A 42575-nucleotide genomic window follows, 5' to 3' on the forward strand; every position below is an offset into this window, starting at 1 on the left:
TTGATATGGGCCGGTGGGTTCCATTGTGCCCCCATGGGCCTAATGGGGGGCGTTTTTTGGGTAACGAACGGGGGTGCCCCGGGGGCCCCCCCTAGGGCCACCACCTGCTTCACATCTCTGCTGGCATCAGCGCCAGTCGACGATGATGCGGTTCAGCGGGGTATCGAGGGCAAAGAGGCTGGGGCGCTGCTCGATCGCAGGGGCGTCGAGGGGTCGGATCTCGAATGTCGCCTCACGACCGCGGTACTCGCGGTCCCACGTGCGAATGGCGTCCGCGACCTTCGCGGCGAGCTCGTCACTGCCGGGGCCATGACCGATGACGCCGAACTCCCAGAGCTTGCCGCCCTCCGCGGTCTTTTTCTCCGAGAGACGGCGGGCGAGGTAGGTGACGGCGCCCTTGTCGACGGCGGCAGTTGAGGAGGGATAGGGGTCTTCGGTGAGAACCGTGCCCTTGGCTTCCTTGGGGAAGAGCATCCTGATCAGGCCGGAAGGCAGACTGCAGGAGACAAACAGCTCCATCCACTCAGGGCTCTCCATGGCGCGGACCATCATGCCGGTCCACTCCTCGGTGCGCGGCTGCTCCAGCACTCCGGCCACGGCCTCGGCGTCGATTTGCTGCCCCGCGGGGGCCTGGAGCCGTACGGAGCCGTCCGTGCTGAGCGGGATGACGCGGCGGTCGTCGTCGGCGATGCCCCTTCGCAGCGGCATGAAGGTGTTCATCTTGCTGCTGACGCTCCTCCAGCGGCCGTCGCGCTGCTCGTAGGCGATGGAGCGGGACACGCTGCCCTTGAGGCGCTGGGGGACCACGAGTCGTCCGCCGGGGGCGAGTTGCTGCATCCAGCCGTGAGGGACACCGTGTGCGCCGACGGTGGCGATGATCCGGTGATACGGGGAGCCTTCGGCGTGGCCGACGGCCCCGTCACGGGTCAGGGCCTCCACGTTGGTGAACCCGGCGGCGGCGAGGTGCGCGCGGGCGCCTTCCACCAGGTCGTCGTCGACGTCGATCGTGGTGACGTGACCGGTCCCGCCGACCAGGTAGGCGAGCAGCGCAGCGTTGTAGCCGGTGCCGGCACCGAGTTCGAGAATGCGTTCACCGGGCTGGGCCTCCAATTGGTCCAGCATGAGGGCGACGACTCCGGGCTGGGAGGCGCAGGAGATCGACGTGCCGTCGGTGTCGTACTTGATGTTCACCGGCACGTTGGCGTAGGCGTCTTCGAGAGAAGCGTCGGGCAGGAACAGGTGGCGGGGCAATGTGCGCAGCGCGGTCTCGACAGCGGGAGTGCGGGCGTACCCGGATTCGCGGATCTTGTCGACTAGGCCGTTGCGGAGCCGTAAGGCCTCGGCCTGGGAGGTGGCGATCGTGTCGCTATTCACCGCCTTGACGCTAGTGGTTTCGGGCGTGCCCTCGGCGGACGACGCGGTGTTGTCACTCGATCCCATGACTGCCTCTCGTGCGGTGTTGAACAGGGCGCTTTGGTCGTCCGATGGGAGACCTGCGCGGTTGGCGTGGAAGATCACGTGGTGGGCGATGACGGCTCGCAGGCCGCGCGTGAGCCCGCCCGCGGCGACGAGGTAGGCGAGCGTCGTACCGGCCCGCTCGAAGGCGGCCACCCACTCGGTCTGCCCGTCGAGCGGCCCGTTCGGGCGGCACAGGCTGCGAGTGTCGACGGTCATCAACTTCTGCATCGCCCGGACCAAGGCGGCGGCCCGCTCGGGAGCGAGGGCATCGGTCGCCGGTCGGAGTGCGGCGGCCTTCGTCCACACGTCGCCCTGCTCGAACCAGTCCAGATTGGCGGCCCGCATCATGGCACTGATCAAAAGGACGGCAGTCTCCCGGCGGCCGCCCAGCCGCCCAGGGCCCGGCTGATAGGTGAGCAGGTGACGACTGTCCTCGTGGAATAGGTCGTGGGCGGCGTCCATGGCCTTCGTACCGCCGAAGGCAGTGGTCTCCGGCTCGTAGATGCCAGGAACCCACGACCGAACCGTGCCGTCTTCGACAAGATCGCTCAACAAGGACTCGACCAGCGGGGACGGTTCGGCGGCCCGGTACCGCAGCGGCCAGGGCTGCTTGTTCATGAACCACCAGCCGTTCAACTGCCCGTCTTCCTCGGCCGCGACCAGGGTGGGGCCGAGGCGTTCGGTGATGGCGCGCTTGCCGGACTCGCGGTCAGCGAAGGCGACGTTGTACTGGTGCCAACGGTCCAGGGGCATGACGGGGTCCTTCGGTCGGTGGGTCAGGCGATGAGCAGGCAGGCATCCCAGGCGGATAGGGGCGGGCTGGCGGTGGCAGGAGCCAGGAGCGCCAGAGCCATACCCGCCGCGCCGTTCAGGAAGCCCGGCCCCGCATCCTCGTCCTGCACGACTGCCGTGGCCACGTCTTCCGGGTCGGTGCCTGGCGGGCAGACCGTGGTCAGGAGGGAGGGGATGGCCGCACGGAGCTGGCCGGCGATCGAGGGGTGCGCGTCGTCGGCAGTCCGGGCCGCGACGTGGGCGAGACCGGTGTAGCCGTGGCACAGGCCGTTGTCCGTAGTGCCTTTGAGCTGCGCGGGGTCGGTGAGGGCAGCCACGAGCGCGTTCTCAGCTTCGACCTGACGGTCGATGTCGCCGAGGGCGATGGCTGCGAGTTGCTGGGCGCGGGCGAGGCCGACGGTGCCGTAGCACCATGACGGCCGCCGTGGCTCGGGTGGGGCGATGCGGCCGATGCGCAGCTCGTATCGCGTTACCCAGTACGGCCAGGCAAGGCCGCGGCCGGTCTCCTCCTGCCAGCGGTCCAGCCACGCCAGGATCACGCGGAGGGCCTCGCGGTGCCCGCCGACGGCAATGCCGTGCCGAGCGGCTAGGGCCAGCAGCGCGAGCACACCGCCGATGCCGTGCGCCATGCCGCTGTTGGCGTGCCCGCCCGGACAACGGTCGTCGGGGCGACCGGAGGGTCCGGTCGGCGTCCACCAGCCCGGCAGGGCCTCGCCTTCGTGGGCAGCCGGTTCGGTGAGGCGTACGCAGTAGTCGAGGATGGCGCGAACATCGGTGCCGGTCGGGTCGTGGCGCAGGAAGTAAGCGCCGTAGCCCGCCAGGCCCCGGATCGTGTCGAACTCGGCGAGTTCCGGCAGGTGCCCGGCGTCAATGCGGCGATGCGCAGCTGCGAGGCGGCGGCGCACGTCCGCGGCCATCTGCCGGTCCAGGGTGTCCCGGGCGCGCTGATAGGCGCCGGGCAGGTGGTCGGCGGCACAGCCCAAGGCGTGCGCGAGGGCGGGCAGCACCGTAGAAGGGTGGCTGTCGGGGCCGCTAGTAAACGGGTGCCCCGCGGCGGCGGCGAGCCAGTCATGGGCCCGCTGCCACGAGCACAGGTCGGCCGCGGCCCGCTCGATGTGCAGCAGCGCGATCCCCGTTGGCCCGTACGCGAGTTGCTGCCGGTGCGTGGTGGTCGTGCGAGGACTCACAGCGGCGGTGTCGGGGTCGGCTAGGAGGTCGGCGACGGCGTCCGCCACCTTGAGCGCGAGAGGGTGGGTCACCGTGTCCTCCGGGACATCCAGGCCAGAGCGGCGGCGCGCGTGAGGTAGAGGCAGACCTCTTCCTCGGGGAAGTCGACCGCGACGTGCCGTACGAAGTGGACGTGCAGCAGCGAGGAGAGAACGTCGTCCAGGCGGATGCCCTCGGTGTCCGGGCCGGGTAGGTGGGGTCGGTAGGCGGCGAGTGCCGCGTCGCGATCGGTCCACGCCTCCACGATGGTCTGTCCACCTGGCACGTCGCGCAGTGCCGCCCAGCCGTCGGATGGGTCGGCCAGCCGTACGGTCTCGGTGAACTGCGGACGCAGCACCGGCGCGGGCGCGGTGGGGGGAATGTGGTCGATCAGCCAGCGCATGCCCGCTTCGGTGCTGCCGAGGAACGCAGTTGCGGTGGCGATGGTGTGCGCGGCCACCAGCGCGCGCTGGTGCGGACGCTGGGGCTGGGAGAGCTGGGTGACGACGGCGCGCGAGTCCGCACGGAACACTTCCTCGGCGGCGTCCCAGGCGGCGCCGGATCCCCAACGGCCCATCTCGCGGTACGAGGTGGGAAAGCGCATATCCGACAGCAGTCCAGCGGTGCGCAGCTCGTCGGCCCAGGTGCTGATCGTGCGGGCGGTCTCTGCGAAGGCTTCGGGATCGGGCAGGGCGATGCGTACCCGCAGGTGCTGGTGGGGGTCGCGGAAGCGGATGAACCACCACGGCGGACCGCCGAGTCGATCCAGCAGGTCCGGCAAATACTGGGTGAGCAGGGTGTCCTGGCGGCGCAGGTCGCCGTACAAGGTGGCCAGCAGCAGGGGCGAATCACCGGGAGTCTGGATCTGCGCTGGGGAGAAGGTGCGGGCCGGCGCGGGGGTCGGTAGGGTCGGCCACGCTGGTGGCCGCGTCGCCTTGAGCGGTACGACGACCTCATGCGCGTGGCCGTCGCACCAGCCGTACGCGTCGGCTTCCGGGGCTTCGACGAGGACGGCCAAGCGGGCGCGGTTCAGGTGCTGGCGGAGCAGGGTTCGGGGTCCGGCCTGGTCGAGGTCGAGGAGCAGGCGACGATCGTCCTCGGCCAGGTAGACCCGCCGCGGCATCCGCCGCAGGCTCCGCCACTCGTCAAGAGCCGTCTCCCAGTCGGCCCGGGAGCAGTCGCGGCTCGGCAGCTCGGCCGCATCCAGCCGCCACCGTGCAGGAGCCAGCACCATGCGCCCGTAGCGCAGCCGGGGCAGGAACGGCATCGCGTTTGCGGCGCCCCAGTCGAACAACGTGACCTGCGCGCACTGAGCGCGGGACAGCTCGGTGAGGAACCGGACTAACGGCGGGGTGTGCTCCTTGAGGTTCAGCGCGTGCATCCCCACGGCCTCGATCCGGTGCCCGCGCTCGGGCGCAGCCAGATACATGCGGCGACCGTCGCATGCCACCGCCAGGTCGTCGGGTGTGAGCACGTCGCCGCCTGTGGCGCGGTGCTCTTGCACACTGATCACGGTGGTCAGAACCTGGGGAGCGCGAGTGACGTGGGCGCTCGTGGGCAGCAGCGGCGGGAAGGACAACTGGGCGGGGACGGTGCCGGCATCTGCGGCCGGCAGGTCGGCCAGCTCCACGGACAGATTCTCGCGGTCCTTGGGGTGCAGCACGCTGAGGAACCGGCCTGTGGTGACGCCGACGCCGCGGGACACGCTCACGACCTCCAGCCGGAACCGCCCGCGGTGCAGCTCCTCGGCGCTGGCGGCGTGCACCCGGACGCCAACCTCTAGGTGCGGCGGCACCCTTGGATGCTCGGGCCCCACGTCCATCGCGGCGATCAGCTCGTCGGTGAGGACTACCTCGTCGCGGCCGTCGAGGCCAGCGGCCTGCGCCAGCCGCACCAAGGTGTCGTCCCGCACGGAGAGACGTGGGCGACGCACGTCGGCCGGGGCGCCCGGATACCCGTCGGGGAAACCGGTGCCGCTGTCCGCGATGACTTCGTTGAGCGGCACCATCGTGCCGATGCCGTACCGCTCGTAGAACCGCCGCTGGTAAGCCTTCCATGCCGCAGCCCCGTACGGGAGGGCGCTGACCCGGGTGAGGACGTAGGCAGCGCGCTCGATCTCGTGGGCGACCTCCTCGGGCAGTTCGACCCGGGCATCCAGACGCAGGTCGAGAGCGAGGGGGTGGCGACGCAGCCCCGGGACCAGAGCCCGCATCCGCGAGGCGGCGCGGGTCCGGCCGCTGCGGGAGCCACAGCCGCGCAAGTCGACCTGCACAGCGCGAAGTTCACGGACCACATCGGCGAGCGGAGCAAAGGTGTCGGCGTCCACGGCGTCTAGCTGGCCCAGCAGGTATTCCAAGGCGTCTCTCTCGGTGCTCGGTGCGTGCAGACTGGTGATCAATATCTGGTGCCGGATCAACTCCTGCACGAGCCGTTGCGCCTTCCCCGACCCTGTCAGCGAGGACACCGGCGCGGATCGGTGCCCCGGTCGCATCCAGGACCACCCGCACCGGCTCGGTCAGACCAATGGATGTCTCGACCGCGCGCCTGCGGTCACTTTGGGTGTCGGACTTGTACGGCACGATGAGCCGATCACCGCGTCTCACGACCGTGTTGTTGACCGCCACTAGAAGGTGCTGCAGCAGTTCGGGGCACGACTCCAGTCGCTCGACAACCGACGTCAGCCATTCCGCGCTCGCCCGGCCGATGACCGCGTGATCCGAGCCCCATGTCGTACGCGCCCGTCGCCCGAGGGTGGCTAAGGCCACGCCGGCGAACAGGCCGAAGGGAGTGGCCCGATGCTCAGCGCGCAACAGGTAGCGGACCACAGAGGCGACTGCGCGGCGCACATGGCGCGCGTCCGGGGTGCCGGATGAGCACAAGGCCCGCACCTGGGAGGCGAGGTCAGGGCTGGCGTGCTCCAGGGCTTCGGCAACGTCGTCCTCGGCCCAAACCTCCCGTAACCATGCGAGCCGGGCGGCCGTGCCACGCGGGGACGGGTCATCGAGGTCAGGACACGGAACGACGGGAAGTTCCGGCCGAGCGACCGCACGGAGGAGAGCGGTCTTCCCGGCGCGGAACGCGGTGCTCGAAGCCATCACAAACAACCTCCGTGGTCCAGGCGGGCGGCCGGTGCCTTCGCCCTGTGAGTCGCGAAGACACCGGCCTGGAATGACGTGCGCCTTAGGTCAGGCCACGTTGGTGGTGCAGGCGCCGCAGGTCTCGCCGCAGCCGTCGTCCGTCAGGCTGATCAGACCGGCGACGTCGGCAACCTCGACCAGGGTGACGTCGAGATCGAAGCCATCCGATGCGGTCGTGCCCGCGCTCGCCGGGCTCGCCTTCGTGGTGTGCGTGATGCTAGGGCTCATGCGAACTCCCTTAATTCGTAGGAATGTTGGCGCTGATGGTCGGCCAAGCATCTTCGTCCGGAGCGTAGCCAGGCGACTACAGCCGTCGAAGATTCTTGGCCACCTGCCCGAGGTGCCATGCTCAGCTCCCGGACGGAGCCGAACCGCCTATCTCAGGCAGGGGATGAGCGCCGCCCGATGAGCCGGGCCCGAAGCGCCGGTTCGCCGAGCGGCCGTCTGTTTGGCCGCGGCCCGAGCCTGGACCGCTCTGGGCTACAACGTGCACGGCTTCCAGGGCATCCACGGACAGGCAAGGCGGCCGGTGCTGGCACATGCGATTCGTGTCGGGGGGCACTCCCCCGTTGGACTGCACTGCCATTCCGACGATCCGGCGAAACGCGCTGTGCAGACGAGGAGTGAGCTCCGTGATCTCGCTTGCTGTCAGGTCGGCATGCTCGCCGAGCACGGATTCGAGATCGTCGAAGACGCCATCCAGCAATGGAAGTTCCGCTGAGTCCTCAAGGGCGTACTCCCTGAGTCTGGCCAGCACCCGGGTGTGTGTGCCGACGTCGTCCGAGAACCGTCTGCCAGGCGAGGGGGCCGGATCGGCGGCCACTGGAGTCTCGATCACGGGGGCGGTCATCAGCCCCTCCTCGTCGCCACGGTGGGCGTCGTCAGGGTGCACCAGGTCCTCGTCTCGTCCTCGCTGACACCCCAAGAGGCCGCGATGGCGGCGACGAGGAGCATGCCGCGGCCGCTCTCCTCGGCAAGTCCCGCCTCTCGGATCCGCGGCCGACCGGCCGAGCCGTCGTCCACCTCCAGCACCACCACATCCGTGCCGACGATGAACCGGAACACGATTTGGTGCCCGGTGCCGTGCACCAGGGCGTTCGTGACGAGTTCGCTGATCAGAAGCTGTGCGTTGTCGACGAGGGCTGAGAGACCCCAGTGATTGAGCTTCGCGGTGCCGATCCGGCGCAGGCGTCCCACCCAGACGCCGGCGGACGCCGCCACGTCCGCACCCTCCGGCGGGGACGCGCGTTCGATGGTCACGGACAGGTCGTCGAGAACGGTGGGCACAGCCTCCGCCGCGCTACTGGTGCACAGCTCCGCAAGGCGTTCGGTGGAGCGCGTCGTCATTGCGGAGCGCCTCCCCCGGTGTCGTGCTCTGGTAACTCGGCGGGGATCACCCAGCCGAGCACCGGTCCGTGCCAGGACTTGTTCGGCATCGTGATCAGGTGAGGCGGCATCGGTGCGTTGGCTGCATCCGAGAGCGCGAGACGCCGGATGCGCTGAGCAGGGGTGCGCCGAGGCGGGGTCATGATGCCTCTCCCTCAACCTGCGGGTACAGCAGGCAGCCCAGTTCGCTGTGGAGGGATTCGGCTTCCTCCGCCGTCATGACGAGCGACACATCGGCGCGGTGGTCGGTGTCCTGGAACAGGGACAGCGGGAGTGCGACGCGGCCAGCATGGGTGAGGCGAACGTCCGTGTCGGGGGTGCGCTGAATCCGCCAGTTGGGTAAGGCGGTTGAAGCGTTCTCTACGTGACGTGTCGTCATGAGGCCTAAACGTAGAGAGACTTACGTGAGACAACCCTTCCAGGAAATCAGGGCTGCCTCACGGTAAGGGTCCATTCCGTCACTAAGCGGCAATGCCGATATGTTTGGCGACCTGTCGCAGGTCGTCACGGAATGTGGGCCTCTCGCGCTTCAACAGGTCAGTGACTGCCTCTCGGACGAGCGGGGAGAAGGTGATCTCCTCCGGCGACTGCTCAGTGAGCCTCTTCAGCATGTAGACGGTCGCGTAGTCGTCCCGCTGGATGCGGTTGCAGTTCATCAGCTCGATCAGGTACCTCGAACGACGCTCCAGCGGCATCGCGTCGGGGACATTGACGCTGTCCGCCAGGCGGAGCGCCTCGCTGGTGTCCCCTTCCTCCGCCGTGAGATGGACGCTGTGCATCGCGGTGTTGGTCGGTCCGAAACACGTGTGCCAGTCGTTTCGGTCCGCTCCGAGCCTCGCGGCGAGCCGCTCCGCACCACGGAACAGATCCCAAGCGACTGGACCCTGGTTGGCTCGAACCGCGGCCACGGCCGCCTGCAGGTGCAGTGCCCCGTACGCCGAAAGATGCCCCGGGCTCGCATCCTCGCCCGGCTTGCAATTGGCGATCGTCTGCCGGGCGAGTTCTACGCTGTCCTCCACGTCACCAGCGGAAGTCAGCACGCAGGAGAGATTCCACGCGGCGGCAGCCAGGAGCGCGGGGTCGCCGGCGTTGTCGGCGAGAGCCAGTCCGCGGTCGGCTGCGATGCGAGCCAGCGTTGGCTCGCCGACCCTGCGAAGCCAGATCTGGTGCAACCCGTACAGGCTGATGAGCTGGCGGAGCGCGGTCGACTCGTCATCTGAACCCTCCGCGTCGCGCAGAGCCGCATGACCCATGCGCAGCAGTTGAGGAAGGCTCTGCCCCACGACCGAATACCGGTCCTCCGCCTGTGTTTCGTACACCTGCCAGGCGCCAGTAATCGATTCGGTCAGGGCCTCGATGGAGACTGGACCCACGGACAGCGGCAGCATGGAGGACGGGAGGGACAGTGCACGGCGAATCTCGGGCACCTGCTCGTGCTCGAGGTCCGGTCCCAAGGCCGTGCCGGACAGATACCCACCGGTCAAGTCCGCGAGATCCTTGACGCGCAGAACCCGGGCAACCGTAATGAGCGTGGACAGCTTGTCGATGGGCAACTGGTCGTGCTCGACTTTGTAAGCCCAGTTCTCTTTATGGCCAGTGAGCTCGGCAAACGCCTTCTGGGACAACCCACGCTGCTCCCGGTAGTACCTGATGCGCTCGCCGATTGTGAACTGCTGTTGAAGCGGCACGGGTTGACCTCTCTGTGCACGCGGACAGGGCACTGTCATAGAGCGTATGCCTGCCGGTGGCCGCGAGGCGCAATACTGGAGTCCTCTCCTACGGGAGGGCACTCAGCGGTCCCCCGCCCCCTCGGCGGGGGACTGGCCCTGTATCCCCGCACGTCAAGCAAGGAGCCGTCTTGTCCTATCGCGGATTGATCCTCGACTTCGGCGGTGTACTCACCACCCGGATGAGGCTCAACGGACAAGCCTTCGAGAAGTCCGAAGGGCTCGAACCTGGCGCGTACTTCGCCGCGCTCAACGAGAACCCCGAGGGCGTACGCGTCTACGCTGACCTGGAAGTTGGCAGGGCGACTCAGGAGCAGTGGAACGAGGTCATCGGGAAGATCCTGGGCATCGACCCCACCGATCTGATGCGTCGCGCCCTCGCCAATCTGCGACCCGAGACTGTCATCGTCGACGCCGTCCAACGCGCCCGAGAAGCTGGTATCAAGGTCGCCATGCTGTCGAACAGCTTCGGCTTGGAGCCGTTCAACCCGTACGCGGAGCTGGGCATGCTTAATGGCTTCGACGCGGTGATCCTCTCCGAACTCGAGCAGGTCAGGAAACCGTCCCCAGTCATCTACCAGCGCACCCTGGACGCCCTGGGGCTGGCAGGACCCGAATGCGTCTTCGTCGACGACCATGCCCAGAATCTGCCGCCAGCGGAGGCCTTGGGAATCATGACGATCCACCACACTGATCCTGAAGACACCGCGCGCCAGCTCGACGCTCTGCTCGGTCAGCTCGCCGCATAGTCGCTGTTCCCTTCAGGTCTAGGGCCGAAGGCCCTGCGACACCGCGGGTGGCTGATCGGCCACTCCGCCGCATCTTCCACGCTGCGCAGTGTCCGGTTGGCCTTGTCCGGGTCCTGGTGCGAGGTCCAGCCGCAGTCGAAACCGTCGAAGACCTCGACCATCGTGACGCCAGCCTGGCGGGTCCGGTTGAGGGTTCCCGCGTTGTAGGCGACGGCCGACTTGCTGAGGGCGGCGGCCTCGGCCCAGGCTCGGACCGGCACCCGAGCACCGTTGCGGTAGATGACGTGGGTCAGCTTGTGGTTGGCGGCGAGTCTGTCCGCGAGGTTCTTCGCTGCCTGCTTCGCCGTCATGTTGCCCGCCGCAAGCAGCGGAACCTCTCGACGGGCGGCCTCGCGCGCCGCCCGGTAGAACTGGCTCGCCATCCGCTCGGCTTCCTAGGAGCGGCGCAGGAAGTCGGCGTAGGAGTCGGCCGCGAGCGACTCGAGGGCGTCCCGGTGGAACGTGGTCCATCTGAAGGTCACGCCCAGGGCATCGGCGGCCGCACGTGCGCCATCCTCGTACAGGCGAGGAAGCTGCCGCTGGACGAACTGCCGGGCCTCCCGGTCGACGCGCCCGCTGAAGGATCGGATCGCCTGTTTGAATTCTTCCAGTGTTGCCGCGGTGTGCGGCGTCCTCGGGTTGTCGGCGAACTGGGCAATCACGGCACGCTGTTTGTCAGCGAGGCGCTGCCACGCTTCCTCGAGTACCGTCGCGACCCGGCGCGCGACCTCGTCCGGGTCGCCGGGCACCAGCGGTGGCCATTCGTACGGCATGCCGGCCTACCGTGCGCGGCGGGCGGGAAGGAGCGGAGCAGTCACCAGGTCGACGCCCGCTTCGCCTGCTGCCGGGTCGTCCGGTGCGACCAGCTCGGCCAGTCCGGCGATCTGGCGTTCCAGGCCCGCGAGGTTGTTGCTCTGGTCAATGGTGACTACGCCGTCGACCGTCATGCGCAGCGGCTCGGCGAGGAGCTTGGCGCGGCGCTCGGCCAGAACCTCGGCGACAACGGCACGGCCTCGGGCGAGGCGAGCGTATCGGGAGACGAGTTCCTGTTCATCGGTCGTGGTGCCGAGCTGCGCCCGCAGCCAGGCCAGAAGGATCGGGTCCATCAGTACTCCCGCTGAATGGCCTCAGCCGCCCACGCCAGGTGTGGGCGTGGGCGGGCGAGTAGTCGTGTGCCCTTAGGAGCCGGCGGCGGCGGTCTTCCTGCGCCGCCTGGGCGCGGCTGGCTCCGGCTCCGGCTCCGGCTCCGGCTCCGGCTCCGGCTCCGGCTCCAAGGCAGTCTCCGGCGCCCCCAAACCGGTGAACCCGACCGCTGGCGGCTCCTCGTCCCCTACATCCGAGGCGTCCGGCAGTTCGCCGTCCTCCCAGGCATCAGGGTTGGTGATCTCGGCCGCCAGCTCCGGACCCGGCTCGTCTCCCGGCTGCAGGACGACCCACTCCCGCGTGACGGGATGCTGAAGATGAACGGCGGTGGCGAGGCGGGCCATCAGATCACCTTCGCCACAAGATGGGCGTCCGGCGTGTGCAGCACCGGCATGCCGACCGCCGCGCCCTTGGTCCAGATCTGCACCGGGTCATCCTGAGCACCGCGGGTGATGATGATCCCGGGACGGTCCTCCTTGGTGATTTCCGGGTTCGTGCCGCGCGAGAGAGCCAGACCCTCAGCGGTCACACCGAAGATGGTCTGTCCCCACTTCGTACGGTCCGGCGGCAGCATGATCCACCGGTCCTCCGGCAGCACCTTCGTCTGCACGCCGTCGACCCGCACCTGTCCCTTGTAGAAAGTGACCGGCGGCAGGCCGTAGTTGTCGCGCACCACGTTGATCTGCTGCGGGGTGAGCGTCGCGGTCGGCGTGTTCGACGGGTTCACACTGCCGTAGTAGGCCGCCCGGTAGGCGTTGTTGGCAGCCAGAAAGCTGAACGCCTTGCGGCTGGTCACCACCATGTCGGGTGCCGGAGCGCCCCGGTCATCGAGGTACTGAATCCACGCCAGCTCGTCCTTGATCGGGTCCGAGGTGGGGTCGGACCACAGCTTGGGCGCTGTCGGCATGTTGCCCGCTGGCACGCCCCAGTCGACTTCAATCGTCAGCCCATTCTCCGCGTTCAGGGAGAACTTGCCGTCGATGAGGACGTCGCCCCACGCAAGTTCGACGCGGGAACGGATGGCCTCGACGTGCCGCTCGGTGTCGTCGTACAGCAGCTCGACGAGCCGGTCCTCGTCCGCACCGCGGGATGCCTCCAGCAGGATCTGCTCCTGCTCGCCGACCAGCAACTTCTGGCCGAGCGGCGGAAGCATCCCCTCGCGGGTGGTCTGCCACGCCTCGCGGCTGGCGAACGGCACCGAGGCATCGAACGCCCGGTACTTGGCGACGTTGACGTACCGGCCGTTGTCCTTGACCCGCCACTTCACCTCGTCCTGCTCCAGCGTCGGGATGATCCCGCCGTCTCGGGTGAGCAGGTGGTCCTTCTGCGAAGGGATGGCGCGGGCGAAGGTCGTCAGGTCGCGGGCGGCAACGTTCTTGATCAAGTCCTGGATAGTCATCTCTGGCCGCCCCTCACACGAACCGGATCTGGGGGCCGGTCACCGACGGGGCGACCTTGGTGGTGTCGATGCCGCCGGGCACCTTCGCGGCGACAACAACGCCATGCCACAGCAGAGCTGCGGGTACCTTCGTCGCAGTCGGCGCGAACAGCGTCTCGGCGAAGACGAGACCGGCGAAGGTCTGTCGACCGTCGCTCGCGGCCGGGTCGAACGAGCCGTAGAGACCGGAAGCGGTGATCTTGCCGACCGGTACGCCGGACAGGACCCGGCTGTACGGCTGGGCGGTGTCCGTGGACGCCTGGGTGTGTCCGGCGTTGAGCTTGGAGACGTCGAGCGTGACGGTCTCGGTGGAGTCGGTGCCGTGCAGTGCCGCGAGCCAGGCCCGGTCAGCGGTGTACGACGTCGACGTGGTGATGGGCTGGAGTGTCACAGCCGTCCTCCCGTGGACGTGAAGCGAATCGGATTCGCGCACTCACCGAGCGGTGGTGCCGTCCACGGGGAGGTATGAGGGGCGTGGTCCCCATGTCCGGCAATCCCGCCGGTGGGGTCATGGCCTGCGCCATGACGTCGTTTGCAGCTAGTCGCTCAGTCGGTGACGAAGCCCCGTCTGCGGGCCATTTCCAAACCTGCCGCGCCGGGCTTCGGCGGAACCCCGGCTCGCGACGGCGGACCGCCGGCGGGAGACCCGCCCGGTGCGGGCGGGACTGACTCCCGGGTCTGCCCGAACAGCTCGGGCCTGCGCTCCTTCAACTGCCCCGCGGCGGTGGTGATTGCGTCCTCGTCAGCGCCGGGCTGTTCGGCCAGTGTGCGGTCGATGAGCAGCGACGCATCGTCGAGGTCATCACCGGATGCTCCGAGCCCGGCGAGCGCGGCGCGGCGGACGGCAGTGCGTTCACGGGCAGTGGCCTGAGCCTCGCGCTCCTCTGCTGCCCGAAGCTTGTCCTCGGCAGCCTGCTCCCGGCGCTCGACCTCCGAGAGTGCGGCCTGTTCGGCGTCGCGCTTGGTGGTGATGAACTCGATGAGCGCCTCGGAGTTGTCGAAGCCCAGGTCACCGAGGAGCTTCTTCACGGCAGCCCGGCCGCCCTGGGTCTTCTCTCGAGCCAGCAGCCGGGACAGGTCCTCCTGCGTGACGGTGCCGCTCGGGGAACCGCCGTCACTACCAGGGTGGTTTGATTCGTCTTCTGGCGAGGCACCGAGGATCGGGTAGATCGGACGCCCGTCACGGCGGTACCCGACAGGTGCGAACGGGTTGGGGAGCGAGGGGCGCGTCATGCGTGAACCATCCACAGGTCTCCAGCGCCCCCGCGCCGATGATCAGTGTAGCGACCCAGCCGGACCGGGTCGTTTCCTGTTCGGGCAGTTTCCGACCTCGCAGGCTTGAGCGCGAGCGCGCGCCAACTGGACGGCTAGTTAGGGCCCAGGCCGGTGCCCACGCCCTGGGCCAAGAAACACCCCCGCATCGGCGGGAAGGACGGTCGCGGACCGGCGTTCTTCGCCGTAGAAGTCGGAACACCCCCGCACCGGCGGGAAGGACGGAGCTCCTGTGCATATAGGGGCGGCTGTGAACGGAACACCCCCGCATCGGCGGGAAGGACATCTTCGCGGCGGTGACGGCGTCGTTCGCCAGCGGAACACCCCCGCATCTGCGGGAAGGACCGGATCAGTCGCTCGATCCGCTTGTCCCGCCGACGGAACACCCCCGCATCGGCGGCAAGGACGCCTTGTCCGGGTCGATCGTCTTCTGGGTGTTCGGAACACCCCCGCATCGGCAGGAAGGACTCGGCGAGGAGCAGGAGCCGTTCCGTCGCGGACGGAACACCCCCGCATCGACGGGAAGGCCCGTTGACGGTCACCGTGACGGAGGCGAGCGTCGGAACACCCCCGCATCGGCGGGAAGGACACCTGGGCTGCTGCCGCCACCAACTACGTCCACGGAACACCCCCGCATCGGCGGGGAGGACGCGACCAGCGCGTGGTCGGCGCTATCTGTCGACGGAACACCCCCGCATCGGCGAGAAGGACTCCCGCATATTCGCACACAGTCTTGGCGAAAACGGAACACCCCCGCATCCGCGGGGAGGACCCCTTCCGGATCCGCGCGGGCTTGGTGCCGGTCAGAACACCCCCGCATCGGCTGGAAGGACGGCGTCGCGGTAGGCATGGCTACGGCTGGTGCCGGAACACCCCCGCATCGGCGGGAAGGACTGCAAGCCCGAACTCGCCGTCGTGCGCGACACCGGAACACCCCTGCATCGGCGGGAAGGACCCGACGTCCTGCCTCTGGCTGGCCTGCAAAGCCGGAACACCCCCGCATCGGCGGGAAGGACCGCATCGGGGGCGGCTACTACGACACCGTCGTCGGAACACCCCCGCATCGGCGGGAAGGACGATTCCGGGGCGGGCTGCAGCGGCTGCGGGTTCGGAACACCCCCGCATCGGCGGGAAGGACCTGTTCTGCGTGAACGGCCTCGCCTGCGCCGTCGGAACACCCCCGCATCGGCGGGAAGGACCGGATCATGCGCAGCGTGCTTTGGCGGACTCGCGGAACACCCCCGCATCGGCGGGAAGGACGCTAATCCTCCGCGCCATGGGTCTGCACCACCTGGAACACCCCCGCATCGGCGGGAAGGACTCCAGGAGCGCCAGGAGCCGCCCGGCGTTGGGCGGAACACCCCCGCATCGGCGGGAAGGACCAGCGACGGCCGTGCCCGGGGAAGTCCACGGACGGAACACCCCCGCATCGGCGGGAAGGACCTAGAGACGGAGGGGCGGACGAATCCGATCGCCGGAACACCCCCGCATCGGCGGGAAGGACTTGTTCCCAGGCGCGGCGGGCGGGTGCGCTGGCGGAACACCCCCGCATCGGCGGGAAGGACCCTTCCTGACCTGCGCTTCAGTGTGCCCTTTGCGTGTTCTTGACCTTTGCGGGGACGCTGTCTCTGGCAGTCATGCCTCAACGCTACACAGCGTCTGGGGCGCCCGTTGTCAGTGGCGTCTGCTTGGATCCGGGGGCTGGTCCATGGCGAGGGAGGGCAAACGCCTTGAGTCGAGAGCGTGTCGACGACGTTGATGAGTCGTTATGGGGCAAGTCGCGAGGTCTGGATGTGCCGTATCCGCTGGTGCGGCATCTTCTCGATGCGGCCGCTGTGGCGCTGGTTCTTTGGGATAAGTACCTGTCGCGGAATCAGCGGCGGCGTATCGCTGAGGGGCTTGGTCTGTGCAGTGCCCACGAGGCTGCGCGAGCGGTGGTGGGCCTGTGTGCGGGGCTGCATGATCTCGGGAAGGTGTCGGGTTTTCAGCTCGCTGATGCCTTTGGGCGCACCCGGCTGAGTCAGGCGCTGATGTCCGATCTGGGGAAGATCGGGGTGGAGCCGCTTAGGCACGATGTGGCGGGCATGGAGGCGGCGCCGGTGGTGCTGGCTGCTCTGGGCTTTGATGACGACGGGTCGAAGCGTGGGGTGGTGTCTCGAGTGGCTCAGGTGATCGGCGGGCATCACGGCCGATTCTGTCGCCTAGACCGGATACGTGCGGACAACCCTGCTTATGGCGCCCTGTTGGGTGGTGAGTCGTGGGCGGGGCAGCGTCTGACCCACGCGCGCACCGTATTTGAGGCGCTTGGGCGTCCGCAGGCGCCTGAGGTGTTCGATGCACCGGCCGCCCTGTTGGTAACGGGTGTAGTGATTCTGGCGGACTGGCTAGTCAGCCAGGAGCATTTTCTTAGGCGTCGGCAGCAGCGGATGGCTGCGTCTTTGGTGGCGCACTTCGCGGAGTCGTTGGCGGAGGCAGCCGATTTGGTCGCGGAGGCAGGGCTGGATTCGGTGGTGCTGGAACGGCAGGGGTTCGCGGAGGCATACGGGATCTCGGTGCGTCCGAATGCGCTGCAGCGTTCGGTGATGGATGAGCTATCCACCGCTGTCGCGTCAGGGGGCGGTGGCGGCGGGATCTTGCTGGTGACGGCAGCGCCGGGTGACGGGAAGACCGAGACGGCGCTGGAGGCTGAGCGCGTGCTGTCGGCGGCCTGCGGGACGCGGGGTTTCGGTTTTCTGTTGCCGACGATGGCGACGAGTGATCAGATGCATGCTCGGGTGGCCAAGGCCCTCGTGCGGCAGGGCGGCGAGGGTGCCGGGCTGACGCTGACTCACAGTATGGCGTGGCTGAGCCGTGCTTATACGGATGAGGCGCTGGAGGCGGGGGCTGCGGTCTTGGTGTGCGATGAGGGGGCCAGGGCCGGGGAGTCTTCGTTGCGGCCGAAGCGGTGGCTTCGGGGGGCGAAGCGTCCGCTGCTGGCGCAGTTCGCGGTGGGTACGCTGGATCAGGCGCTGATGGGCGTGCTGCCAGTGCGGCACAATGCGTTGCGGCTGCTGGCGTTGTCGGGCAAGACGTTCATTGTGGACGAGGCGCACGCCTATGACCCGTATATGCAGGTGCTGCTGGGGCGGTTGCTGCATTGGCTGGGCGTTTTCGGGGCACCGGTGGTGTTGTTGTCCGCGACGCTGCCTGTGTCTGTGAGCAACCGGTTGATCAAGCAGTATCTGGCGGGTGTCGGCCATCGCCGCAACGATCTGCGGGAGAGGTCGTTCGAGGCTCCGTATCCCGGGTGGCTGTATGTCGATGCCACGAGCGCCAAGGTCTCACAGATCTCTGCCACGCGGCAGCGTGCGCAGGCCGGGGAGCGGCGCATGGAGTTGCGCGTGCAGGTGGAGCCCGTGGAACACAAACAGCCAGCAGCGGGGCGGGGGCGACTGGCGGTGCTGGAGCGGGTGTTGAAGCCGCTCGTGCAGGACCGGGGCTGCGCGCTGGTGGTGTGCAACACAGTCGGCGATGCGCAGGAGATCTTCGTGTGGTTGCGTGAGCGGCTGACGAAGCGGGGCTGGTCTGAGGGGGACATTCAGCTGCTGCATGCGCGCTTTCCGGGGGATGAGCGTGAGCGGCGGACGGGTGAGGTCACGGCGGGGATGGGGCGCGAGGGCCCGCGTCCTGAGCGGCGGATCACTGTGGCGACCCAGGTGGTGGAGCAGTCTCTCGATCTGGATGCTGACGTGGTGATCAGCGATCTGGCTCCGCTCGCGTTGCTGCTGCAGCGGGCGGGGCGGTGTTGGCGGCATGAGTCATGGTGGGCCGCGCATGGGCGTCCTGACGGGCGGGAGCGGCCGCGCTGGGCATCGGAGCCGAAGCTAGTGGTGCTGGATCCGATCGCGGCGAGCGGGGCGGTGCCGAGGCAGTGGGGCAGCGTGTATGCGGAGTTTCTGCTGCTGGAGACCTCGCACGTGCTGGCGGAGCGCGGGAGAGAACCGGTGGCGGTTCCTGGCGATGTGCAGGGGCTGGTGGAGGCGGTGCATGGGGATCGCGGCGACCGGTTCAGCTGGGAGGATCCGGCGAAGTCTGCGGCGTGGAGCGCGTATGCGGGCGAGAATCTGGCGCAGGAGAGTGTGGGGAATTCCCTGGTCATTCCGAGCCGACGCGGGGTGCGGGGGCTGGAGGACCTGCACCAGCTGCAGGGGGCCGAGGACGAGTGGGTGGCGGCGACGCGTCTGGGCTCTGACTCCGTGCGTCTGCTGTGTGTTTTCGAGCAGCCCGGCGGGCGGGTGACGCTGGACCGGGAGGGGCTGAATGTCCTCCCGCGCGCGGAGAAGGGCGGGCGGCTGGCAGCAGATGCGGTGCGTGCGGTGATGCGGCGCACGATTCCCGTTCGGGCCTCGTGGTTCAAGGACGTGGCGGGCGATGTGCACGCGCCGCCGGAGGACTGGATTGATCACCCTTTGCTGGGGGACCTGGTCGTGTTGCGGCAGCCGGTCCGTAAGGGGGCGGTGGTGCCCGTGCAGGTCGGCCGGTGGTTTCTGCGGCTGGATGAGGATCTCGGTCTGGTGCGAGGCTGACGGCGTGCGCACGTCGTGGTCACCCCCGCCTCGGCGGGGAGCGCGCTGCTGCCGTGGTTCACGGGTCCCCGTCCACGGGTTCACCCCCACGAGGGCGGGAATGCCGGTCGGGCCATTATCACATGAAGTGGGACTGTTGGGGGCAACTCACGGGTCCCCTTCCACCTTTGGAGAATTCGGGACGGTGCGGCGCCTGTGGCGCTTCACTGTCGGGTGCAGACGGGCGATGGTGCCTGTGGCTTGGCCGTTTGGGGGCAGCCGATGAACGAGGGCTTTGACTTGCGAGACCAGCCGTGGATCCCGGTGCGGTTAACCACCGGCGGAGCTGTGAGGCGGGTTGGGCTGCGCGAGCTATTCAAACAGGCCCATGAGATCGGGGACTTGGAGATACCTGTGCCGCCGGCAGCATCCGGACTGCTGCGGATCCTGGTCGCGATGGCGTCTCGCATCGCACAGGTCGACGGACAGCAGCTGGGCGACGCGGACGTGGCCGAAGACCTCGATGGCTGGTTCGAACTGCGGCAACAGATCCTGGAACAGGGACGATTCGACCCGGCGATGGTAGATACGTACCTGGACGTCCAGGTGCCGGCGGGTCATCTGGATCTGTTCGATGCGCGGCGGCCGTTTCTGCAGGATCCGCGACTGGACGCCGAATGCTTGGGCGCGAAAGGGGAGCCAAATCCGTCGGGGGTGAACAAGCTCGTCCTGGGGCGCCCGACCGGGGAGAACGGCGCAGTGCTATTCGGGCACTTCACAGACGGGGATCCAGTACCGGTCCCGGCGCAAGACGCCGTCCTGCATCTGATCGCGCAGCTGTACTACGGACCTGCCGGACAGTGCACGCCGCGGCGTATCACGAAAGTCAAACCCGGCAACGGCGACGCGGGGCCGCTGCGTAAAACGGTGTCGTTCCACCCGTGGGCGCCGCAACTGTTCACCACCCTGCTGCTTGGCGTGCCCCGGCCGCTCGATACAGACACCGAACTGACCGATCAATGCCCCTGGGAGACGCAGGCACTGCCCGATCCACTGCGGCCTCTTCCGCCCGTCACGTGGCCCGGGCGGGTGCTGACCGGGCGAGCCCGGCACGCTGTCCTCCTCGTCCCCTCCAACGACTTCACCACCGTCACTGACGCATACGTGACGTGGTCCACGCACGAGCCGGCTCCGTCCGCGCGGGATCCGTACGTCATTCTCGACATGCCGAAAGCAGGCGGCGAGCCCTACGCGCGCCCGGCCGACGGCCAGCGGGCGGTGTGGCGAGACGTCGACGCTCTGCTGCTCAGCGGCAACACCGCCACGCAGCGACCCTCCGTCTTCGACGACATCGCCGGCGAAGTGCCTCGCAGCGTCCTGAACGCGCTGAAAGTGCGGGCCTACGGATTCCACCAGGACGGCCAGCAGAAGGACACCAGCTGGTACGAGGCCACCACCCCGCCCGTGCTGCGCTGGCTTCAGGAGGCAGAGCCGGCCATGGCCCTGCATCTGGGCCGATGCCGGCAGGCCGCGGACGACATCGGAGACCGGCTGCACTTCGCCGCGCGGCTGGCATGGAAGCTCACCACCGATACCAACGCAGACCCCTCGGCCAAGGTGAAGCTCGATGCGAAGAAGCCCGGGCCGTGGGCCGCGGCCGCAGCCCGCGCCTACTGGCCGATGGCTGAACGGATCTTCTGGGACCTGGCCGTCCCCGAACGCTGCGACGAGCCTCCCCACCGGCTACTGGCCGACGCGGCACTGGAGGCACTCGACGCCGCCCTGGGCGCTGCACGGGCTGACCTGCGCACTGCCCGCGCCCGCAGCAGGGCCAGAGCAATCATCCACAGCACCGTGCCCGCCCAGAAGCAGACACCCGCCATCATCAGCGGAGGACTCTCATGACCGGACTGCCAACAGATCAACCGCAGGCAGCCGACCAACGCCGCTCCGAGGCCTACGTCACCTATGTCCTGAAGCTCTGCGACAACAAGAGGACACGCTCAGACCTCCGCAGCGGACTGGGCCGACCGGTCCAACGGTGCAACTACCTGCACCGCTACCTCGTGCCCTATCTGCCCGAGCAGCAGCACAGGGACACGCGGCGGGCCCACTACGCCATCGCCGCGCTGATCGCCGGCCGCCCCCGCGCCTCGCGCGACGCCGACGCCACCGCAGACCAGGCGCAGTCGCCGACATGGTGGAAGCGCCCGAACCTCGGGGCCAGTCTGGCGAACGCGGTACGCAAGGGCACGCTCAAGCCCGACTCCGCCGAAGGCGAGCTGCACCTGCTCACCCGGCAGAGCAGCGACGCCATCCACATCAGGCTCCCCGCCCTGACCCGGCACCTGCTCACCTCCGGCGTCCCCATCGACTGGGCCGTGCTGCTGGAGGACCTCACCTGGTGGAACCGCAACCAGGACCAGATCGCCACCCGCTGGCTCGAAGCCTATTTCCGTGTCCTGTCGACCCAAGACGCAACGACCAATCCGCAGGAGAACAACGCATGAGCTCCCTGTTCCTGGACATGAGCGCGATCCAGAGCATCCCCGCCGCCAACCTCAACCGCGACGACCTCGGCTCCCCCAAGACCGTGCGCTACGGCAACGTCCAGCGTGTACGGGTCTCCAGCCAGTCGTGGAAGCGGGTCATCCGCCAGGGCGTGGAACAGGAGCTCGGTGAGACCGCCGCCCGCACCCGCCTCGTCCCGGTCAAGGTCAAGGAAGCCCTGGAGAAGGCCGGGTGGCCAACCGAACTTGCAGCGTTCGCCGGAGCCAAGATCGCGGCGAGCGCCGGCAAGAAAGGGCTGAAGACCGAGCTGGCGGGTCACACGTCCGTCCTCCTGTTCCTGCCCGACACCGCGATCGATGAGCTTGTCGCGATCTGCACCGAGCACCGATCCGCCCTGGAGGAGGGGCTGGGGAAGAAAACCCCCGGCCAGTTGCTGCCGGTCGACGCCGTCACCGAGACGCTCAAGCGGCGCACCGCGTCCATCAGCCTGCTGGGCCGCATGCTCGCCGAACTCCCCGGTGCGAACGTCGACGGCGCCGCGCAGGTCGCTCATGCCTTCACCACCCACGCTTCCGAACCACAGCGCGACTATTTCACCGCCGTTGACGACTGGCTCGGCGAAGCGGAGACCGGCAGCGGGCACCTGGACACCAGCGAGTTCAGCGCCGGAGTGTTCTACCGCTTCGCCTCGGTCAACATCACCGACCTCCTCAACAACCTCGAGGACGACGACAAGACGGCACGGACTCTGCTCGGCGCCTTCGCCGACCAGTTCCTCATGTCCCTCCCGCAGGCCAAGAAGAACAGCACAGCCCCGCACACCATCCCCGACCTTGCCTACGCCGCAGTGCGCACCGGCAGGCCGATCTCACTGGCGGCGGCTTTCGAAGCACCCGTCACGGCCGGCCGCGACGGCGGCCACTCCGCCGCCTCCCGGCAGGCGATGGCCGCCTACGCCCGGAACATCAACCGGCTCACCGGCGACCGAAACCGGACCTTCCACGGCCAAGCCGGCATTGACGAAACCGCCCTCGACGGGCTGGGCTCCTCCTACGACTCCTTCCCTGCCCTCATTGACGCCGCTGTCGCGGCTGCCCTGCCCGCAGCCGGGGAGACGCGTTGACATCGATGCTCCTGCGCCTGGCCGGGCCCCTGCAGTCCTGGGGCGAACGGTCAGCATTCGCCGCGGAGCGTGACAGCGCCGCCTTCCCCACCCGCTCCGCCCTGATCGGCATGTTCGCCGCCGCCGAAGGCCGCTCCCGCAACCACAGCCCAGACCACTACGCGGCCCTCGAGTTCATCGTTCGCATCGACCGACCCGGCACGCGGATCATCGACTACCACACCGTCGGCGGCGGCAACACCAAAGACCAGACCGTGGCCACCGCAGGCGGCTCCCACAAGGGCAATGCCGTCATCACCCGACGCCACTACCTCGCCGACGCCGTCTTCGTCATCGCCGTCAACGGCCCGCCCGACGACATCACCCGCATCGCCCACGCCCTGCGAGAACCCCACTGGGCCCCCTACCTCGGGCGCCGTGCCTGCCCGCCCGACGAACCCCTGCTGCTGCGTGCCCACGTCGACAACCCGATCACCGAACTGCGCACCAAAGTCCCTCTCAGCAGCCCTTCTTCGGCAGCTCAGCCAACGGGGACCCTGCCAGTGGAATTCCTGTGGGAACACCAACCCGGCAACGCGCGCGCAGCGTCAGAGACGTTTGCAGTGAATGACATCCCTATCAGCTTCGCCCCCCACGAACGCCGCTACGGAAAACGCACCCTGATCCGGACCGTGGAACAGCTTCCCTCAGCCCTGCGCCCGCCTCGTGACGAAATGCAGCAACGGCTGATCGACTACGCCCTGGAGCACGCGGCATGACCCCCACCGCCACACTCGCTCAGATCCATCTGAACCCACAAAGCCGAGCAGTCCAGCGCGACCTGCGGGATGCCGCCGAGATGCACCGCACCCTCATGCGACTCGTCCCCGACCATCTCGGCGACAACCCGCGCCACACCACCGGCCTGCTGTTCCGCCTTGAGGAGACTGAGCACACCAGCAAGCTCCTGGTCCAAGCCACCGTCCCCCTCGACCCCAGCCGACTCCCCGACGGTTACGGCCGAGCACATGTCAAGGACCTGTCCGGAATGTTCCAGGCACTCCGCGAAGGCCTTCCCGTGCGCTACCGCATCACCCTCAACCCCGTGAAGCGAGAACGCCTCCCGCTCGAACTGCAAAACCAGCGAGGCAAGATCATCCCCCTCTCCGGTCCGGCAGCAGACCAATGGTGGACCCAGCGCGCCGCAGGCGCCGGACTGCAGCTCCACAGCACACTCCCCACCCCACAACGCCCCGCCCAGTCCCAGCACCGCACCGAGAAACCCACCATGCGACACAGCCTCATCCGCTACGACGGCACAGCCACCATCACCGACTCAGCAACGCTCTCCCAAGCCATCCTGGCCGGCATCGGACGGGGAAAGTCCTACGGAGCCGGCCTGCTCAGCCTGGCCCCCGCCCACACGGCATGAGACGAGGTCACCGAAGACCGGTGACGGTTACTGAGATTGAACTCGTCGTGTCGCAGGCTGGTGACGGTTCTTGATCCCTGCGCGCGAGGAGATAGACAGCGTCCTGCATTGGATCAAGGGCAGACATAGCCGCGCTTGCTCCATCCAGTCTTACCCAGAACCGAAGCCTGCCGGAGCTGCGACGTTGCATCGAGCTCTGGTCTGTTCTGGAGCTCGGTGAGGGTTACGCGTACCGACCAGCCCGACGTGCGCAAGATGGCTACTTTCAGCTGGGCTCCTTGACCGAAGACACCGCTGCCGCCACATCCAAAACCTGCCACCCCTCCGAGCGGCGCCATGTGTAGACATTCTCGAAGCTGAAGAAGCTCCCGAGCCACAGGTAGTCAATGTGCTCGGGGACAGACGGGGCATCTGTTGGGATGAAGCCATGCTTCAGCGCCGCCCCAATGCTCGTGTGTGAGCTGTCCGACCAGATGAATAGGTGCTGCCTCTTGCCCGCGCCCTTAATCCTGAGCTTGTCGATCTTGTTCCTTCCGGTGGGCCCGGTCAGGAACTCGTCTACATAGGGAGACACTGCGTCGGCTGTAGCAAGGGCGATTCCTGTTGGCATGGCACTGGTCGTGTAGATGCGACCAGCGATGTCTTCGGACGCCCCGAGTTGATGCACGACGTTGATCCCCAGCTCCCGAAGTGATTCCAGATCCTGCCGCTGCTGCGCGGTCGGGACGCCGTGAGTCCAGTCCTCGTCGTATTCCCAATAGTTCTGGCTCACCTTCTTGACGTCTCGACCTTCAAGGTCAGCCAGCAGAGCGATGAGTCTCTCGGACGCTCCCTTGCCGATGGTCGCGCCGTCCTGGAACTGAACACCCCAGGCGCGCCCGAGGCCTTCGATGGGTTCGCCGTTGTAGATGCGGTTGAGTTGCTTCCACATTGCCACGGTCTTCCCGTTCAACGTGGAGGAGACCTCCAGCGCATCGGACGCCGCTGAGGCGCCTGCCTTCCCCAGCATGAAGTCGATCATCCCCGGTTCGCTCTGGTCATCGAAGGAGAGCGTCTCGGTTCCGAGCACCGAATTGACTACCGCTGCCGCGGCCAGCTCGTCGTACGCCGGCTGGATGGCCTTCTTGGGCATGGCCAGCAGACTAGACACCAACTGCACTGGGATCCCAGGCAATTAAAGGCGCCTCCACCCCTCGGCCAGATCAGTCGGCCGCCCCTGGGAGCAGGGACACGCGGGTGACGTCAGGGCCCGCATCAGGCAGTCCGAGGTACGCGCGCACAGCTGCGTTGTCGCCGGTGGCGTCGGCAAGCCTGGCCGCCTCCTCGAAGGCCCTGGCCTGGATACGTTCGATCTCCTTCTGTGCGTCCTCGATCGGATACCCGGCTTCTTGCAGCATTCGGATTCCAGTCTCCACGGACAGCACCCGGGCACCCACGCCCTTGACGACCTCGTCGAGGACTGCGGCACGGTCGGTCGGCGTGTGCGGTCCCCACATCAGTCGTGCGGGCAGGGACTCCCCCGCGGGCCAGCCCTCGGCCTGCCCGGCTTGGTGAAGTCGCTGCACCATTCGCAGCAGGACAGCGTACTTGTGGGTGCGGGCCAGACGCATGGCGGCAACCAGCGAGTCCAGCGGGCCAAGCGCGAGCTGTAGCGCGTACCCGGACGGCAGGGCGGTCGGGTCGAGGGTGCCGAGGCCGGCGGTGGTGAGGCGACTGTTCGCAGCGATGCGATCGAGTATGTGGTCGACGCGGGCGCGCTTCGGCGAGCTGCGCCGACGAGTCCAGGACGTCCATGCGCCCGTTGTCGTTGAGCTGCCATACCGTCCCGGGACGGACCTTCACCGGCAGCGGCTGGCCGGTAGCGCGGTCAATGGGCAGGCGGGCCCCGGCCAGGCCGATGATCGGCGAGCCGGTGGTGGCCGAGGCACCGGAGCTGCTGGTGTCGGTGGCGGACAGTTCGTCCAGAGCCTGGAGGACAGTGGCGACGGTGGGCTTGCCCCAGTGCTCGCCGCTGGCGGGGATGCTGTTGGTGACGTGGACGACGGGTATGAAGTCCGCCATCAGGTCGAGCCTGTCGAGGATTTCGCCGTCCGAGCGGACCCGGTATCTGACCTTGTGCATCGGCAGGTCGTACAGGAGGTCGGCGTACTTGAGGTCGTCCAGATCCCATTCCGCGTCAGTGAGGTAGCAGGTCCACGGGGACGACCGGTTGGGTGCCCACGGGTAGGTGCGCGTGATGACGCCCGTGTCGGCGTTGAGCGCATCCCCATTGACCAGGATCGGTTGGCCGTCGTCGGCGTACAGATACTCGCGGGACGGACTGCCGTCCTTCGCCGTGCGGCGCCGACTGGCCGGGCTGATCGGGCCGAGTTCGTAGGTGACCCGCCGAAGCCTCGCCTTGAGGCCGCGCCGCTTGTCCTCGGGCAGCTCCCAGGCCAGGTGCACACGCAGCGGGAACTCCGCCCCGTCCTGCTCGCCGTCCTCTGGCCACTCCGGGAAGTACAGGCCCGGGTCCCACGTGCGCAGCAGGACACGGCCCTTCCCGGGGTCCCAAGCCAGCGTGTAGACAGCGTCGCCCAGAAGGATCGCAGTGCGCTCGGCCTGCTGAATGCGTAGCGGAAGCAGCTCCTTCTCCGCCCAGGTCCGCAGCCTGTCCTGCACGGCCAGCGCCGCGGCTGCTTCGGAGGTCGGCTCGTCGTCGGCGTGCTCGGCGCCCGCGACGCTGATGGTCTGCTCGGAGCCGAGGAGGTAGCCGAGCGCGGTATCAACCAACTTTGAGGCGTCGCCAAGTTCCCTCTGCTCGGTTCCCGTCTCGTCATCAACGGTCATTGCTGCTACCTGGCCGGCCTGATTGGAGTCGTAAGCGGCCAGCAGCCGATAGGCGGCAAGACGCCGCAGGTCCTCGTCGGGAACCCACGAGGAAGTCAGCTCCGCCCAGGCGTTTCGGCCCGGTCGGCGCAGGTCAGCCGAGGCTGGCTTGTAGTCCAGCCAGCTCCAGACGTCGGTGATCAGCTCGCGCAGGCCCACAGCGCCCCTCCAGGCAGTCGGCCCCGCGCCGCAAGATCAGGTTACGGCGTCGGCGTGCCGCCACTGGCCTCGGCCACCGCGTCGTCGTAACCCGGCATGCCCGGAGCAGGGAAGGAGGAGCACGCGGCCACAAAGCCGCCGCGGTCACCCACGCTCTGTTCCTTCTCGCCAAGCTGATCCCCCCGCGTGGTGCACTCCTGCTCGCTGGGCCCGGAGTACGCGGGCGCCGTGCCTCCAGCGATCTTCTGCGCCGCTGCAACGCCAGACCCTCGCTGCGCCCGAGCCGGTACGTCTCGCGTACACGGTCCAGGTGCGCGGCACGCTGGTCCGCTCCTGTCGGTTCATCGGTCCCGGACGAACAGCCCGTGAGACATGTGACCACGAGTGCTGCCATGCACAGGATTCCCGTCCAACTCCCCCTGCTCCCCATGATCGTGAGGCTAGCAGCGGGCGGGGGACGCCGATCGGGGTGGGCCGTTTCCTCTTGGGGCCGTTTCGGGGGCTGGCATCCGACTGTGCAGAGCTCAGGCCTAGCCTTGAGCGGCTTGAGCGCCAGGTCCGAGGCGCTTACGGGGACGGGCTCGGTCCCGGGTCGTTGCGCCCTTCTTTCATTGCGGACCACCGCTGTCTACAGACAACCAATGCAGGCCAGCGGTTACAGGCAGAGAGATCAGCTTGAACAATGTTGTTGACTTTGGGATGGGTTAGCACTTCAAAGCAACGGACATTGAGATAAAGATCAAGCTATGGGTCGTCTGTCATTCGGCGAGGCTGCGGAGGCGATAACGAGCGTGACGTGGTGACACCGGCAGCCCCCACAGAGGGATCCAGAACAGGTGAAGCCTGCCCAATTCGATTGGTTGATCGAGAAGCGGCATGAGGAGATACCGCTGCGAGTCGGCAGCGTACGTCCGCGTCGGTTGGGCCAGCGTGGCGATCGAACAGCAAGCCGACTGGAATCAAGGCCCCGGGGGGCGTCACCGAGCACCGAGATCTTGCGGCCCGACGCAAGTAGGCAACGCGCGCGCCCTGCGAAGCGTATCTTGGGTTAGGGCGATGGCCGAGTCGAGACAGGGCCGCTGTCTACGACGCAAGGGGGGCAAATGCTGGACCAGGCATTGACAGCACTAGCCGCTGCTGGCGGCACCGCGGTTGTGCAGGCCGCTGGTACCGACATGTGGACAGAGTTACGGCAGCAGCTCGCACGAGTCTTCGGTCGCGGTAACGCGGAAGCCGAGCGCAACGAGTTGGAGCTACTCGATCAGACTGCTGTTGCATTGCGGACAGCCAATGAGGCCGACGCCACGGATGTGCGCAGTGGGCTGGAGAACCAGTGGCGAGGGCGCTTCCTGAATCTTCTAGCGGGTCTGGAAGCCACCGAACAACACGAGGTTGTTCGCCAACTGAGTTCGGCACTTGCAAGCGTTGAGGGGTCTCATGGGGCTGCCGGGACCGTTTCGCACAATACATTTCATGGACCCACCGCCTTTCAGACTGGTCCTCACGCTAAGATGGAAAACCACTTCAAGTAGGAAATACAGCAGCCTTGAGTGATTCCCCGGGAGCGAGCGACAACACCTTCAATGGTCCTGCGCCTTTTCAAGCTGGACCACACAGCACGCAAAACAACTTCATCTATCAAGAAGGGCAGTCAACACAAGCACAGCTAATCGAGGTTGAAACGACCATGGAGGAGGAGTGGGACGTACTTAGAGCTATGCGGAGGCAAAAGCATCCATGGAACTGGTCCGTGATAGTGCACAATCGGAGCCTTCGGCCGATCTTTCACATAGAAGTCACCTTCGTGAACGGCGTTATGGAAACTGGTTACTATAAAATCTGGAAGCGTGCCGACCGCCGGTTGACCGAGGAGTGGATTTGGGGACCTCGCTACCCAAATTTTGGTGGTCAGCGCGAAATTCACGCGCTGGCTGTGGGTTGGAGCTTATCCGCGTCCTCACAACTCGCGCTCCCCCCGCATTGTAAGGAGCAGCTGCGGGCTCACCCGCCACAAGTAGATTTCACTGACGACAACGGCGAGCGTTGGAAAATTGATCACTACGGCGCGCTTCGCTCCTTGAGCCATTGAAATATCAGCCTTGCAGGCGCCGAGCTCGATCTTAAAACCTGTGCCTGATCCCCTTGAGTCTGACCACAACCCTGCCCCCATAGCGGGCCCAAGCAGCCGTCAGCAGCAGGCGGCATCAGTAAGCATGCAGACACGCAAAAAACGAAGGGCGCTCTCAGCGACGTCCGTTGAAGCGGTCATCGTCGAAGTCAGTTGGCAGGGTGTCGAGTTGCTCGGGGTCGGCCAGTTCAGTTAGTCCGTGCACGGCAGCGTCCATACGATCCGGGCTGTCCATTCCCTCGACCCAGGTGACCATCTGGTCCTCCAGGTCGGGGTATTCGCCGACATGGTGAACAAGTTGCTGTTCGTAGAGCTGGGCCACGGGCGCGGCGCGCAGCCGTTTGCCGACCTTGGCGGTGACCTCAAGGATCATCGGCATGAGCAGCCCATTGGTTGCTCCTTCGCGCCGTAGCTGCTCCCATGCCTGGGTGACGATCTGACGGGCCATGTCTCCGCCGTAGTTCTTCTCGACGACGATCGCGTCGGCCTTGAGTCGAGGGCCAAGCGACAGGCTGCCAAGCCCCAGTCGTTGGCGCCCATCGAGCCGGACCGGTCGGCGAAGACGTACAGCTGCCGGTTGAAGTCGCGGCCGACGCCGATGACGCCGGTCTCGTCTCCGACGGTGGACTCTCCGCCGGCTGGGTCGACGGCAACGACGATGCGCGCCATGTCGAGACCCGAGAACTGGACCGCGTTGATGCGGGCGGTGTCGATCCACTCGCGCTTCCACACGCCTCCCTCGGGCGGCCTGGGCTTCTGCATGTAGAGGGCTCCCCACACGCGTTCGCCCACTCGTTTGCGAGTCTTGGCGTGGTGGGCTGCGTCGAATCGTTCGGGCCACAGCGGCTCACCGGGTGCGCGGCCGAGCGGGTCATCGGGACTGTCGGCCAGGGCCGGCAGGTCGATGACGCGCCAGGCGTCCCGCTCAGTGGCGAGGATGCGCCCGGCGAGATCGTCCTCGTGCCACCGGGTCTGGATCAGGCAGATGGCGCCGACCGGTTCGAGACGGGTCTGCAGAACGGAAGTCCACCAGTCCCAAGCGCGCATGCGCATGGTGGGGCTGTCGGCGTCGGCCATGTCCTTGACCGGGTCGTCGACGATGGCGATGTGCGCGCCGCGCCCGGTCAATCCGCCACCGATACCGGCCGCGAGAAGGCCCCCCTCGCCGCCCACGATGTCGAAGCGGTTGGCGGCCTGGCTGCCCGTCTTGAGCTGGATGCCGAGGTCGTCGCCCCACGTGTAGATGGCGTCCCTGATCCACCGGCCGTGGTCGTCGGCCAAGTCGGCGGAATAGCTGGCGATCATCATGCGGTGGCCGGGGTTGCGCCGCAGATACCAGAGGGGCGCCCAGCGGGAGGCACGTCGGCTCTTGCCGTGCCGCGGGGGCATGGTCAGCATGACGTGGTCGCACCGGCCTTCGGCCATGTCAATGAACGCTTGGTCGATGAGGTCCAGGTGCGGCGCCTGCATTTCCCGGCCTCCGGTGAGAACCGCGGCGAGCGCACCTGGTGAGCGATCCATAGCCAGATGGCGTTCGGCTCGCGCGAGTTCGGCGCGCAACGCGGGTGACGCGGACTGCGCAATGGCCCGACGCTGCGCGGCGGGGAGCGTCTTGTATCGGGTGATGATGCCCTCGTGGTCGCGCGGTCTCATTCGGTGTCCGGGTCGGTGAGCGTGATCAGGGCGTCGAGTTCGTCGGCCGTCACGCTTTCGATCTGGACCGGACCACCCTCCGGGCCCGACAGCTCAGTGCGGACCGGCATGTCGAGCCCGAGGAGGCGCGCACGGCGCTCCATGATCCGCAGCGTCCGGTCGATGGCGGCGAGGTCCTGGTCCCGGACGGCCTTCTTGTAGGCGACAAAGAACAGACGGTCGAGCCGGTCGGCTTCAAGAGCCCGCAACTCGTCTACGTCGTCGTTCAACTCGGCGCGGCGGTCGGCGAGGGCTGTGCGGACGTCCCGGCAAGCGGCGTGAATCAGCGCCTCGTTGGTGGGCGGGTCCTGGTTCTTGCGGTACCGCTCGATGCCGTAGCCCTGCGGGTAGGCGATGCCGTCGGAGTTGGCGGTCGGGTCGGCGGCGAGCTTGCGGGCGATCGTCAGCCAATCCACGCCGGCGAGACGCAGGTCGATGGCGTCCGAGCGGCGGCGCGCGATGGCCGCACGCGCGGCTTTGTCGGGGCGTCCCACGGCGGGGGTCCTTCACAGCTCGGGTGCGCCCCGCGCCCACTTTCATGATCCCACTCCTGGCGTCGCAGCGGCTTCACCAGCGGTTCGAAAGTAACTGCATTGATCCATTTGACAGTTGGCGAACAGAGCGGAGTAGGGTTCTCTCATCAACCGCTCGGCGTCCCCAGTCAAAGGGACACCGAGTCCCTACCCCGGGCTGACACCTCGGAGTGTCCGACGACTCTCCTAAACTGTGCCGGCCGGGATCGCCTTCTGGCCCCCTTTCGGGGGGCGGCGAACGCACGACCTGTACCGCCAGCAGGGCGGGGGCTGAGCCAAGCAGTCCTCGGCAAGACCTGAGTTTTCTGCGTCGGCATGGAACTCAGTTCGATCACACGTTGTGGTCGGGCTGAGTGCATGCTGTACCGCACTGAGTTCGGCCCCTACCCAGAAGGAAGCCGAACGGTGGATTCGTCCGCGATTCTTTGGATTCTCGCTTGGTCCGGGGTCTTGTCCATTGCGATCTTCGTGAGCAAGGGGCTCCTGGACCAGCTCCCACCCCTGATCGAGTCGTGGCGCCGCTTCCTCCGCGCGCTGCACGGCGACGAGGGGTCGGGCGGCACGGCCAACCGCCAGGAGGAGGTACGACATGACGAGGCGGAGCCGGACGATGCGCGCCCGACTCCGCCAGGGTCACACCAGTGACATCTGCTCGCCCTCGCCGGGCCGCTTGGGCGGCACGTACTCGGGTGGCGCGTCGGGCGCGTTGCGCTCGGTCCGTAGCCACCAGGCGAACTGGTAGTTGCGGCAGGCCCGGAAGCGGACCGAGTTCCGGCGCGGGTCATTCAGTGGGATGTTGTGTCCGCCCCATCCGGTGACATGGCCATGGCACAGAACATCGACGCCGGCGCCTGGGACCAGCTCCACGACGACGTAGGCGGCGAGTTCGGGTTCAGCCATGAACGCCTGGCCATGTCCAACGCGTCCACCGCACTCCTCGTCGGCGACGGCCACGGAGCTGAGGAGTGTGCGCGCCGTGCGCTCGAGCTGGTATCGAGCAGGCCGAACCGGCAGCGGTCGACGACCGTGCTCGGCAAGGCGTCCGCCGACCTGGCGATGGCCCGGCTCCTGTCCGATGACGTGGAAGGTGCGTCCGACCTCTGCAGACCCTGTTCACAGTGCCAGGCGACCAGCGCGTGACGGGACTCGTCTCTCGCGCGATAGCTGTTCGCCGCTACCTCACCCGGCCGGGCCTGAACAGCGCGCAGCGCGCCGTCGAGCTCGGCGAGCAGCTTGAGGACTTCACTCGCCTCTCGCCCCAGCGTCAGCTCGTCGCGTTCGAGCCTCGCGCACTCGAAGCGTAGTCACAGCGAGGCGAGGATATTCGCCTCCTTCTCCGGAGCGATCCCGTGTTCCGCCCACCGAGGGTGGTCCACGGGACGTCCGTTGTTCTGGAGCCAGATCCAGGTGTCGCGAATCGTTTCCGACAGTGGCCTGCACCGCAGCCCCGCAGCCACAGCCCGCGATGCGTCAACGGACCAGACACCCTCGTGCGTCCGCCACAGCGGCAGCTCGGTCCACTGCTTCACACCCTGCTCGACGAGCACGTCCGGCTCCACCCACACCGGCCGCCCGACACCCCCCGTGACCTCAAGACAAGTGGTGACGAGACCTTCGAAGCTTATGCCATCCGAGTGAGCCACGTTGAAGACCGGACCCTCGGCGCCGGCGGCCTGGTCAAGAGCGAACGCAGCGACATCGCGCACGTCCACCGGCTGAATGCGCCGCGTCGCAGGGGACGGCGCAAGGAAGCGTCCACCTCGGTGTGCACGGCGCAGCCACCACGGCAGACGTCCCACATACTCCCCGGGGCCCAGGATGACGCCCGGCCGCAGGAACACCGCGCGCGACGCGAACGCCTCGAGCACGGCCCGTTCACCGCCCGCCTTCTGGAACCCGTAATTCGTGGGGCTGCCGTCATCTCCCGTGTAGCCGTAGCTTTCATCCGCGTCCGCGGCGCATTCGAGCAGCGCGGAGTCTTCAGTCAGGAGCTGATGGGGCCATCCGGCGTACACCGAAACGGTAGAGATGTGCACCCACCGCGCCACCTGGTCACGCAGTAGCGAAGCCGTCAGGAGGACATCTCGGGGCGGGAGGTCAGAGCTTGAGGTGTCGATCGCGGCGTTCCAGGGCCCGTGGGAAGCCAGCTGCTCCACGTCCTCCACGACCGTCCGATCCCCGTGCACCGGTGCCACGCCGGGTACGTCCTTCGCCGATCGGCCTCGATTGAAGGTCGTTACCTCCCAGCCACGCGCGAGCGCCCCCTCCACGATGGTCTTGCCGAGGAACCACGTCCCGCCCAGCACCAGAAGCTTCATGAAGCCTGATCCTGCCAACGTTGATCGCCAAACGAAAGAGGAGGCCGGTGCCGTCGCGGCCACCACCGTGGCACCAGGACCGCGCAACGACCTACATTCAGGCGTTGCCTGCCCGGCTGCCCCTAGTTGTCCATCGGCCGGCCGCGGTCGGTGAAGTAGATCCACGCCAGGATCCGGTCGTCTTCCGGTTCGTGGATGCGCCGTTCCAGCGCAAGGAAGGTCATCGCGCATTCATCAGCCCAGAACCGGCCGATCCGCAGCTCGGCCGCCAGGCCGGTGGGACGGTGCGCGATCTTGAACAGAGCCCGGCCGTCCGCATAGTCGGGAGCCAGCCGCTCGCCCGCACAGCGCCTCTGCGGGCAGCGCCGCGCAGGACGCGGCCGCGATCCTCCGGGCCTCGCTGGCTGAAGCGCACGGGGTTCCCGGCCTGGCCACTGCAGCAAGCCACGGACACAAGCGGGCAGAACACGGCATCTCTACACAGTCGACCCAACCAGCCACCACCATGAAGACCCGATACAAAGGGGACGACCATGCGCACCCGCACCATCGCCGCCGCGGCTGGAGCCGTTTTGCTGCTCACGCTCACCAGATGCAGGGAAAGCTACGACGACATCACGAGCCGCTGCATCAAGACGCTCAGGGACCGGCCCGAGGGCGAAACAGGCAAGCCCAAGGGGTGCGAGAAGGTCAAAGAAGCCGACTACGCCGCCATCGTCGGCGGCCTCGCCAGGTTGGACCGACGAGAACGGCGACTTGGACGAGAACAAGATGCTCGAAGACACCCTCAAGTCGGAGAAACGCCAGGAGGGCAGGGACGCTCTCGCCTGGCCCAGGCGTACACCCTGGTGGTACACGGCAAGAGTAGACACGCGCCAGACGCCCCGTCAGCCGGAGGCGGCGGGGCGTCGCCCCAGTTCGGCACCGCAGCGTTCGACCCGGCCCAGTCCACTAACGCGCTGGCCCACTTCGCCAGCGTCTTGGTCAAGCCCTGACGCCCACCCGCCTTCCTGATCGCCCGGACCGGGCGATCAGGACCCTCGCAGGATCAACGCGTCGCATCACACTAAAGCTCGCAACACGATCATGATCGGTGCTGCTTCAGGGGCAACCTCGCCGATGTGTGGTGTGACGTACCCAACTCCGCCAAAACGACTTAACGATTTTACATTTGTTCAGTACACGTGAGTTGCTGGCGTGACAACGGGCGAGTCGCCGAGGGCGCGCACCCTGGAGAGGAGTCGCTGTGGCGAGCATCCCCCACGGTGTGGCGAGTCTGAGCAGCTGCGTGAAAGCCACATGTCCGTCGCACGGCAGTACCGGGTCGTACATGGCCACCGTTGGGCGTTCCGTATGGCAGGTAGGGGACCGGCCATTCTGCTGATCCATGGCATTGGCGCCTCGTCTGATACCTGGGCCGAACTGATCCCCCCCCTCGCGCGCCACTACACGGTGATAGCCCCCGACCTGCTGGGCCACGGCTCCTCCGACAAACCGCGCGGCGACTACTCGGTGCCTGCGTTTGCCAACGGGATGCGAGATCTACTGGAGGTGCTGGACATCGACAGGGTGAGCCCTGTCGGGCATTCCCTCGGCGGCGGTGTGGCCATGCAGTTTGCGTACCAATTCCCGGAGCGAACCGAGCGGCTGGCGCTGGTAAGCACCGGCGGGGTGGGCCTCGATGTCACTCCGGCATTGCGTATGGCTTCGCTGCCCGGGGCCCATCTGGCTTTGGCTTCGTTGCGGCTACCGATGGTGCGAACGCAGACCGCCAACCTGATCCGGCTACTGCGATTGCTCGGTACAGAACTCGGCCTCGAAGCCGCGGATCTGCTGCAGCTGGTGGATACGCTGCCCGACTCAGCTTCCCGCGATGCGTTCATTCGCACGGTGCGTGCGGTGGTCGACTGGCGCGGCCAGGCCGTGACCATGCTCGACCGCTGCTATCTGACCGCCGGTATGCCGACCCTGCTGGTATGGGGCTCGTGCGACCAGGTAGTGCCAGCCTGGCACGCCGAAGTGGCCCACGCGGCAATGCCCGGCAGCCGCCTGGAGGTCTTTCAGGGCGCGGGTCACTTCCCGTTCCACACCCATCCGCAGCGCTTCCTGGCCGTACTGGAAGACTTCATCGCGACGACAGAACCGGCCAGCCAAAGCCCTGAGAAGTGGCGAGAGCTGCTGCGCTCCGGAGGCACTGACGCCCCCATGGCGGCGCCCGCAGCCAGACACGAGATGGCCCGTACGAGACCGGGAATCCTCCGAATACCGGTCCAGCGCAGGGCTGCCCCCTGACCATTCCCCGGTGGACCGCTGTTGTTGCCTTCCAACCGAGCCGTGAGGGGCCTTGACGACGGATCTCCGATGGTCACCACAGGCACGCCGTTCGGGCAACCGGTGAGCAAAGCCGCGACATGGTCCGCGCAGCGGAATCGCTAACGGCGGCCAGGCTCGCTGGACGCCCCCCGCCTGCTGGTCGCGGGCCGACACTGCGGAGAATAGAGCCTTCTACGCCCTTGGGAGAACGCGGGCCGAAGAAGGCTCAGCGAAACGGCACGACGTGGCGCTACCCCGCACCGACGCCGAGTTGACGTCTTGTCCGCCCCTCCCAGCGACTGGCGCTGTAACTGCGATGGCCCCGCAGAGGCGCCAGTCTTTCGCGAATGAAGGGCAAGCGCTGGTACTTGGTCCACGAGACGATCTACCAGGCGCCCTACCTCCAAGGCCAGGGAGAACTTTGCCGCGAGCTGGCCCGTGCCCGGCGCCCCGCGCACCGGACGCGCCCGTCGAAAGCCACGCCGCCAGGCCCAACAGCGCCAGCCGCGCTACCGCCATCAATGGCGATGATCAGCGAACGCTCCGCGGAGGCCGACGACCGCGCGGTCCCCGGCCACCGGAAGGGCGGCGACCTGATCACTGGCAAGGACAACGGCTCCGCGATCGGCCCGCCGGTCGAATGCTCCACCCGCTATGTGATGCTCCTGCATCTCCCCGAAGGCCGTGGCACCGAGTTGGTCCACTACGCCCTCGTGGAGACCGTGAGAACCCTGCCGGCCCAACTGACAAGGCCCCTGACCTGGGACCAGGGCAGCGATTGGGACGCCACCACGAGTTCACCCTGGCTACCGGCATCCCGGTCTACTTCTGCGACCCCGCCAGCCCCTGGCAACGCGGCTAGAGCGAGAACACCCCTTCGTGCGTCGGGGGTCAGTGCCCTTCACGGCTCGAACTGGGCGGGGCAACTGCGGCAGTACAGCAGCCGCTTCCACCGCTCCCGCGCCTCCTGCGCCGCCGCGGTCGCCCGCCACATGAACGCCCCGCAACCCAGCCCCACCACGACGATGAGCAGGCCGAGCATGTCGCCGGCTGACAGGACGAATCCGGCCAGCACCAGTAAGCCAAGCGGTATCAGCCGTCTCGCTGCATATTCGTCCGGCTGGCGCACGTCCCGTTTCAACTCGGCGTCCTGCGACAGCGACCGCCAGAACTCCTCGAGTCGCAGGACTTGGCTCGACTCGCCACACGTCGGACAGTTCACCCCGGCCCCCTCAAGTCAGAGGACCTCAGAGTGCCCGCGGACGAACTCATTCAGCAGAGGGCGTCGGGCGCGACAAAGCCCCAGCCGGAATGGCTGGGGGCATTCGTGCGTGGGGTCAGCCGTCGGGGTGCTCAATGCCGATCTCGTAGGCGATCTCCCACCGCACGTCGGCGACGGTGATGTCCGCGGTCTCGACCGGGCGGTCGACGTCGTTGTACGTTTTCTCGATCTTGAGGTCCGCCGACGGAGATGCCGAGGAGGTTCGCCTGCTCCTGCGTAGCCCTCGACGGGCGCGGCACCTCGACCGCCGTCTCGATGACGACGCCGATCGACCACCCCGGCGCCTTCGCGCGACCCCATCCCCGGCAGCACGATTGGCGTGCCGTCCGTGACAGCCATCGGCTCCCACGCCTTCGAGAGTTGGACTGGCATGCCGTCGGCGAGGAACTTGTAGCAGGTGACGACGCACAGGTCCCGGGCTCGATCGCCAGGCACTCCGCGATGTGGTCGGGGGGGGTACGTGCATGACTGCGGGACTCCCATGTCACGGCGCGGTCCTGCTCTTTCGTGTCTGCGCGTAACGGCGACCCACCACGCGTTCACGGTGCGGGCGCGGACCATGCTCAGGCGCTCGCGCGGCCGGCAGCCGTGTCCTTCGCCCTGTGCAACGTCTGCAACAGCGGGTAGTACGAACGGCACGCCCGTCATCCAACCCGCAGCGACGGCCTGTGCCTGCGCACCGCTGACGTCCTCCGCTCGCCCTGCGACACAAGGTCCCCGACAGTCGCTGACCGCCCTAGTCTTGCCCCTGCCCTTCCCCGAGGAGGGCAGGGGTCTCACCCGTTGAGGGGAGAGTCGTGCCCGCGCGACACGACATCTCAGCCGAGACCGAATTCTGGGACACCCACGCTGGCAGCGCCTTGAAGGAAGACTTGCAGCCGATCTTCAACTGAACGCAGTACATCGGCCCGGCCCGGGCCCGGGCCCGAAATCCTGGGCGCGCCGGAGAACGTGGTGAAAGGCAGGGCTCGCATTGTCCGGTCGCTCCCCCACTGGATGGCCTGCAAGCTGCGCATGGCCCAGGCCGGGGCAGTGACGGAGGCGGGGCCACGGCCCGGGACCGTCACTCATTCAATGCCCAGAGCGGCCCCGTCGTGCCCTGAGGAGCGAAGCCAGGCGTCAGGTCGGGGCGATCATGCGGGTGCGACAGGTCCGGCTGGCGCGAGGGGGGCCTAGCGACGCTCGAAGTCGGACACACGTTCATCCACGAAGTCAGCTGTGACCGCCTGGCCCCGGCACTTGATCCCAACATGGCCAGTTGCTTCGACACGTCGATCGTGTTCGGCGGCCTGCCGTGCCCCTGACGATGCTGAGCCCACAGGGCGTAAGTCCGGGAGTCGACAAAGTACCTGCGCACGTTTTCTGGGATGGACCGGAGCCCCTCCCCGACCCGTAATCCCTTTCCCGGTCAGGTCGTCGCAGAACTCGCTGTCCTTGGGCTCCCACCCCTACTGATCGCGAAAGGCATCCCTGGCCCAGTAGTACCGATCGACCAGGTCACCCCCCGTCTCGACGCCGGGAGCGCCCGGGAACGGCGGCGGGAACTCGCCTTCGGGGGCGTGCTCGGCGTCCAAGTCTGGAGCGTCGTCCGCGGCCAGGACATCTCGGGCTGCGGGTGGCGGGGCGGCTCTCCGGCTCCGACGGCTCCTCGGGTGGCGTCAGCCGTCAGGCCGGCGTCTGGTGCTCGCGTGCCAGCACCTCGTACAGCCAGAGCTCCCGCAGGTCTCGGGAGCGCACGCCGCAGACGAGGCCGTGCGGCCCCTACCCCTCAAGCGGCTAGCGAACGAGCTAACCGCATCGGGCAGCTGCCCTAGCCGGCCGAGAACTGTCAGAAGGCATCGACGTAGAAGTCGTCCAACCCACCTGCGCCGGGTACTCCCCCCGCCGACTCTTCAGCGTCCTCGGGCGCGCCAGGCTGCGGCGCGAACTGGGCTTCCATGTCGTCGAAAAGCACCTGCTCCGGTGCCCAGGCGCCAGATTCGTCAACGGCGCCGCCTTCGGCGCGGCGGGTGGCGCGGGCGTCGGTGAACCACGGACTGGAGTCCGGGCTGTGGGCGCTCCCGCCCGTGCTGCTCATTCGTGGCCAGTCCGGGCTCACGCTGCCCGGGAGTTCGGGTTTGGTGTCGAGTCCCTCCGGAACCGTGTCGGCTTTGGCTGACGGCGGGAGCAGCGCCAGCTCGATGCCCGCCGCGGCGAGGTCCGCAGGGGCCGTCTCCGCCAGCGGCACGCCGTACTTCGCAAGACGCAGCGGCATCAAGGCTCCGGCCACTGGTCGAGGCCGCCGCTGTTCACGCGGCAGGAGCCTGGCGTTCCGGGGTGCCGACCAGGCACAGTGAGCGACTGCCGCTGCTGCGCATGGCGGTGGCGACGTCGGCGAAGCGGTGGGGGCGACGCGTCCCTCGCCATCGACGCCAGTGGCCTTGAGGTGACCGCGTCGCATCAACTGATAGGTGTCGACCTGGATGGCCGCTGCTCTCGCGCTAGGAGGGGGTGCTCGGGTTGCGACCTCGGCGGCAGTCAGCCATGTAGTGGTACCGATCTGCCTCCCGCAGGCACGCGTCAGCGCCCACGGTGAGGCGGGGACTGGTGGTATCTGGGACACGTGCAGTGCTGGCGGCCCGCGTCCTGACTGCGGGTTGCAGCGCGCGTGGCGAGGTCTCGGGCGAGCTCGGCGGAGTCAAGTGTCGATCCTGACGACGTCCCGGGCGGTCCGGAAGGTTCACGCCGACGCAAGCCGCAACGGGCCCCGCGAACACCGAGAGCTTCGCAGCCGTGCTGGCAGGGGTCTGGCGCTAACTTCGGATCTCTGTCCAGCGGGCACGACGGAGCCCCTGCCTCAATATCCGCAGACAGGGGACTCGGTCGCTCGATCAGGACACGTCGCCGCGCACAGCGTCGCCAATGAGCCCGTCGGTGTACGTCACGTACTTCGGGCTGAAGGTGCCCTTGCCAGTAATGACACCGATTAGATTCTCGCCGGGCGCGAGTTCGGTCGTGTCCATCTGGTTCTCGTCCACGCCAAGTTCGGCAGTGTGCTTCGTGCCGCCGCTGTCAGTGATCGCGAAGTACAGCGGATTGACGTCGATCGGCTTCTTGCTGTTGTTTGTGACCGTCACCTGGACGCTGGTGTACGCGCCGCCGTCGTGCAGGACACTCGGCTTGAAGTCGGTTTTCTTCGCCGTGACCTTCACCGGGACCTGGGCGGCCGGCTTCGGCTCGGCGGGTGCATCGGCCCCCTCCTGTGCAGGGATCGATGCAGCGCTGCTCGGCGTCGACTTGGGCTTGTCGTCAGCCTGATTGCTGGTCTCGTCGCCGCCGCTGGCGACGATGCCGATCAGAATGAACAAGGCGAAGATGCCGCCGATGACGATACCGGCGATAGCCCAGCCGGACAGGCCCTGCTTGGGCGGCGGCGGAGGCTGGTAGGGCGCGGGGCCTTGGTAGGGCTGGTGTGTGCCCGGGTATTGCTGACTCATGCGCCATTCCCCTCATGTGGATCCCATGGGTGCGATGTGTGGGGGAGGTGAAATCTATCGGTGTACTTGCCGGGTTGGGGCGTGTTCGGTGAAATCTGTGACCGGGCGGCTACGCGCTGCTCATGACGAAGCCGCTGATCCGCTAGAACCGGACGGGCATCGGGGCCAGAGCCCACGACGTTGAGGGCCCCCGGGGTGGCCGTCGATCCCTTACGGCAGGCCGCCGCGCAACCAGCGCTACCGGGTCGTCGAGCAGTCGAGTGGCGAAGACCGGCCCCACTGGGGGCCGGACGAACTGTGGATCGGCCGCGCCGGATTGGCCCGCGACTACCGTGGCGCGCCGGACCTGACCTCCGCCCGTTTCGTCACCGCAGGCGGACGCCGCTGGTGCCGCACCGGCGACCTCGGGCGCTACCGGCCCGGCGGGGGTTGGAGTTCCTCGGCCGCGCCAACGATCAGGTGAAAATCCGCGGATACCGCATCGAGCTGGGGCGGAGCGAGGCCGCACTTTCCGCACACCCGGACGCGACCCGAACCGCGATGGCCATGTCCGGCGCCGGCGCTACAAGCGAACTCGAGTAATGCGAGCAGGCTGCCGGTGGGATGACGGCATTTCGGTGTTCGCAGACTCCGGGCGTACCGAGCCCTCGACGCTGGGCTTTTCTCGGCGTCACGTTGGAAAAGCTCCAGTGATTTCAGTAACCATCAGAGAAGAAACTATCGCCGTTACTGTGCGAGCCGTCTTTTCCACCTCACAACCCGAAGGAAGCGTATCGCTACGCGATATGTCCAGAACTGCACCCAAGGCTCTGATTGCTGCGCGAACCCACATGACGTGATCCGAAATCGTTGAACTACCCGCCTTGATCCGCATCAATGCACTTGGCAGCCACACGGGGACGGCGCATTGACCGGCGACAGGTTGCAAGTACCTTGATATTTGGTGGGCGACAGTCGCCTGGTAGCAGCGAGACGGACTGTCGCTCGCCTTCGGCGATCGAAGAATTCTGCCCAAAGTACTGATTGCCCTATACGCGTATAGGCGCAGCAATTCAGGATCGCGGCCTGCCGCCAGATCATTCATGCATCTGGAGATAGAAGACAATTCTGCGACATCGGCATCGATTTCGCCGTCCAAAGCGTTTGCGATGGGGCGTGTAGCTGAAGATTTCCTGGCATGGGAGGAAGAGGCCGCCATGAGTCCTGCACCTACAATCACATGGTTCGAGCGAATCCGGTGGTCTTGTTCTGTATGCAATCATTTCGGCGGGCCGGTTCACCAAAGGCTGCCGCCAGGGCTGCTTCAAAGTCCAAGACCAACGGAAGGCGTGGGGGCTATCCTGGATGATCGGCGGACTTGAACCGGCGAAGTATCGCGACGAACGAGCGGCTGGCCAGATAGCCGTACCCGGCCAGCCACGGAAGATTCGCCAGATAGAGCAGGAGAAAGGAGGCCACGGTCCTTTCTTCCATCGCCCGATAGCTGGATATGTGCTGCAGCCAGAAATAGAGAATGACCGAATAGCTCACGTACGCCGAGACAACAAGCTGTAGCGGATGACGGAAAGATTTCCGTCGAATGATTGCCCAGCCGAGGGCGATGTTCAATATCTGGGTGATGAATACGTTGATCGTTTCCAGTGCGAGCGGAACGGAAACGTCCCCATGTCCTGCGTATGCCGCGTCCGCTTTGCCGTACAACGCGAAAGCCTTGGCGAGTAGGTCGGACCTTTCTGGCAGGGTGTGCACGTTGAGAATGAAATAGAGCTCGGGGCCTAGTGACCTGAGTCGGAGATTCGTCGTTGGTTCGGTTATGAGTCGTCCGGGTCCGAAGATTCCGCCGTTGTCGGTGACAGATGGCCAGCGGGCT

General features: G+C 67.2%; 38 protein-coding genes, 3 pseudogenes and 1 CRISPR repeat array. Of the genes and pseudogenes, 14 read left to right on the forward strand and 27 right to left on the reverse strand.

The window, feature by feature from the left end; all coding sequences use genetic code 11:
* Window positions 1-126: 126 nt before the first annotated feature.
* The 8 genes and pseudogenes from fxlM to ACH4YL_RS38160 form a co-directional block, all read right to left on the reverse strand.
* A complete protein-coding gene (gene fxlM / locus ACH4YL_RS38125; protein WP_398512123.1) occupies window positions 127-2211 on the reverse strand; it encodes a methyltransferase, FxLD system in 2085 nt (694 codons plus the stop codon).
* Between the two features lie 23 nt (window positions 2212-2234).
* Entirely contained in the window at window positions 2235-3509 is a 1275-nt protein-coding gene (locus tag ACH4YL_RS38130) for a lanthionine synthetase C family protein (protein ID WP_398512124.1), read from the reverse strand.
* Window positions 3506-6551, reverse strand: a pseudogene (locus ACH4YL_RS38135) (lantibiotic dehydratase). Before ACH4YL_RS38135 ends, ACH4YL_RS38130 begins: the two are co-directional and overlap by 4 nt.
* A gap of 90 nt (window positions 6552-6641) precedes the next feature.
* On the reverse strand, window positions 6642-6821 hold the full coding sequence (locus ACH4YL_RS38140; protein ID WP_398512125.1) for an FxLD family lanthipeptide: 180 nt from the start codon (window positions 6819-6821) through the stop codon (window positions 6642-6644).
* Between the two features lie 121 nt (window positions 6822-6942).
* The gene (locus ACH4YL_RS38145) at window positions 6943-7443 is read right to left on the reverse strand and encodes a hypothetical protein (protein ID WP_398512126.1); all 501 of its coding nucleotides are present in this window, start codon (window positions 7441-7443) and stop codon (window positions 6943-6945) included.
* Window positions 7443-7940 carry an ATP-binding protein gene (locus ACH4YL_RS38150; protein WP_398512127.1) on the reverse strand — a complete coding sequence of 166 codons (498 nt, stop codon included), beginning with the start codon at window positions 7938-7940 and terminating at the stop codon, window positions 7443-7445. Before ACH4YL_RS38150 ends, ACH4YL_RS38145 begins: the two co-directional genes overlap by 1 nt.
* Window positions 7941-8118: 178 nt before the next feature.
* On the reverse strand, window positions 8119-8358 hold the full coding sequence (locus ACH4YL_RS38155; RefSeq protein WP_398512128.1) for a hypothetical protein: 240 nt from the start codon (window positions 8356-8358) through the stop codon (window positions 8119-8121).
* Window positions 8359-8440: 82 nt separating this feature from the next.
* Entirely contained in the window at window positions 8441-9667 is a 1227-nt protein-coding gene (locus tag ACH4YL_RS38160) for a helix-turn-helix domain-containing protein (protein WP_398512129.1), read from the reverse strand.
* A 185-nt stretch (window positions 9668-9852) separates the two neighbouring features.
* On the opposite strand from ACH4YL_RS38160, the gene ACH4YL_RS38165 reads away from it, so the two are divergent.
* Window positions 9853-10455 (forward strand): HAD family hydrolase, encoded by a 603-nt coding sequence (locus ACH4YL_RS38165; protein WP_398512130.1) that lies wholly within the window; start codon window positions 9853-9855, stop codon window positions 10453-10455.
* On the opposite strand, the gene ACH4YL_RS38170 is transcribed toward ACH4YL_RS38165, so the two are convergent.
* The 7 genes from ACH4YL_RS38170 to ACH4YL_RS38200 form a co-directional block, all read right to left on the reverse strand.
* Entirely contained in the window at window positions 10440-10877 is a 438-nt protein-coding gene (locus ACH4YL_RS38170; RefSeq protein ID WP_398512131.1) for a hypothetical protein, read from the reverse strand. The genes ACH4YL_RS38165 and ACH4YL_RS38170 overlap by 16 nt on opposite strands.
* A 12-nt stretch (window positions 10878-10889) precedes the next feature.
* Window positions 10890-11267, reverse strand: coding sequence for a hypothetical protein (locus ACH4YL_RS38175; protein WP_398512132.1), 378 nt, complete (start codon window positions 11265-11267; stop codon window positions 10890-10892).
* A 6-nt stretch (window positions 11268-11273) separates the two neighbouring features.
* Complete coding sequence (locus ACH4YL_RS38180) at window positions 11274-11600, reverse strand: hypothetical protein (RefSeq protein WP_398512133.1); 327 nt, start codon at window positions 11598-11600, stop codon at window positions 11274-11276.
* 72 nt (window positions 11601-11672) lie between these two features.
* Window positions 11673-11981 (reverse strand): hypothetical protein, encoded by a 309-nt coding sequence (locus tag ACH4YL_RS38185; RefSeq protein WP_398512134.1) that lies wholly within the window; start codon window positions 11979-11981, stop codon window positions 11673-11675.
* Window positions 11981-13036 (reverse strand): major capsid protein, encoded by a 1056-nt coding sequence (locus ACH4YL_RS38190; RefSeq protein ID WP_398512135.1) that lies wholly within the window; start codon window positions 13034-13036, stop codon window positions 11981-11983. Before ACH4YL_RS38190 ends, ACH4YL_RS38185 begins: the two co-directional genes overlap by 1 nt.
* A 13-nt stretch (window positions 13037-13049) precedes the next feature.
* Window positions 13050-13466, reverse strand: coding sequence for a head decoration protein (locus ACH4YL_RS38195; RefSeq protein WP_398512136.1), 417 nt, complete (start codon window positions 13464-13466; stop codon window positions 13050-13052).
* A gap of 155 nt (window positions 13467-13621) precedes the next feature.
* Window positions 13622-14308 carry a hypothetical protein gene (locus ACH4YL_RS38200; RefSeq protein WP_398512137.1) on the reverse strand — a complete coding sequence of 229 codons (687 nt, stop codon included), beginning with the start codon at window positions 14306-14308 and terminating at the stop codon, window positions 13622-13624.
* Between the two features lie 172 nt (window positions 14309-14480).
* A CRISPR array of direct repeats spans window positions 14481-15912; the repeat unit is 28 nt; unit sequence GGAACACCCCCGCATCGGCGGGAAGGAC.
* A 165-nt stretch (window positions 15913-16077) separates the two neighbouring features.
* On the opposite strand from ACH4YL_RS38200, the gene cas3 reads away from it, so the two are divergent.
* From cas3 to cas6e, 6 genes are all read left to right on the forward strand, one after another.
* Complete coding sequence (gene cas3 / locus ACH4YL_RS38205; RefSeq protein WP_398512138.1) at window positions 16078-18912, forward strand: CRISPR-associated helicase Cas3'; 2835 nt, start codon at window positions 16078-16080, stop codon at window positions 18910-18912.
* Window positions 18913-19173: 261 nt separating this feature from the next.
* Window positions 19174-20796 carry a type I-E CRISPR-associated protein Cse1/CasA gene (gene casA / locus ACH4YL_RS38210; protein ID WP_398512139.1) on the forward strand — a complete coding sequence of 541 codons (1623 nt, stop codon included), beginning with the start codon at window positions 19174-19176 and terminating at the stop codon, window positions 20794-20796.
* Complete coding sequence (gene casB, locus ACH4YL_RS38215; RefSeq protein WP_398512140.1) at window positions 20793-21401, forward strand: type I-E CRISPR-associated protein Cse2/CasB; 609 nt, start codon at window positions 20793-20795, stop codon at window positions 21399-21401. The genes casA and casB overlap by 4 nt, the downstream gene beginning before the upstream one ends.
* Window positions 21398-22525 carry a type I-E CRISPR-associated protein Cas7/Cse4/CasC gene (cas7e, locus tag ACH4YL_RS38220; protein WP_398512141.1) on the forward strand — a complete coding sequence of 376 codons (1128 nt, stop codon included), beginning with the start codon at window positions 21398-21400 and terminating at the stop codon, window positions 22523-22525. Before casB ends, cas7e begins: the two co-directional genes overlap by 4 nt.
* 5 nt (window positions 22526-22530) lie before the next feature.
* Window positions 22531-23283, forward strand: coding sequence for a type I-E CRISPR-associated protein Cas5/CasD (gene cas5e / locus ACH4YL_RS38225; protein ID WP_398512142.1), 753 nt, complete (start codon window positions 22531-22533; stop codon window positions 23281-23283).
* Entirely contained in the window at window positions 23280-23936 is a 657-nt protein-coding gene (gene cas6e, locus ACH4YL_RS38230) for a type I-E CRISPR-associated protein Cas6/Cse3/CasE (RefSeq protein WP_398512143.1), read from the forward strand. Before cas5e ends, cas6e begins: the two co-directional genes overlap by 4 nt.
* A gap of 265 nt (window positions 23937-24201) precedes the next feature.
* Here the strand turns inward: cas6e and ACH4YL_RS38235 are convergent, their stop codons facing one another.
* A complete protein-coding gene (locus ACH4YL_RS38235; RefSeq protein ID WP_398512144.1) occupies window positions 24202-25068 on the reverse strand; it encodes a hypothetical protein in 867 nt (288 codons plus the stop codon).
* Window positions 25069-25190: 122 nt separating this feature from the next.
* On the reverse strand, window positions 25191-26963 hold the full coding sequence (locus ACH4YL_RS38240; protein WP_398512145.1) for a hypothetical protein: 1773 nt from the start codon (window positions 26961-26963) through the stop codon (window positions 25191-25193).
* A 1103-nt stretch (window positions 26964-28066) separates the two neighbouring features.
* Between ACH4YL_RS38240 and ACH4YL_RS38245 the strand changes: the two genes are divergently transcribed.
* On the forward strand, window positions 28067-28495 hold the full coding sequence (locus tag ACH4YL_RS38245) for a hypothetical protein (protein WP_398512146.1): 429 nt from the start codon (window positions 28067-28069) through the stop codon (window positions 28493-28495).
* A gap of 14 nt (window positions 28496-28509) precedes the next feature.
* On the forward strand, window positions 28510-29052 hold the full coding sequence (locus ACH4YL_RS38250) for a hypothetical protein (protein ID WP_398512147.1): 543 nt from the start codon (window positions 28510-28512) through the stop codon (window positions 29050-29052).
* A 154-nt stretch (window positions 29053-29206) separates the two neighbouring features.
* Here ACH4YL_RS38250 and ACH4YL_RS38255 read toward each other — a convergent pair whose 3' ends face one another.
* The 4 genes from ACH4YL_RS38255 to ACH4YL_RS38270 form a co-directional block, all read right to left on the reverse strand.
* On the reverse strand, window positions 29207-29470 hold the full coding sequence (locus ACH4YL_RS38255; RefSeq protein WP_398512148.1) for a hypothetical protein: 264 nt from the start codon (window positions 29468-29470) through the stop codon (window positions 29207-29209).
* Window positions 29461-30651: a terminase large subunit domain-containing protein gene (locus tag ACH4YL_RS38260; protein ID WP_398512149.1), complete on the reverse strand. Its 1191-nt coding sequence runs from the start codon at window positions 30649-30651 to the stop codon at window positions 29461-29463. The genes ACH4YL_RS38255 and ACH4YL_RS38260 overlap by 10 nt, the downstream gene beginning before the upstream one ends.
* An 89-nt stretch (window positions 30652-30740) precedes the next feature.
* The gene (locus ACH4YL_RS38265; protein ID WP_398512150.1) at window positions 30741-31277 is read right to left on the reverse strand and encodes a hypothetical protein; all 537 of its coding nucleotides are present in this window, start codon (window positions 31275-31277) and stop codon (window positions 30741-30743) included.
* 672 nt (window positions 31278-31949) lie between these two features.
* A complete protein-coding gene (locus ACH4YL_RS38270; protein ID WP_398512151.1) occupies window positions 31950-32216 on the reverse strand; it encodes a hypothetical protein in 267 nt (88 codons plus the stop codon).
* 12 nt (window positions 32217-32228) lie between these two features.
* Here ACH4YL_RS38270 and ACH4YL_RS38275 point away from each other — a divergent pair, with 12 nt between their 5' ends.
* Together ACH4YL_RS38275 and ACH4YL_RS38280 are read left to right on the forward strand one after the other, a co-directional pair.
* Window positions 32229-32456 carry a hypothetical protein gene (locus ACH4YL_RS38275; RefSeq protein ID WP_398512152.1) on the forward strand — a complete coding sequence of 76 codons (228 nt, stop codon included), beginning with the start codon at window positions 32229-32231 and terminating at the stop codon, window positions 32454-32456.
* Entirely contained in the window at window positions 32453-32620 is a 168-nt protein-coding gene (locus ACH4YL_RS38280) for a hypothetical protein (RefSeq protein WP_398512153.1), read from the forward strand. Before ACH4YL_RS38275 ends, ACH4YL_RS38280 begins: the two co-directional genes overlap by 4 nt.
* On the opposite strand, the gene ACH4YL_RS38285 is transcribed toward ACH4YL_RS38280, so the two are convergent.
* Entirely contained in the window at window positions 32621-33634 is a 1014-nt protein-coding gene (locus ACH4YL_RS38285; RefSeq protein WP_398512154.1) for an NAD-dependent epimerase/dehydratase family protein, read from the reverse strand.
* A gap of 533 nt (window positions 33635-34167) precedes the next feature.
* Between ACH4YL_RS38285 and ACH4YL_RS38290 the strand changes: the two genes are divergently transcribed.
* The 3 genes and pseudogenes from ACH4YL_RS38290 to ACH4YL_RS38300 all read left to right on the forward strand — a co-directional run.
* Window positions 34168-34629 (forward strand): hypothetical protein, encoded by a 462-nt coding sequence (locus tag ACH4YL_RS38290; protein ID WP_398512155.1) that lies wholly within the window; start codon window positions 34168-34170, stop codon window positions 34627-34629.
* 304 nt (window positions 34630-34933) lie between these two features.
* Window positions 34934-35926 carry an alpha/beta fold hydrolase gene (locus ACH4YL_RS38295; RefSeq protein WP_398512156.1) on the forward strand — a complete coding sequence of 331 codons (993 nt, stop codon included), beginning with the start codon at window positions 34934-34936 and terminating at the stop codon, window positions 35924-35926.
* Between the two features lie 386 nt (window positions 35927-36312).
* Window positions 36313-36806: pseudogene (locus ACH4YL_RS38300) on the forward strand (IS30 family transposase); the annotation flags it as partial.
* Window positions 36807-36848: 42 nt separating this feature from the next.
* Here the strand turns inward: ACH4YL_RS38300 and ACH4YL_RS38305 are convergent.
* The 5 genes and pseudogenes from ACH4YL_RS38305 to ACH4YL_RS38325 all read right to left on the reverse strand — a co-directional run.
* Window positions 36849-37169 (reverse strand): hypothetical protein, encoded by a 321-nt coding sequence (locus ACH4YL_RS38305; RefSeq protein WP_398512157.1) that lies wholly within the window; start codon window positions 37167-37169, stop codon window positions 36849-36851.
* A 115-nt stretch (window positions 37170-37284) separates the two neighbouring features.
* Window positions 37285-38051, reverse strand: a pseudogene (locus ACH4YL_RS38310) (UTRA domain-containing protein).
* A gap of 1006 nt (window positions 38052-39057) precedes the next feature.
* Window positions 39058-39483 carry a hypothetical protein gene (locus tag ACH4YL_RS38315; protein WP_398512158.1) on the reverse strand — a complete coding sequence of 142 codons (426 nt, stop codon included), beginning with the start codon at window positions 39481-39483 and terminating at the stop codon, window positions 39058-39060.
* A 616-nt stretch (window positions 39484-40099) separates the two neighbouring features.
* Window positions 40100-40705: a DUF4352 domain-containing protein gene (locus ACH4YL_RS38320; RefSeq protein WP_398512159.1), complete on the reverse strand. Its 606-nt coding sequence runs from the start codon at window positions 40703-40705 to the stop codon at window positions 40100-40102.
* Window positions 40706-42040: 1335 nt separating this feature from the next.
* On the reverse strand, window positions 42041-42575 hold a 535-nt coding region (locus ACH4YL_RS38325), incomplete at its 5' end, for an EXPERA domain-containing protein (RefSeq protein WP_398512160.1).

The organism is Streptomyces sp. NPDC020681 (assembly GCF_044334895.1).
Classification (GTDB): domain Bacteria; phylum Actinomycetota; class Actinomycetes; order Streptomycetales; family Streptomycetaceae; genus Streptomyces.

Bases quoted from the DNA above. Each gene is read 5' to 3' on its own strand.
- ACH4YL_RS38320 (WP_398512159.1), bottom strand. From the start codon at position 40,705: ATGAGTCAGCAATACCCGGGCACACACCAGCCCTACCAAGGCCCCGCG.
- cas7e (WP_398512141.1), top strand. From the start codon at position 21,398: ATGAGCTCCCTGTTCCTGGACATGAGCGCGATCCAGAGCATCCCCGCC.
- casB (WP_398512140.1), top strand. From the start codon at position 20,793: ATGACCGGACTGCCAACAGATCAACCGCAGGCAGCCGACCAACGCCGC.
- ACH4YL_RS38315 (WP_398512158.1), bottom strand. From the start codon at position 39,483: ATGCCGCTGCGTCTTGCGAAGTACGGCGTGCCGCTGGCGGAGACGGCC.
- ACH4YL_RS38290 (WP_398512155.1), top strand. From the start codon at position 34,168: ATGCGCACCCGCACCATCGCCGCCGCGGCTGGAGCCGTTTTGCTGCTC.
- ACH4YL_RS38235 (WP_398512144.1), bottom strand. From the start codon at position 25,068: ATGCCCAAGAAGGCCATCCAGCCGGCGTACGACGAGCTGGCCGCGGCA.
- ACH4YL_RS38145 (WP_398512126.1), bottom strand. From the start codon at position 7,443: ATGACCGCCCCCGTGATCGAGACTCCAGTGGCCGCCGATCCGGCCCCC.
- casA (WP_398512139.1), top strand. From the start codon at position 19,174: ATGAACGAGGGCTTTGACTTGCGAGACCAGCCGTGGATCCCGGTGCGG.
- ACH4YL_RS38295 (WP_398512156.1), top strand. From the start codon at position 34,934: ATGTCCGTCGCACGGCAGTACCGGGTCGTACATGGCCACCGTTGGGCG.
- cas5e (WP_398512142.1), top strand. From the start codon at position 22,531: ATGCTCCTGCGCCTGGCCGGGCCCCTGCAGTCCTGGGGCGAACGGTCA.
- fxlM (WP_398512123.1), bottom strand. From the start codon at position 2,211: ATGCCCCTGGACCGTTGGCACCAGTACAACGTCGCCTTCGCTGACCGC.
- ACH4YL_RS38245 (WP_398512146.1), top strand. From the start codon at position 28,067: ATGCTGGACCAGGCATTGACAGCACTAGCCGCTGCTGGCGGCACCGCG.
- ACH4YL_RS38270 (WP_398512151.1), bottom strand. From the start codon at position 32,216: ATGGCTGAACCCGAACTCGCCGCCTACGTCGTCGTGGAGCTGGTCCCA.
- ACH4YL_RS38185 (WP_398512134.1), bottom strand. From the start codon at position 11,981: ATGGCCCGCCTCGCCACCGCCGTTCATCTTCAGCATCCCGTCACGCGG.
- ACH4YL_RS38180 (WP_398512133.1), bottom strand. From the start codon at position 11,600: ATGGACCCGATCCTTCTGGCCTGGCTGCGGGCGCAGCTCGGCACCACG.
- ACH4YL_RS38200 (WP_398512137.1), bottom strand. From the start codon at position 14,308: ATGACGCGCCCCTCGCTCCCCAACCCGTTCGCACCTGTCGGGTACCGC.
- ACH4YL_RS38150 (WP_398512127.1), bottom strand. From the start codon at position 7,940: ATGACGACGCGCTCCACCGAACGCCTTGCGGAGCTGTGCACCAGTAGC.
- ACH4YL_RS38285 (WP_398512154.1), bottom strand. From the start codon at position 33,634: ATGAAGCTTCTGGTGCTGGGCGGGACGTGGTTCCTCGGCAAGACCATC.
- ACH4YL_RS38255 (WP_398512148.1), bottom strand. From the start codon at position 29,470: ATGCCGATGATCCTTGAGGTCACCGCCAAGGTCGGCAAACGGCTGCGC.
- ACH4YL_RS38175 (WP_398512132.1), bottom strand. From the start codon at position 11,267: ATGCCGTACGAATGGCCACCGCTGGTGCCCGGCGACCCGGACGAGGTC.
- ACH4YL_RS38275 (WP_398512152.1), top strand. From the start codon at position 32,229: ATGTCCAACGCGTCCACCGCACTCCTCGTCGGCGACGGCCACGGAGCT.
- ACH4YL_RS38190 (WP_398512135.1), bottom strand. From the start codon at position 13,036: ATGACTATCCAGGACTTGATCAAGAACGTTGCCGCCCGCGACCTGACG.
- ACH4YL_RS38140 (WP_398512125.1), bottom strand. From the start codon at position 6,821: ATGAGCCCTAGCATCACGCACACCACGAAGGCGAGCCCGGCGAGCGCG.
- ACH4YL_RS38170 (WP_398512131.1), bottom strand. From the start codon at position 10,877: ATGGCGAGCCAGTTCTACCGGGCGGCGCGCGAGGCCGCCCGTCGAGAG.
- cas6e (WP_398512143.1), top strand. From the start codon at position 23,280: ATGACCCCCACCGCCACACTCGCTCAGATCCATCTGAACCCACAAAGC.
- ACH4YL_RS38155 (WP_398512128.1), bottom strand. From the start codon at position 8,358: ATGACGACACGTCACGTAGAGAACGCTTCAACCGCCTTACCCAACTGG.